The organism is Paenibacillus sp. NPDC058367, from assembly GCF_042723305.1.
Classification (GTDB): domain Bacteria; phylum Bacillota; class Bacilli; order Paenibacillales; family Paenibacillaceae; genus Paenibacillus_AQ.
On sequence record NZ_JBHXIZ010000001.1, the window covers coordinates 576715 to 634385 of the forward strand.

Annotated in this window: 52 protein-coding genes (2 of these 52 only partly in view); 10 read left to right on the plus strand and 42 right to left on the minus strand. The window is 44.8% G+C overall.

All coding sequences use genetic code 11. From position 1 onward, the window contains the following. From rsmB to ACFWMP_RS02695, 10 genes are all read right to left on the minus strand, one after another. A protein-coding gene (gene rsmB / locus ACFWMP_RS02650; RefSeq protein ID WP_379423481.1) for a 16S rRNA (cytosine(967)-C(5))-methyltransferase RsmB crosses the window boundary here: on the minus strand, nt 1-306 show its 5' end (the start). Its footprint begins 1089 nt before the window's first position; the window shows 306 of its 1395 coding nt (coding positions 1-306); it begins with the start codon at nt 304-306; its stop codon lies off the left edge, out of view. A gap of 77 nt (nt 307-383) precedes the next feature. Further along, nucleotides 384-1319, minus strand: coding sequence for a methionyl-tRNA formyltransferase (fmt, locus tag ACFWMP_RS02655; protein WP_379421833.1), 936 nt, complete (start codon nt 1317-1319; stop codon nt 384-386). A 4-nt stretch (nt 1320-1323) separates the two neighbouring features. Next, nucleotides 1324-1809 (minus strand): peptide deformylase, encoded by a 486-nt coding sequence (gene def / locus ACFWMP_RS02660; protein WP_042126884.1) that lies wholly within the window; start codon nt 1807-1809, stop codon nt 1324-1326. Nucleotides 1810-1893: 84 nt separating this feature from the next. Next, entirely contained in the window at nt 1894-4425 is a 2532-nt protein-coding gene (gene priA / locus ACFWMP_RS02665) for a primosomal protein N' (protein ID WP_379421834.1), read from the minus strand. After that, entirely contained in the window at nt 4425-5660 is a 1236-nt protein-coding gene (gene coaBC / locus ACFWMP_RS02670; protein WP_076282915.1) for a bifunctional phosphopantothenoylcysteine decarboxylase/phosphopantothenate--cysteine ligase CoaBC, read from the minus strand. The genes priA and coaBC overlap by 1 nt, the downstream gene beginning before the upstream one ends. A 229-nt stretch (nt 5661-5889) precedes the next feature. Beyond that, the gene (gene rpoZ, locus ACFWMP_RS02675) at nt 5890-6090 is read right to left on the minus strand and encodes a DNA-directed RNA polymerase subunit omega (RefSeq protein WP_036686188.1); all 201 of its coding nucleotides are present in this window, start codon (nt 6088-6090) and stop codon (nt 5890-5892) included. Between the two features lie 52 nt (nt 6091-6142). After that, complete coding sequence (gene gmk, locus ACFWMP_RS02680) at nt 6143-6712, minus strand: guanylate kinase (RefSeq protein WP_076282916.1); 570 nt, start codon at nt 6710-6712, stop codon at nt 6143-6145. Between the two features lie 19 nt (nt 6713-6731). Further along, a complete protein-coding gene (gene remA, locus ACFWMP_RS02685) occupies nt 6732-6992 on the minus strand; it encodes an extracellular matrix/biofilm regulator RemA (RefSeq protein ID WP_006209218.1) in 261 nt (86 codons plus the stop codon). Nucleotides 6993-7040: 48 nt separating this feature from the next. After that, nucleotides 7041-7934 carry a YicC/YloC family endoribonuclease gene (locus tag ACFWMP_RS02690; RefSeq protein ID WP_042187381.1) on the minus strand — a complete coding sequence of 298 codons (894 nt, stop codon included), beginning with the start codon at nt 7932-7934 and terminating at the stop codon, nt 7041-7043. A 38-nt stretch (nt 7935-7972) separates the two neighbouring features. Then, nucleotides 7973-9844: a bifunctional homocysteine S-methyltransferase/methylenetetrahydrofolate reductase gene (locus tag ACFWMP_RS02695; protein ID WP_379421835.1), complete on the minus strand. Its 1872-nt coding sequence runs from the start codon at nt 9842-9844 to the stop codon at nt 7973-7975. Between the two features lie 172 nt (nt 9845-10016). Between ACFWMP_RS02695 and ACFWMP_RS02700 the strand changes: the two genes are divergently transcribed. After that, nucleotides 10017-10274, plus strand: coding sequence for a hypothetical protein (locus ACFWMP_RS02700; RefSeq protein ID WP_149644186.1), 258 nt, complete (start codon nt 10017-10019; stop codon nt 10272-10274). On the opposite strand, the gene ACFWMP_RS02705 is transcribed toward ACFWMP_RS02700, so the two are convergent. The 5 genes from ACFWMP_RS02705 to ACFWMP_RS02725 all read right to left on the minus strand — a co-directional run bounded on the left by ACFWMP_RS02705 (nt 10247) and on the right by ACFWMP_RS02725 (nt 18120). Further along, nucleotides 10247-11347: a GerAB/ArcD/ProY family transporter gene (locus ACFWMP_RS02705; protein ID WP_339247434.1), complete on the minus strand. Its 1101-nt coding sequence runs from the start codon at nt 11345-11347 to the stop codon at nt 10247-10249. The genes ACFWMP_RS02700 and ACFWMP_RS02705 overlap by 28 nt on opposite strands. A gap of 18 nt (nt 11348-11365) precedes the next feature. Continuing rightward, the gene (locus ACFWMP_RS02710; RefSeq protein WP_379421836.1) at nt 11366-12580 is read right to left on the minus strand and encodes a Ger(x)C family spore germination protein; all 1215 of its coding nucleotides are present in this window, start codon (nt 12578-12580) and stop codon (nt 11366-11368) included. Continuing rightward, nucleotides 12570-14234 (minus strand): spore germination protein, encoded by a 1665-nt coding sequence (locus tag ACFWMP_RS02715; protein WP_379421837.1) that lies wholly within the window; start codon nt 14232-14234, stop codon nt 12570-12572. Before ACFWMP_RS02715 ends, ACFWMP_RS02710 begins: the two co-directional genes overlap by 11 nt. Nucleotides 14235-14372: 138 nt before the next feature. Beyond that, nucleotides 14373-15209, minus strand: a complete 837-nt coding sequence (dapF, locus tag ACFWMP_RS02720; protein WP_379421838.1) for a diaminopimelate epimerase — start codon at nt 15207-15209, stop codon at nt 14373-14375. Nucleotides 15210-15300: 91 nt separating this feature from the next. Continuing rightward, nucleotides 15301-18120: a calcium-translocating P-type ATPase, SERCA-type gene (locus ACFWMP_RS02725; protein ID WP_379421840.1), complete on the minus strand. Its 2820-nt coding sequence runs from the start codon at nt 18118-18120 to the stop codon at nt 15301-15303. A gap of 293 nt (nt 18121-18413) precedes the next feature. Here ACFWMP_RS02725 and ACFWMP_RS02730 point away from each other — a divergent pair, with 293 nt between their 5' ends. Further along, complete coding sequence (locus ACFWMP_RS02730; RefSeq protein WP_379421842.1) at nt 18414-20303, plus strand: Rqc2 family fibronectin-binding protein; 1890 nt, start codon at nt 18414-18416, stop codon at nt 20301-20303. Nucleotides 20304-20386: 83 nt separating this feature from the next. Here ACFWMP_RS02730 and ACFWMP_RS02735 read toward each other — a convergent pair whose 3' ends face one another. From ACFWMP_RS02735 to ACFWMP_RS02775, 9 genes are all read right to left on the minus strand, one after another. After that, nucleotides 20387-21301, minus strand: a complete 915-nt coding sequence (locus ACFWMP_RS02735) for a PHP domain-containing protein (RefSeq protein WP_379421843.1) — start codon at nt 21299-21301, stop codon at nt 20387-20389. A 53-nt stretch (nt 21302-21354) separates the two neighbouring features. Further along, complete coding sequence (locus ACFWMP_RS02740) at nt 21355-22254, minus strand: selenium metabolism-associated LysR family transcriptional regulator (RefSeq protein ID WP_379421845.1); 900 nt, start codon at nt 22252-22254, stop codon at nt 21355-21357. A 129-nt stretch (nt 22255-22383) separates the two neighbouring features. Beyond that, nucleotides 22384-22821, minus strand: coding sequence for a hypothetical protein (locus ACFWMP_RS02745; RefSeq protein WP_379423483.1), 438 nt, complete (start codon nt 22819-22821; stop codon nt 22384-22386). Nucleotides 22822-22985: 164 nt separating this feature from the next. Beyond that, a complete protein-coding gene (locus ACFWMP_RS02750) occupies nt 22986-23249 on the minus strand; it encodes a YlbG family protein (protein ID WP_042126853.1) in 264 nt (87 codons plus the stop codon). 40 nt (nt 23250-23289) lie between these two features. Then, complete coding sequence (locus ACFWMP_RS02755; protein WP_042187363.1) at nt 23290-23727, minus strand: YlbF/YmcA family competence regulator; 438 nt, start codon at nt 23725-23727, stop codon at nt 23290-23292. A 15-nt stretch (nt 23728-23742) separates the two neighbouring features. Further along, nucleotides 23743-25674, minus strand: a complete 1932-nt coding sequence (locus tag ACFWMP_RS02760; RefSeq protein ID WP_379421848.1) for a helicase-associated domain-containing protein — start codon at nt 25672-25674, stop codon at nt 23743-23745. Further along, a complete protein-coding gene (locus ACFWMP_RS02765) occupies nt 25671-27383 on the minus strand; it encodes a DNA repair helicase XPB (protein WP_379421850.1) in 1713 nt (570 codons plus the stop codon). Before ACFWMP_RS02765 ends, ACFWMP_RS02760 begins: the two co-directional genes overlap by 4 nt. Before the next feature lie 216 nt (nt 27384-27599). After that, a complete protein-coding gene (locus ACFWMP_RS02770) occupies nt 27600-28031 on the minus strand; it encodes a CBS domain-containing protein (protein ID WP_042187355.1) in 432 nt (143 codons plus the stop codon). 62 nt (nt 28032-28093) lie between these two features. Continuing rightward, nucleotides 28094-29275 (minus strand): M20 family metallopeptidase, encoded by a 1182-nt coding sequence (locus ACFWMP_RS02775; RefSeq protein WP_042193734.1) that lies wholly within the window; start codon nt 29273-29275, stop codon nt 28094-28096. A gap of 239 nt (nt 29276-29514) precedes the next feature. Between ACFWMP_RS02775 and ACFWMP_RS02780 the strand changes: the two genes are divergently transcribed. Both ACFWMP_RS02780 and ftsW read left to right on the plus strand, forming a co-directional pair. Further along, a complete protein-coding gene (locus tag ACFWMP_RS02780) occupies nt 29515-29862 on the plus strand; it encodes a YugN family protein (protein ID WP_042187352.1) in 348 nt (115 codons plus the stop codon). Beyond that, nucleotides 29859-31103 (plus strand): putative lipid II flippase FtsW, encoded by a 1245-nt coding sequence (ftsW, locus tag ACFWMP_RS02785; RefSeq protein ID WP_379421853.1) that lies wholly within the window; start codon nt 29859-29861, stop codon nt 31101-31103. Before ACFWMP_RS02780 ends, ftsW begins: the two co-directional genes overlap by 4 nt. Before the next feature lie 90 nt (nt 31104-31193). Here the strand turns inward: ftsW and ACFWMP_RS02790 are convergent, their stop codons facing one another. Further along, entirely contained in the window at nt 31194-31559 is a 366-nt protein-coding gene (locus ACFWMP_RS02790; RefSeq protein ID WP_379421855.1) for an Asp23/Gls24 family envelope stress response protein, read from the minus strand. Between the two features lie 154 nt (nt 31560-31713). Between ACFWMP_RS02790 and cax the strand changes: the two genes are divergently transcribed. Continuing rightward, nucleotides 31714-32784 (plus strand): calcium/proton exchanger, encoded by a 1071-nt coding sequence (cax, locus tag ACFWMP_RS02795; protein WP_042187348.1) that lies wholly within the window; start codon nt 31714-31716, stop codon nt 32782-32784. A 95-nt stretch (nt 32785-32879) separates the two neighbouring features. On the opposite strand, the gene ACFWMP_RS02800 is transcribed toward cax, so the two are convergent. The 5 genes from ACFWMP_RS02800 to ACFWMP_RS02820 all read right to left on the minus strand — a co-directional run bounded on the left by ACFWMP_RS02800 (nt 32880) and on the right by ACFWMP_RS02820 (nt 37946). Then, entirely contained in the window at nt 32880-33176 is a 297-nt protein-coding gene (locus tag ACFWMP_RS02800) for an Fpa/YlaN family protein (protein WP_042126833.1), read from the minus strand. A gap of 212 nt (nt 33177-33388) precedes the next feature. Next, nucleotides 33389-33634 carry an HPr family phosphocarrier protein gene (locus ACFWMP_RS02805; protein ID WP_042126831.1) on the minus strand — a complete coding sequence of 82 codons (246 nt, stop codon included), beginning with the start codon at nt 33632-33634 and terminating at the stop codon, nt 33389-33391. A 106-nt stretch (nt 33635-33740) separates the two neighbouring features. Further along, nucleotides 33741-34856, minus strand: coding sequence for an aminopeptidase (locus ACFWMP_RS02810; protein ID WP_379421858.1), 1116 nt, complete (start codon nt 34854-34856; stop codon nt 33741-33743). A gap of 95 nt (nt 34857-34951) precedes the next feature. Further along, nucleotides 34952-35704 (minus strand): hypothetical protein, encoded by a 753-nt coding sequence (locus ACFWMP_RS02815; RefSeq protein ID WP_379421860.1) that lies wholly within the window; start codon nt 35702-35704, stop codon nt 34952-34954. Between the two features lie 247 nt (nt 35705-35951). Beyond that, nucleotides 35952-37946, minus strand: a complete 1995-nt coding sequence (locus ACFWMP_RS02820) for a sensor domain-containing diguanylate cyclase (protein WP_379421862.1) — start codon at nt 37944-37946, stop codon at nt 35952-35954. Nucleotides 37947-38345: 399 nt separating this feature from the next. Here ACFWMP_RS02820 and rpsD point away from each other — a divergent pair, with 399 nt between their 5' ends. Both rpsD and ACFWMP_RS02830 read left to right on the plus strand, forming a co-directional pair. Beyond that, nucleotides 38346-38945 (plus strand): 30S ribosomal protein S4, encoded by a 600-nt coding sequence (rpsD, locus tag ACFWMP_RS02825; protein ID WP_042187338.1) that lies wholly within the window; start codon nt 38346-38348, stop codon nt 38943-38945. 145 nt (nt 38946-39090) lie between these two features. Beyond that, nucleotides 39091-42003, plus strand: a complete 2913-nt coding sequence (locus ACFWMP_RS02830) for a transglycosylase domain-containing protein (protein WP_379421864.1) — start codon at nt 39091-39093, stop codon at nt 42001-42003. 83 nt (nt 42004-42086) lie between these two features. Here ACFWMP_RS02830 and acsA read toward each other — a convergent pair whose 3' ends face one another. Further along, complete coding sequence (gene acsA / locus ACFWMP_RS02835) at nt 42087-43811, minus strand: acetate--CoA ligase (RefSeq protein ID WP_076282936.1); 1725 nt, start codon at nt 43809-43811, stop codon at nt 42087-42089. Between the two features lie 160 nt (nt 43812-43971). Here acsA and ACFWMP_RS02840 point away from each other — a divergent pair, with 160 nt between their 5' ends. Then, on the plus strand, nt 43972-44604 hold the full coding sequence (locus ACFWMP_RS02840; RefSeq protein WP_076282937.1) for a GNAT family N-acetyltransferase: 633 nt from the start codon (nt 43972-43974) through the stop codon (nt 44602-44604). 7 nt (nt 44605-44611) lie between these two features. Here ACFWMP_RS02840 and ACFWMP_RS02845 read toward each other — a convergent pair whose 3' ends face one another. The 3 genes from ACFWMP_RS02845 to ACFWMP_RS02855 form a co-directional block, all read right to left on the minus strand. Further along, the gene (locus tag ACFWMP_RS02845; RefSeq protein WP_081951093.1) at nt 44612-45307 is read right to left on the minus strand and encodes a 5'-methylthioadenosine/adenosylhomocysteine nucleosidase; all 696 of its coding nucleotides are present in this window, start codon (nt 45305-45307) and stop codon (nt 44612-44614) included. A gap of 89 nt (nt 45308-45396) precedes the next feature. Further along, entirely contained in the window at nt 45397-46407 is a 1011-nt protein-coding gene (gene ccpA / locus ACFWMP_RS02850; RefSeq protein WP_042187330.1) for a catabolite control protein A, read from the minus strand. A 264-nt stretch (nt 46408-46671) separates the two neighbouring features. After that, entirely contained in the window at nt 46672-47124 is a 453-nt protein-coding gene (locus ACFWMP_RS02855) for a hypothetical protein (protein WP_379421868.1), read from the minus strand. 206 nt (nt 47125-47330) lie between these two features. Here ACFWMP_RS02855 and ACFWMP_RS02860 point away from each other — a divergent pair, with 206 nt between their 5' ends. Further along, nucleotides 47331-47855 (plus strand): type 1 glutamine amidotransferase domain-containing protein, encoded by a 525-nt coding sequence (locus ACFWMP_RS02860; protein ID WP_042126813.1) that lies wholly within the window; start codon nt 47331-47333, stop codon nt 47853-47855. Between the two features lie 99 nt (nt 47856-47954). Here the strand turns inward: ACFWMP_RS02860 and ACFWMP_RS02865 are convergent, their stop codons facing one another. From ACFWMP_RS02865 to aroA, 7 genes are all read right to left on the minus strand, one after another. After that, a complete protein-coding gene (locus ACFWMP_RS02865; protein ID WP_379421870.1) occupies nt 47955-49382 on the minus strand; it encodes a hypothetical protein in 1428 nt (475 codons plus the stop codon). Continuing rightward, nucleotides 49375-49905, minus strand: a complete 531-nt coding sequence (locus tag ACFWMP_RS02870; protein WP_339247387.1) for a sigma-70 family RNA polymerase sigma factor — start codon at nt 49903-49905, stop codon at nt 49375-49377. The genes ACFWMP_RS02865 and ACFWMP_RS02870 overlap by 8 nt, the downstream gene beginning before the upstream one ends. 174 nt (nt 49906-50079) lie before the next feature. Next, nucleotides 50080-51849, minus strand: a complete 1770-nt coding sequence (gene ptsP, locus ACFWMP_RS02875; protein WP_379421872.1) for a phosphoenolpyruvate--protein phosphotransferase — start codon at nt 51847-51849, stop codon at nt 50080-50082. Continuing rightward, nucleotides 51846-53732, minus strand: coding sequence for a glucose PTS transporter subunit IIA (locus ACFWMP_RS02880; RefSeq protein ID WP_339247384.1), 1887 nt, complete (start codon nt 53730-53732; stop codon nt 51846-51848). Before ACFWMP_RS02880 ends, ptsP begins: the two co-directional genes overlap by 4 nt. 522 nt (nt 53733-54254) lie before the next feature. Beyond that, nucleotides 54255-54923, minus strand: coding sequence for a hypothetical protein (locus ACFWMP_RS02885; RefSeq protein WP_339247382.1), 669 nt, complete (start codon nt 54921-54923; stop codon nt 54255-54257). A gap of 406 nt (nt 54924-55329) precedes the next feature. Beyond that, nucleotides 55330-55764 (minus strand): CoA-binding protein, encoded by a 435-nt coding sequence (locus ACFWMP_RS02890; protein ID WP_076299469.1) that lies wholly within the window; start codon nt 55762-55764, stop codon nt 55330-55332. Between the two features lie 75 nt (nt 55765-55839). Then, entirely contained in the window at nt 55840-57132 is a 1293-nt protein-coding gene (gene aroA / locus ACFWMP_RS02895; RefSeq protein ID WP_379421875.1) for a 3-phosphoshikimate 1-carboxyvinyltransferase, read from the minus strand. Between the two features lie 109 nt (nt 57133-57241). On the opposite strand from aroA, the gene ACFWMP_RS02900 reads away from it, so the two are divergent. Continuing rightward, nucleotides 57242-57547, plus strand: a complete 306-nt coding sequence (locus ACFWMP_RS02900) for a rhodanese-like domain-containing protein (RefSeq protein WP_042187309.1) — start codon at nt 57242-57244, stop codon at nt 57545-57547. A gap of 4 nt (nt 57548-57551) precedes the next feature. Here ACFWMP_RS02900 and ACFWMP_RS02905 read toward each other — a convergent pair whose 3' ends face one another. Continuing rightward, nucleotides 57552-57671, minus strand: the 3' portion of a protein-coding gene (locus ACFWMP_RS02905) for a shikimate kinase (protein ID WP_042187307.1). Its footprint extends 429 nt past the window's final position; only the last 120 of its 549 coding nucleotides appear in the window; its start codon lies off the right edge, out of view; the stop codon is at nt 57552-57554.

Sequence of the window (57671 nt, forward strand, 5' to 3'; positions counted from 1 at the left end):
AATTTGATATAAGCTTAGACGCAGTAAATTACGCACCCAGGGCTGCAATTTAGCGATCCCTTTGCTAACAAATTCCTCGAGCACAAAATCAAGTGTATTCATCCGAGAGATGGTACCATAGACAAGCTCTGTAACTAGTCCAGCATCTTCTCTGCTGAGTGCAGACTTCTGCAGACTGCTGTTCAGCAATAAGTTGCTGTAAGCCCCTTGTTGTTCGACTTTAACCAGGATATCGAGAGCGATATCGCGGGAAGAAGCTGTAGCAGCTTTACCTTTATTTCCGCTACCGCCCTTTTTACCACTCACTGCTTTATGATCGTTACTTTTTTTATTACCAGAGTTATGACTTACTCCTGATCGGCCCGCACCGTTACCACCCGCGCTCAACCTAGCACCATCCCTGGTTTCATGACACCGCCACGGCTAAAATCCGCAGCGCTCATCGCTTTTTTACCAGCAGGTTGAACCGTAGTTAGCAGCAGACTTCCGTCTCCTGTCTTAACCTCGACACCATGTTCAGTGACCGAAAGTACCGTTCCTGGCGCACTATCAGATGATTTCTGCTCAGCAGGAATTTTTGAAGCCCATACTTTGAAGGTCTCTCCATTCCAAAGCGTAAACGCACCGGAAAAAGGTACTAATCCACGAATTCGATTATAGTTATCACGTGAGCCAGCGTTCCAATCCAAACGCTCATCCTCACGATTTAGGTTAGGAGCAAAGGTCGCTTGACTGTCGTCTTGCGGAGTCGCTTGAACAAGGCCGTTTACTAATCGCGGCATTTCAGACTTCAAAAGATCACGTCCAGCAAGGCTAAGCTTCTCGAACATCGTGCCGGAAGTATCCTCATCCTCGATAGCCACCTCGACGCGTGAGATCATATCTCCAGTGTCAAGTCCTTCAGCCATATACATCAAGGTAACGCCGGTAACCTTCTCACCGTTAATGATACTACGTTGAATCGGTGCGCCACCCCGGTATTTAGGAAGTAGTGAACCATGAACATTCACACAACCATTACGCGGCAAATCCAATACAGCTTTAGGCAAAATTTGACCATAAGCAGCTGTAACAATCAGGTCAGGCTCATATACAGCTAGCTCTGCGACAGCCTCAGGTTTGCGCATCCGTTCAGGCTGGAGCACAGGTAAACCGAGAGATAATGCGGCTTCTTTAACTGGTGAAGGAGCCAAGATCTTTTTACGTCCTTGCGGTCGATCTGGTTGGGTGACGACTGCTACAACTTCATAGCCTTCATCCATCAGCATTTGCAAGCTTGGTACCGCAAAGGCTGGGGTTCCCATGAATACAATCTTCATATCCTCACTCCTCAGTCTCATTGCGTTCAGCTGTCATCTCGTATACTTTCTCAGCGATATCGGTAAACAGTACTCCGTTCAGATGGTCAATCTCATGTTGAAAAGCCCGTGCAAGTAAACCACTGCCGGTAATGGTAATTTCTTTTCCCTCACGGTTAAGACCACGTACGGTTACTGTCTCTGCACGGCGTACATCACCATTCAATCCGGGAATACTAAGACATCCTTCAGGTCCTAGCTGCTCCCCTTCTGTACCGATGATTTCCGGATTAATCATTTTGATAAGCCCGTGCTCTTCATCTGCATCCACCACAATTAGGCGCTTCAAAATACCAACTTGTGGAGCTGCCAACCCTACACCTTCAGCGTCATACATCGTATCAGCCATATCATCTAACAATTTTTTAACATTAGGTGTAACTACAGTTACTTCTTTTGCTATTTTGTGCAACACTTCATCCGGTTCCTTAACGATCATACGTATCGCCATTAAAAACACCTTCCCGTTCTGTACATCTCTATATTTAGAGTTTATTGATCTAGCTCTTTTTTTACATTGTAACATGATAACGATTTACATCAACATTTGCGGATCAACATCAATGCTGATCTGAAGCCCTGTATCCCGTACAGAATCCTCCAACTCCTCAGCCACTTGTCGAACAAGCCCTATCACATCGATGGCGCCGCGCCATTTTATCATACATTGGAATCTATATCTACCCTTTAAGCGAGGGATTGGAGAAGCTACGGGACCTAACAGATCTAATACATCCGTGGTTAGCTTATCTAGACTCCCATACCACCTTAGATTTCTGGCCTTCCCCTGCAGATTCATAGCGTAATTCTCTGCCATCCGGAGTAGTAGCGGTAACTGCTCATGGGATAATGTAACGAGTATCAGTCTGCAATAAGGTGGATAATGTAGCCCTCTGCGGTGCTTCAGCTCTTCCCTTACAAAAGAGAGATAGTCATGCCCGCTAGCATGAATAATAGAATAATGCTCTGGTGTATAAGACTGAACAACAACCTCTCCCGGAAGCTGATGCCGACCTGCTCTTCCAGCAACTTGTGTAAGCAATTGGAAGGTCTTCTCCGCTGCACGAAAATCGGGCAAGTTCAACGCTGAATCTGCTGTAATTACGCCAACAAGAGTTACGTCAGGAAAATCCAAACCTTTTGCTACCATCTGAGTGCCTAGCAGAACATCCGCTTTTTTGTCTCTGAATTGATTCAGCAGCTTCTCATGCGAACCTTTTTCTGTCGTTGTATCCACGTCCATACGAATCACCCGTATCCCAGGGAACAACTTACCAAGCTCTTCTTCCACCCGCTGCGTCCCCGTTCCGAAGAACCGGATATGCTCACTTTCACACTCTGGACAAAGCTTAGGTGCCGGTTCAGCATGACCACAATAATGACAACGCAAATTGTCACTACGACTATGGTACGTTAATGAAATATCACACTCGGGGCAGCCTGCTACATATCCGCAACTCCGGCACATAACAAACGTCGAGAAACCTCTACGGTTAAGCAATAACACGGTCTGTTCTCCACGTTCCAGTCTTTCAGCCAATGCAGCATGAAGCTTTCGACTGAACATTGAGCGATTACCTTCTTTAAGCTCTTCCCGCATATCCACGACATTTACCTTCGGTAGTTCGTTACCAAGCGCGCGGGTAGGCATCTCTAGAAGGACTGGTGAAAAATGAATATCACTCTGCGCTCTAGCAGCATGATAGCTTTCTAACGAAGGCGTGGCGGAGCCTAAAATCACGGCTGCCCCACACTGTTCGGCTCTGCGAATCGCTGCATCACGGGCATGATATTTCGGATTTTCCTCCTGCTTATATGAGGTTTCATGCTCTTCATCCATAATAATCAAACCAAGGTTAGGGAACGGGGCAAACACCGCTGAACGGGCGCCAACGGCAACCGTAGCCTTTCCTTCACGGATTTTGCGCCACTCATCATAACGTTCGCCAACAGATAATCGGCTATGCATTACCGCAACACCACTTCCGAAGCGCCCCTTAAAGCGCTCCACCATCTGCGGCGTTAATGCGATTTCTGGGACGAGCACTACGGCCTGTCTGCCCTGATCCAGACAACGTTTGATACATTGCAAATAGATTTCTGTCTTACCGCTCCCCGTAACGCCATGTAACAGAAAAACTTCATGGAGCTGTTCTTCTAACGTTCGTGAAATACGTGTGTATACAATCTCTTGTTCTGCTGTAAGTGGCAGAGGCGTAGTAGGCTTAAAATCACGTCCTTGATAAGGGTCGCGATAGACTTCGATTTCACTGATTTCGATAAAGCCTTTTTCCTCTAAACCCTTCACGGTGCTTGCCGTCACTTGAAGTGCAGACAAGACTTCCTTAAGCGCCATTGGGAGTGTAGCTTCCCTTTCAATCAGAAAGCTAAGTACTTCCTTCTGTCGCGCGGACTTTTTGGGGAATTTATTCAACGCCTCACGAGCAGCCGTGATCCCTATCGCAAGATCTACTGCTTTCAGCTTCTTCTTGCCCATTTTATCTTTAATCGATTGGCTCTCTACAAGAACTCCACGTCTTAGCATGAACTTCACCGTCTCCGCAGCCTCCGGAAATGCACGGGTGAGCTGCTTCATGGAAACTTCGCCATTACGTCCGATAAACTCAGTAATTAGTCGTTCCTCATTCCCTGTATCTGCAAACATAGGGAATAATTCATCATCAGAAAATGCGGCATCTTCTTCCACATTTCCTAGCGAAATCAGTCGTTCTGCCTTCCCTTTTAGAGCAGTGGGCAGCATCGCTTGCAGGGCTGAAATTCGTCTGCATGCATATCTTTTACTCATCCAGTCCGCTAGCTCAACTAATTCAGGAGATAAAGGTGGAAGCAAATCCAGCACCTCTTGAATAGCCTTAAGACCAGGATTCACTACTGTTTCACCTGACTCCAGAGAAACGACAAAGCCTTGCACCGTGCGGTGTCCAAACGGTACTGCTACTCGGCTGCCCACTTCAATCCATAACTTTAGTGATTCTGGAATACTATAATCAAATGGCCGGTCAGTGCTGCGTACAGGCACATCCACAATGACCTTGGCAATATCCATTATAATGAAGCTCCAGTAATTCGCTCTGCCACGAGCGTCAGCAAGCGGCGAGCGACCTCATCCTTAGACAATTGTGGCAATTCGAGCACCAATCCATCTACATCATAAATCGATACAATATTCGTATCCGATCCGAATCCGGCTCCTGCAGCCGCTACATTGTTTGCAACAATGAGATCGCAGTTTTTGCGGACCAGCTTGTCCTTTGCATAAAATTCTGTGTTTCCCGTCTCCGCAGCAAAGCCGATCAAGAACTGCTTGTCTTTGTTCTTACCTAGCGTTTCCAGAATATCCGTTGTTTTTATAAGCTCAAGTGTCAGTGTATCTCCACTTTTTTTAATTTTGGATGGCTCACTTTGCTTAGGCCGGTAATCCGATACAGCAGCCGCCTTGATCATGATATCGCAGCTATCCCACTGCGCAGTAACCGCATCGTACATCTCTTGTGCAGATTGAACACGAATGACATTCATATCCGGGTCCTGCGGAGGCGCTTCATCTGTTCGCGCAGCAATCAAGGTAACCTCAGCACCCATTGCACGTGCAGCACGTGCCAATGCAAAACCCATCTTACCGGAGGAATCATTGGAGATATAGCGTACCGGATCAATCCGTTCTACTGTACCACCAGCTGTGATGACGATCTTTTTACCCTTGAGTGGACTAGACTTCACACTTTCTTGCAACGCAAAAAAATCCTCAACATTACTTACAATAGTCTCTGGTTCCTCTAAACGTCCTTTACCCACGTAACCACATGCCAGCAGACCTTCTCCAGGCTCAATAAACTGAATACCTCGTTTAGCGAGGGTATCCAAATTGCTAAGTACAGCGGGATGCTGATACATATGAACATTCATAGCCGGTGCCACCATTATAGGTGCAGTAGTAGCGAGTAACGTTGTGGATAACATATCATCCGCAATTCCGTGCGCCATTTTAGCAATAATATTTGCAGTTGCTGGTGCTACTATCACAAGGTCCGCCGAATCAGCCAAATCAATATGCGAGATGGAGGATGGGTCCCGTTCCTGGAATGTATCGCTATATACTCGTTGCTTCGACAGTGACTGTAGAGTTAATTCTGTAATGAACTGCTTTGCCGAAGCTGTCATAATGACATGAACCTCGGCTCCTTTTTGGACAAGCTTACTGGTCAGGGCTGCTGCTTTGTAAGCGGCAATTCCCCCTGTAATCCCAAGTAAAATAGTCTTCCCCTTCAAGCTCTTCAACATGATCTCCCCCCTGTTCCCTTCTCTTACAACGAATGATCTATTTCTTAAACTTCTTATATTTTGAGAAAAAAATAACAACCTTCCGGTTGTCAGAAACAGCCCGGTCTTGGGCTATCAGCATTCATTAAAGACCCATAATTGCTCCATAACCCAAGAAGAAACGGCATCGCCTAATAACAAATAGGCGGTATCCGTTTCTACAAAAGGTCATATCTAAATAAACTTGAGACTACTCTTCACCACGGGTAAGCGTAATGCGATCTTCGTAAATTTCCTCAAGAGCAACACCGACAAATTTATGCGATCTAGGGTTCTTCACATCTGTCTTGCCACCCTCACGCAATTGTCTAGCACGACGTGCTGCGGCTACAACGAGCGAATACTTACTGTCAACCTTGGTCATCATTTCATCAATTGATGGATATAGCACAGGGACACCTCTTCATAGTTTACTGGTAATACCTTCAGCCTTGCAGCATTCATTATCTAACTTTACAATGTTCGGCGATAATAATGCTTTCTATTCTCTTACAGGCCAGATCAATCTCATCATTTACAACAGCATAATCATAATGCTGCATTAGATTAATCTCATCCTCCGCTACAGTCATGCGGTGATCGATCACATCTGGATGTTCCGTACCCCGTCCGCGTATGCGGTCCTTCAGCTCATCCATAGAAGGTGGAAGAAGGAACACAAAAATACCTTCAGGAAATTTTTCTTTAACTTTGAGAGCTCCCTGAACCTCAATTTCGAGAATAATATCTTTGCCGCTATTGAGAGTTCTCTCTACAAAATCACGTGGAGTACCGTAAAAATTACCTACGTACTCCGCATATTCAAGCAGTTGATCGGCTTCTATCATAGCCGAAAACTCCTCTTTGCTTTTGAAAAAATAATTCACGCCGTCTTCCTCACCCGCACGCGGACTGCGAGTAGTAGCAGAAACTGAGTAGACAAGTTCGGGCATCTTCGGTCGTAGCGCAGTACATACAGTACCTTTACCCACGCCGGAAGGTCCGGATAATATGATGAGCAATCCTTTTGACATAATACACTCCATTTAGTTGTTATTCGTCGTTGTCGTCATCTTTACTGGATAAGCGATGCGCTACAGTCTCCGGCTGTACAGCCGACAGAATGACATGATCACTATCTGTAATGATTACGGCACGAGTCCGTCGGCCATAGGTGGCGTCGATCAACATATGTCGATCTCGAGCCTCCTGGATAATACGTTTGATCGGTGCAGATTCCGGACTGACGATGGAAATAATGCGATTGGCGGACACAATATTCCCAAAGCCAATGTTGATAAGTTTGATTGCCATGTTCCGGTAGTTCCCCCCATAAAGTTCTATGCTATTGCCTGTTCCCGGTTACTCTATGTTTGCCGCTTGTTCACGAATCTTCTCCAGCTCAGCTTTCATGTCTAGCACAAGACCCACGAGTGTTAAATGATTACATTTCGATCCGATTGTATTCGTCTCCCGGTTCATCTCCTGAATGAGAAAATCCAGCTTGCGTCCTACCGGTCCTTTCCCCTTCAGGAGGGTTCTGCATTGTTCGAAATGACTATACAACCGGGTCAACTCTTCATCAATATTACAGCGATCTGCAAAAATAGCGATTTCCATCCCGAATTTATGCTCATCAAAAGCGAACGTCCCATCATTTAACTCATTTAATCGATGACGAAGCTTGTCACGATATTCAATGATTACAACAGGTGCAAGTTCTACCATTTCAGCATGCATGGATTCGAGATGATTGAGACGCTGTTCAATATCAGCGGCTAGAAAACTGCCTTCACGGGCGCGCATCTCTAGCAGAGACTGCAAACTCTGCTCAAGTCCCGTCTCCAACATTTCAGAGTAGTCTTCTAAGGCCGCGGACACGGCACCCGCAGCCTCATCTTTGCTTTCCATAATACCGGGTATAGAAAGTATATCACGTAGAGTCAACTCACCGGACAAACCATACTCGTTCTTAAGCTGATCTGCTGCCTTAAGATAAGTCATGACAGTAGAGCGATTCAGAACCGGTCCGGAAGACGACTCATCGTGCTCTCTATTGATGGTAACATCTATCCTTCCCCGTTTGACGTGCTGCTGAACCTTTCTTCTCAGCACATCCTCATAACCCGTCCAATCCCGGGGCATCCGCAGTACAACTTCGCAGTATCGGTGATTCACCGATTTCACTTCGAACATAATCTTGTAGCCGCCGAATTGCAGGGACGATTGACCGTATCCGGTCATGCTAAATGACAACGGAATCACATCCATTACACTATTGTAATTGATTATTACTAGCGAAACAAGGGGGACAATTTACGTCCTGATTTCTCCCATACATACTCGATCAACTGTGTACTCATATCATAGAACATAAACGGTGTCATCAAATAGATCCCATTGAAATGGGCAGTTGCAACATCTAGCAATTCCTTGGCGATGGCGACCCCTTCTGCTCTTCCTGCTTCCCCTTCAAGTCCCTTCATGCGATTCCGGACATCATCCGTAAGCTGGATTCCCGGAACCTCGTTATGCAGGAACTCTGCATTACGCCCACTAGCCAATGGCATCACACCAATAAACACGGGAATATCCAGATGTGCAGTTGCCTCAGCGATCTTTACGATAAGCTCCTGATCATAGACAGGCTGAGTCATAATATAATCTGCACCAGAGGCAATTTTCTTCTCCAGTCGCTGTACGGCCTTATCTAAATGTTTAACATTCGGGTTAAAGGCAGCACCGATAACAAAATTCGCTTTCTGCTTCAAAGGTTTACCTGAGAAGGAAATACCATCATTCAACTGCTTAATCATACGAATAATTTCAAAAGAGGTTAAGTCGTAAACCGAACTTGAGCCGGGAAGATCTCCGAATTTCGCTGGATCTCCAGTCACCGCTAACACATGATCAATTCCTAGCGCATCAAAACCCATCAAATGCGATTGAGTACCAATCAGATTACGATCGCGACAAGCAATATGCACTAGTGGACGGAGTCCAGTTTTAGCATGCACCAAATGGCCCAAAGCCATATTGCTCATCCGTGTAACAGCCAGTGAGTTATCGGCGAGTGTCAGCGCATCCGCACCTGCTCTTCTCAACGCTTCTGCACCCTTCATGAACTTGCCGATATCCAAATCACGAGGTGGATCAAGCTCAACGATAACCGTATGACGTTCCTTGACTAGATCAACCAGGTTCGGCTCACGACCATCTCTTCCCTCATCTTCGCCAAAATGCTCCTGCAAAGATACACGCTCCACAGTCGGAAGCGTCGGTTCTGGAAGTGGCTGAGGTACGTAATCTTTCAATGCGGAAGAAATTTCAGCAATATGCTGCGGAGTAGTACCACAGCAGCCCCCAATAATTCTGCAACCCATTTCTGCAAAAGTAACTGCCATTTGTCCGAAATATTCCGGTGAGGCCCCATACCGATATTCTCCATCTACATAATCCGCAACGCCCGCATTCGGATAGACCGAGGTAGGCAGAATAAGATTGCCTTGTACCGCTTTTAGTGCTCTCTTAATCCCGTTTGGGCCAGTATTACAGTTAAATCCGATGATATCCGCTCCATCACCTTCTAAGATCCGGAAAGCCTCTGGTAACGTCAATCCATCTAATGTACGTGCCGATTCATCCACAGCAAATTGGCAAATGACTGGGAGAGTACTATGTTTACGTACTGTTCTTAGCGCAAGATGCAGTTCCTCGACATCGTAAAAGGTTTCTAGCATAACGCCGTCTACTTCTTCTTCTAACAAAGCTGTAATCTGCTGTGTAAAATACCTCTTCAACTCTGTCGATGAGAGATTTGCACGCTTACCGGCGCGAATAGAGCCTACAGCACCTAATACATAGCCTGTATCTCCAGCAGCTTTACGAGCGATTCTTACTCCGGCGCGATTAATTTCTTCAACCTTGGACTCCAAACCATATTTGGACAGCCTGTCAAAATTCGCTGAGAAGGTGTTGCTTTCTAGCAGCACTGCTCCTGCATCGATATAGCTGCGATGGACATCTTCGATAACCCCCGGAGAGGTCAAATTTAATTCTTCGTAGGAAATGCCGACAGGGAAACCCTTCTGATATAAATAGGTACCCATCGCTCCGTCTCCGACCAATACTTTGTTTCCCCATGCGGAACGTAAATCCGGCTTCACTGCAAGATCCTCCCCTGTCACATTAGGTTCTACTTTAGTTTCATACTAATGTAACATAAATCGCTATGGATGATAAGCTTTCATAAGAAAAGCAATCAACCCCCCAGTGGTATGAATGATCAAGTATTAAAAGCCTCATACTAACGTTAAAAACAATAAAAGGGGTATTTAAGTGAAGAAAAAAACAAGAAAGCTTCTGATCCGAAAATACACGGTAATTCTACTCTTATGCATTCTCTGCTTATTATTTCTGTATTTGGGAGATTGGATGTACGGATATGGTCTGGGCAATATCGGTTATATTCTAAATTACTTGCTATATACCCCCTCTGAGAAAGTCGCTGCTTGTATTTTGTTGCTCTGTCTGATTATTCCCGATATCCTAGCCTGGAACACGGGGCATCAACCAGAACGAGGAGGGGAACTGTGACTTCTTATCGCTGTAATAATAATTAGGAGCAATGGAATCAACACCATAAAGAAGGGAAAGACCGTATATAGCAGTTTCCCTCCCTCTTCAATATGCTCTGTGAAGCTCCGTGCGTTCAGCATCGAACTGAACAGGATTATTAGAGCTACCGGATACACCATTCTTCGGTAAGGAATCTTGAACAAATCTGAAATCCCAATAAGTGCTGCTGCAAAAAAAACAGACAATTTGAAAAAAACACCTATTATTAGCACCATGACAATTAGAATATCCACACGTTGAATAAAATCGGAGATAGAGATCTTACTGATCGTAGGCATTAAGGGGAACGGAGAACGCCTGACAATATCAGTACCGAGCACCGATATATTTAAGGCCATGGTCATACTTAACAGTATACCTGATACAAATATGCCCGCTGCGATTACCCAAGGACCTTTTTTAACGTTATTCAGATAGGGCATAAGCATAGTAAAACAGATCATTTCACCAAAAGGAAAAATGTAGTTTTGATGTAAAACAGAAGAAACAATTGGCTTAATTCCATTCTCAAAAACAGGGAGCAAACGGTTCAAATTAATGGAGCCCGAGAACATTAACATGCTCGAACAAAATAAACCGATTAATATCACAATCACCGCAAACACCAACGAAGTTCGGGACAGCACTTCTACTCCTTTATGCAATACATAAGCACTAGATAATACCATTAACATCGCTACAATGAATAACGGCGTCCTGTGCATAGTAGCCATAACTAGCATAGAGCTACCATCTCGTAGATCACGACCAGCCAAATTAAGAAATATCACGATATAAGCTATGGATATCAACGAACCCACATATTTACCAAATAGTTGCCGGATATATGCCGTAAGGGGCAGATTCGGAAACTTTCTATAAAGATAGGCATATCCTGCAAAAACAATTAATCCAATCAAATTCCCCAGCAAAATGGAAATCCAAGCATCCTTATCAGACTCCATTCCAAGATTCACTACCAGCGCCGTCCCTAGTTCAAACAACACTGTCAGGGTGAAAAATTGAAGTAGTCCTATTTTTATATTTCCCATAGCTGCCCTCCTAAATTATCATTTCTTTTTGGACTGAAAGGAATCACTCCGCATGTCGGTATGCCGAATAACTATATCCACATTAAACTTGATCTCACAGGTTGCAAATATGCTATCCCAATGATCTTTTACTTGCTTCCACCCCCGCGGATTCTCTCGTTCTACAACTTCACCAAATCCAAGATAATCGCTTTTTAACGAACGAGCTGCTGAGACAGCTGCATGTAACTTATCATTGATACTCTGTTCTAGAAGTTCCGAAAGATTATTTAAGACCTTGGGATCTGTCAAATCCAAAGCATTAGGCGATTCTTTTAAACCTGCCTGCTCAGTGATATTTATTGTGATTACCGGATGCTCCGCGTCCTTCGCATCAGCATGAATATGTACCTGAGATAAATACACGATGAACGCTACATATTCATCCTCACCAATCGAAACCACTACTGGAATTTGTGTAATTTTATTCTTTAGCAGGGCAGTGCCTATAGCTTCATCACCTCGTAGCCAGCCTATCAGCTTGTCCTCTTTAAATGCAGCGAAGTCTGTAACTCTAAGAATGGCCTCAGGATCTATATTTTTCAAACTGTCGTTATTATCTTTTTTGTCCAATTCGCCTGTTACCATTACCCCATTGACGATAGGCCCACCACCTGGAATTTGAATACCACGAATTATATCGTCTACTTCCATCCGGTAATTATATCCATACTGTTTAGAGGTCGTCTGCAGCTTCTCCACTAGATCATTGGCGGGTATTTTGCCAAACGTAGTCATGGTCGTCATACTATCTACCGCCGGCTGTCCCTTTGATATAAAAATAAAACTGGTTAGCCTAGTTTCACTCTCTCTTTCTAGGACATCCATCATATCTTTGATACCTTCGCGAGCAAACTTTTCCGAAATAACGATCACTCGGATATGTCCTAAGGACAAGAAGCGCGCAGTCTGACGCGAGGCATTAGCCAACGCTTCAAACATTGTACGTCCACTGCCTTTATATACTACGACTGGCGAAGTACCTCTGGCGTTCTCGCCAGAGATTTCGTCAGCAATTATAATCTGAAAAGATAATACATATTTTTCCTCATCTGTAGGACCTCTATCAATAGCCACTCCAGAAACGATTGCCCTTCTATTTAGCTCCACACTGTCCCAGCAGCCTGTAAGACTGAGAAATATCAATAAACATAGCAGGACAACCCCAATAAAAATAGTGCGATTACTCTTCATCCTGCGCTCCTTTTTTTGGATGCTCTGCCCCAGTAGATTTTTCAAGGATTTTAGGAGAAATATTCTGTTCATGTCCTGTTGAGATCTTCTTTCCTTCCGAAATGCCTTCTTGCCTCTTTGTTGTAGAAACTTGCTCCGTTCTCAAAGCCCATAAGGGCAGTCTTAAGAACGCATCTTTTTGACCATGTGAGGATATAGGCACAATAGGGGATAGATAAGGGACACCGAATGAACGCAGACTATTCATATGTGCAAGCAAAACAATTAAGCCTAAAGTAATCCCATAAAAACCAAACATACCGGCCAAGACTAAAAATCCGAACCGGATAATTCTACCTGCTATCGCCATGTTATACGCAGGTATAGCAAAGCTCGCAATCCCTGTCAGCGCTACTACAATAACCATAACCGGTGTGATGATTCCTGCTTCTACTACTGCCTGTCCCAAAATAAGAGCACCAACAACGGATACTGTCTGTCCTACTGCACGCGGCATTCTTACTCCAGCCTCTCTAATGATCTCGAACGCTCCTTCCATCAGGATTGCCTCCACAAAAGCAGGAAAAGGTACATTTTCACGTTGTGATAATAGATTGATTAACAGGGTTGTAGGAATCATCTCATAATGGTAAGTGGTTAACGCTATATAAACGGAAGGTCCAAGAATTAGTACAATAAAACTGATATATCGAACAAGACGCATGAGAATTGCAATATCGAACCTTTGAGCATAATCCGAGGCAGACTGAAAAAACAGTGTAATTACCGCAGGCAAAATCAATACAAACGGGGTGCCATCTATAATGATCACAACCCTACCCTCTAATAGGTTCGTCGCTGCAACGTCAGGCCGTTCACTATTATTAATAGTTGGAAAAGGTGTGAAGGTTTTATCCTGAATTAGTTCTTCAATATAACCGGATTCCATGATGGCATCGACATTAATCTGTTGTAGCCGATTTCTCACCTCTTCTACCAACTTCTCGTCTGCATTGTCTTTAATGTACATGAGGGCCACATCTGTGTGAGTTACCTTTCCGATCTTTAAATGTTCTAGTCTTAGCTTAGAAGACTTAATTCTTCTCCGAATCAAGGAAATGTTCGTAGCTACAGATTCAACAAAACTATCCTTTGGGCCTCGCACGACTAGCTGGGTGGATGGTTCGCTGACGGAGCGAGCTTCTCCTCCCTCGGTCTCACACACAATTGCACTGTCATAACCTTCAATCAGAATGACCGTTTTGCCAGAAAGGATCGCCAGTAGAACCTCATTCCACTCCTCTTGCAGCTGTGCTTGACCTATTTCCAAAGCACGGTTCAATACGAATTCCTTAAGATCATTTGTTGCAGAGATGTTCTCTTTGAGCATTTCGTCTGTAATTCCGAGTAACGAACCAATTACGAATTCATCGACCGTTTCCTTGTTGACAAGCCCATTAAGATGAATCACTGCTGCTTGAACGGGGCTCTCACCTCCGATCTTTACCTGACGAATTTTGAGATCAGGACTATGACCCAACTCATTATCTATTTGGTCGAGCGTTTGGTCCAAATCATCGGTAAGCCTCGGAATTCGAGTATCTTCATGAACTGAGGCTCCTTGTTGTTCCTTAGCGGATTTGTTTCTTCTGTTTATCCCGTTTATGTTCAACAAGGTCCCCCCTTTTTTCAATCTTAGAGGTATTATTCTCGGTTATCCCTTCCATTATTCGGCTACATAAAGTCGTAAGGATGTGGAAACACAAGAAGGCAGCCCAAGAGATTCTCTTGGGCTGCCTTCTTAAGTATTTTTCTAAATGGCTACACTACCTGTGAATGCAACCTCTGCAGGACCTGTCATATACACATGGTTATCCTCTTCGTTCCATTCAATATAGAGATCGCCACCCTTTAGACTAATCCAAGCTGCCCGGTCCGTCAGACCATTGAGCACAGAAGACACTAAAGTTGCGCAAGCTCCAGTCCCACAAGCAAGTGTTGGTCCAGCTCCGCGTTCCCATACCCGCATATCTACTCTGCCTCGATCCAGAACCGTCGCGAACTCAACGTTTACCTTTCTCGGGAACAATGGATGTACCTCTAGCTTAGGTCCCCATGTCGCTAGATCGAAAGATACGGCATCTTCTACATAAATAACGCAATGAGGATTACCCATAGATACTGCAGTAAACTTAAATTCGGTTCCATCCGATTCAATCCGCTCTGAGAGCACGGGTTCTGCATCAATAGCTACCGGAATTTGAAGACCGGACAATACAGGTTCACCCATATCAACCGTTACAGTTTCCACTACACCGTCTTTTACATTCAAGGTAACCATTTGTTCTCCGGCACCAATCGTTTCAATAACAATCTGCTCGGAGTTTACCAGGCCATGATCGTAGACATATTTGGATACACAGCGAATGGCATTTCCGCACTGCTCTGCTTCCGAGCCATCAGAATTCATAATGCGCATCATGTAATCGCCGCGTTCAGACGGAAGGATGTATACAAGTCCGTCCGCACCAATTCCGATGAATCGATTGCATAACGTTACAGCAAGATCCGCTGCATTACTTGGTAGCTCTTGCTCGCCGAAAACTACGATGAAGTCATTGCCTAGACCGTGCATTTTTGTAAATTCCATTGAAAGTCCACTCCTAAAGGTTATGTTAAGTTAGATACGAGCTATTTACTGCAACAAGTATACCTTTAGGAATGGAGCGTTACTATTAACTTTATGCCGAAATTTTTGTACTTTTTATCATCGAATTACTGCCGCTACGACCTCGATTTCGTTTACCGCCCCAAACACTGCCAGCCCCCATCAAGAAGGTCGGAATTCCCGCTGTTACGAATACTAGACACCATTCACGGAAATTAAGCGGCACTGTTTTGAAGACGGGCTGGAGAAATGGAATATACATAACAGCCAGCATCAAAATCACGGATGACAAAACAGCAAGAACTAGGTACTTATTCTGGAACGGATTTCGATGGAACACCGAACGAGAACTGCGGCAATCGAAGACATGAATCAACTGAGCCATAACGAGTGTCGCAAAAGCTACGGACTGTGCTCGAATCAGCTGCGCTGGATTTTCTGGTGCTACACGTAAGGTTAGCCAAAATGCTCCTAACGTACATAAACCGATTAAAAATCCACGGCTTATGATCTTCCACCCTAAACGACGGGCAAAGATATTTTCCTTTGCACCACGCGGCTTATGCTCCATTAAGTCCTTCTCAGGCTGGTCAACACCAAGCGCCATCGCTGGCAGTCCGTCTGTCACCAAGTTGACCCATAAAATTTGAATAGGCACTAATGGCAGAGGCAGACCGAGCATCATGGCAAAGAACATGGTCAAGATTTCCCCTACATTTGATGCGAGCAGGTATCGAATGAATTTACGAATGTTCTCATAGATGTTTCTACCCTCTTCAATGGCAGCAACAATGGTTGAGAAGTTGTCATCCCCTAGCACTAATGAAGATGCTTCCTTGGTCACATCTGTTCCGGTGATCCCCATAGATATTCCTATATCTGCCGCTTTGATGGCTGGAGCATCATTGACTCCGTCTCCGGTCATAGCCACAACATGACCACGGCGCTGCAAAGACTTCACGATACGAAGCTTATGCTCTGGAGATACGCGGGCGAATACGTACACATTATCCGATACTTTATCCAGCTCATTATCATCCATCCGAGTCAGTTGAGCCCCTGTTAATACTGTGCCCCCACGTTGCAGAATTCCTAATTGGTGAGCAATGGCCTCTGCAGTCGTTCCATGGTCCCCAGTAATCATCACAGTCTTAATTCCTGCTCGGCGTGTGACGCTAATGGCATCGCGAACTTCACGCCGTGGCGGATCAATCATTCCAGCCAATCCGATAAAGACAAGCTGGCACTCCGCATCCTTTTCACTATCCACATTTTCACTTGGACGCATATCACGATAAGCCATACCTAGGACACGAAGTGCACCTGAAGCCATTTGCTCATTGGCATCAAGTACTTTCTGCCGCAATGTTGGCGTTAAAGGCACGACACCGTCCTCCCAGAGCATATACGAACAGCGATTAAGCAGCACATCAGGCGCGCCTTTCGTACATACCATCCGTCCTCCGGGATGACCAATAATAACTGACATTAACTTCCGCTCGGAATCAAAAGGAAATTCCTTCTCACGGGAGTATGTTACGGCTAGCGTCTGGGCAGTCAAACCCATCTTCCCTGAAAGCGCTACTAGAGCTCCTTCCGTTGGATCTCCTTTGAGTTCCCAGATCGATGAGCTGTCAGAAGATTTATCAACTACAATGTCCTTATCCTTCCCTTTACGCTTACCTCGCACTTCGGTCGGAAAGGTCTCAATAATCTCCGCATTACTGCACAAAGCACCCACCTGTAGCATCCGTCTTAAACTTTGATCATTTTTGAGATCTACCGGTTTACCTTTCTCCAGAACCTGTCCGTTCGGAGCATAACCTTCACCTGTTACTTCAAGGCCACGTCCGCCCGTCCATAATCGGGTCACCGTCATTTTATTCTGAGTCAATGTACCCGTCTTGTCCGAACAGATGACGGATGCGCAGCCCAAGGTTTCCACTGAAGGTAATTTACGAACGATAGCCTTTCGTTTGATCATCCTCTGCACGCCCAGCGCAAGTGCGATGGTTACAATGGCCGGAAGCCCTTCCGGAATCGCAGCGACCGCCAAGCTTACCCCGGCCAAGAACATTGCTGTGGCAGGCTGTCCATGTAAAATACCGGCTGCTACAACTACAATAGTTAAACCTAGTGATACATAGATCAAAATTTTCCCTAACTGCTCGAGACGATGCTGAAGGGGAGTCTCCTGAGACTCTGTATTCTGGATCAGGTCTGCAATCTTACCCATCTCTGTGTCCATACCCGTACGAATTACGATAGCTTTACCAGTACCCCTGGTTACCATTGTGCCCATGAACCCAAGATTCTTCTGATCGCCGAGCGGAATCTCCTCCGCGCGGATCACATCCGAATGCTTCGAGACAGGCAGTGATTCCCCAGTTAGCGCGGATTCCTCCACATATAGAGAACTGCAATCCAGCCATCGTATATCCGCGGGTATTCGATCACCACTCTCCAGCAAGACAATATCACCTGGTACTAACATCTTTGCTGGAATAACCTCGCTGTTCCCCCCACGCAGTACTTTGGCAGAAGGTGCGGAGAGCTGTTTTAAAGCTCTTAGCGAACGTTCGGCGCGGAACTCTTGAACAAACCCAAGGGCTCCGTTTAAAAGGATAATCGCGATGATCGTGATGGCATCCAAATATTCGCCAAGCAAACCGGATACGAGTGTCGCACCCATAAGCACAAGCACCATGAAATCCTTAAACTGGTTCAACAGCAGGGTAAACGGGGATACGGTCTTTCCTTCGGACAGCTCGTTATACCCATTTTGCTTCCGTCGCTCCGCGGCATCCTCTCCACTGAGGCCCGTCCTCGGATGGACATTGAACATTTTCTGCAGCTCTTCTGCACCGAGCCGGTGCCAACTGTTTTGTTCCATGACTTTTCTTTCCCTCCCGGTCGTTTCTTGACTTCCGGCGGCGCACAGCTTTTCCACCTGTTCATGACCAAGTGTATTCAAGGTCGTCCAATAATATCACCGCCTAACCAATTCCCCTTTTGCACGAATGTCCCAAAGTATGGCATCATAGAGAGGTAAGCTTAAACGTCTTCGGTGTTCTTATAAGGGCGGTAAGCGTTTAAACAAGAAATATAAGATATAAAGTATGATGTGAAACTTATACTTTCTTATATTTTCAGAAATTCATTTCACGTCGACAGGAGAGCTTTATCATGGCATTAGACGGCATTGTTACCCGAGCTATCGTGCACGAACTGCAATCATTCATCGGTGCGCGTATAGGCAAAATATATCAACCGAGCAATCACGATCTTATCTTCAACCTGCGGGGTGCCGGTGGCGGCGGCAAGCTATTGCTCTCTGCTAATCCGACATATCCGCGTCTGCATCTTACAGAAAGAAGCAGCATAAACCCGTCAGAAGCACCTATGTTCTGCATGCTCATGCGTAAGCATTGTGAAGGCGGGGCTATTGAGAGTATCACTCAGGTAGGCATGGAACGAATTATTCACATAAATGTTAAGACTAGAGATGAGCTTGGAGACGTCTCTGCCAAAAAGATCATCATTGAGCTCATGGGACGGCATAGTAATATCATCCTTACTGAGCTCGGCACAGGAACGATCATAGACGGCATTCATCATGTTACTCCATCAATCAGCAGCTACCGGATCGTAATGCCCGGTGTCGCTTACACAGAGCCTCCTCAGCAACACAAGCTGAACCCTCTGGAGATCGATAAAGAACGATTTCTCAATTTGATCTCAGCTGCTGAAGAATCCGCTCTACTGGAAGAAGATGAGAAGGAGGCCGAACCGGAAGAAATCATTGAAGGTGAGCTCGCCAACCTGATTACAAAAGAAGAGGTTGAACAGAAACCTGACGGCTCAGGCGGTCCTTCCCCATCAGCTGACCCGGTAGGCTGGATGGTGCATGCCTTCAGCGGAATGAGTCCACTTGTTGCCGGAGAGATTGCTCTTCGTCTCAGAAATGACCTTGCGATAGGTGATACACAGGGATCTGCACCAGAATTTCCAACAAAGTTATGGGACGCCTTCCAGTCTGTAATGGGACCTGTCCATAATTGCGAATTCTCTCCTGTTTCAGGTGCGAATGCGAAAGGGAAAATGATTTTTTCCGCAATTCCTTTATCTCTATTGGGTGAGAATGCGAAGCAATATAACACGATTAGTGAGTGCATGGAGGATTATTACGGGGATAAAGCTGAACGTGATACGGTGAAGCAACGGGTAAGTGATTTGATCCGTTTCCTGAGCAACGAACGTAGCAAAAACGTTAAGAAGCTTGCCAATCTACAGAAGGATCTAGACGAAGCGCAAGACGCAGATCGCTATCGTATTTGGGGTGAATTGCTATTCGCGTCCTTACATGCCGTGTCCAAAGGAGATAAAGAAGCCTCGTTGGTCAATTATTATGACGAAAATCAGGCAGAAATGGTCATCCCACTCGACCCTTTATTAAGCCCATCGGATAATGCACAACGTTATTTTAAAAAGTACAACAAATATAAAAACAGCCTTCTTGTCATTAATGAGCAGCTGATTAAGACCCATGAGGAAAAATCCTACATGGAAAGTTTACTTCAGCAGCTTGCCCATGCCTCATTGAATGACATTGAAGAGATCCGCGACGAGCTTGTAAGTCAAGGATATCTTCGCGACCGAAGCAAAAAAGGCAAGAAAAAGAAAAAAGCAACCAGACCTACATTGCAGGTCTTCACCTCGTCTGAAGGCATCGACATTTATGTCGGAAAAAATAATTTACAGAACGAATACGTCACTAATCGACTGGCTTCACCTAATGATACTTGGCTGCATACCAAGGATATTCCTGGTTCTCACGTTGTCATCCGTAGTGAGGAATTTGGAGATGCCACACTGGAAGAAGCCGCCCAGCTTGCCGCTTATTTCAGTCAGGCGAAGCAGTCAAGCAGTGTGCCTGTAGACTGTACACTAATCCGCCATGTCCGCAAACCGAGTGGCTCGAAACCCGGATTTGTGATCTATGATCATCAGAAAACATTGTTTGTCACTCCAGATGAAAATCGCATTAAGAGTCTTCCAAATACGCTGAGAAGCTAATTAACAAAAAGAACCGGCTGTCGTCCATTTGTGGATGACAGCCGGTTTTCGTTTTTCAGTATATTATGTTCAACTGATTGAACTTAGTTTTGACGTAACATGCCAGCAACCTTCTTCAACTGTTCCAGCGCTTCAACAGAAACCGTAACACTACCGATATCTCCATGGAATACAACACCTTGGCGGGCACCATGAAAATCCGAGCCACCGGTTATAATTAAGCTGAATTCTTCAGCCATGGTTAGGTAACGCTCTGAATCAGCGGGTTCGTGATCCGAATGATAAACCTCAATCCCTTTAAAAGCCCCCCGCTCAACAATTCCTCGTACTAACTGGTCGTCACCATATAGGCCTGGATGCGCCAATACTGGAGACCCACCCGCCTCGATAATCCAATCACAGGCTTCCTCGGGCGTGATTCGTGGGGGTGACACGTAAGCCGCTGCACCTTCGGCTAAATACTTATTGAACGCATCTCTCATATCCGTAGCTGCTCCAAGACGAACCAGCTCATCAGCAATATGTGGTCGCCCAATACTCTCATCAGGCTTCAGTTCCCGTCCAATTCCCGCGACAACTGCCTCAAGCGTAATTTCAATCCCAAGCCCACGTAATTTTGAGAGGATCGCCTCATTCCTTAGTGCCCGTGTTTCTCTTAGCCCTTCCAAACGGGAAAGAAACAACTCATTTGCTGGATCTATGTAGTATCCAAGGACGTGAATATCTTTTCCTCCAGCACGAGTGCTGATCTCTACACCCGGTACAACAGTGATTCCGTATTTCTCTCCTGCTTCGAGAGCTTCCTTCACACCAGCCACAGTATCATGATCCGTTATGGCAACTGCGATTAGTCCCTTCTCTTTAGCGAGACGTACATTTTCCTCCGGTGGCTGCATGCCATCAGAGGCTTGAGTATGCGTGTGAAGATCGCATCGTGAGGCGTCAATATTCTCCGGTCTTTCGCCCTTCAGTTCATCCAGTCTAGTTTCATTCTCCATTTCTATCACCTCTATCGCTAGTTTCTAAGTTTCCTGCCTCTGGTCATATTGCTTTAGTTATCATTCGAATGCTCGCGCAAAAAAGTCAAGAACGTCACTGCAGAAATTGGCAGCAGTGTCGATTTTAGATGAATGGCGTAGAATTGTCTTTTAAATGAGGCATCCGAGATATTCACGATTTTCAGTAGTCCAAGCGCAACCTCATGTTTAACAGAAGAGGTCGAGATAATAGTAACCCCAAGACCCGCCTCCACTGCCGACTTCACAGCACCCGTACTACCAAGCTCCATCACTATTTTCATCGATCCCGGATCAAGCCCCTTCGAGAAGAGCTGCTCTTCCATCACACGCCGCGTTCCTGAGCCCTGCTCACGCAGGACAAAAGGGTGCTGAAGCACCTCCTCCAAAGTGACCTCTTGCTGCTCTGCAAGCGGATGATCATGGGGCACAATCAACTTCAATTCATCCCCCATCACCTGCTCAATCACCATATCAGGATGTGTTACCGACGCTTCAATTAAACCAAAATTCAACTGATGTTTTAGGATTTCCTCCATAATTTGCGAGGTATTCATGACCTTCATCATGATTGAAATGTTCGGATATTGCTTTCCAAAAGGACCTAAGAGCCGTGGCAGCACATACTCCCCAATGGTAAGGCTTGCCCCAAGCTGCAAGCGCCCTTCCAACATATGCGTAAACGCCGACATCGCTTGATCCGTCTCCCGCATCAATTGGATACTGCGCAGCGCGTATGGCATTAACGTATGACCTGCTTCGGTGAGCATGATTTTTTTGGTAGAACGATTGAAGAGCTTGGTTCCAAAATAATCCTCTAGCGCCTGTACTTGCATGGTCACTGCTGGTTGAGTCATATGTAATGTCTGTGCCGCTGCCGAGAAGCTTCCTCGCTCTAAGACAGTATAAAAAATATGTAATTGATGAAAGTTCATGCTCTGCAACTCCTTGTGCTATCTATAAAAGAAACTTAAGGGATTATGTACGATATGAAGCTTATATATTCTTATTTTCAAAAAGGACATGCAGCCACCGCCGCATGCCTCCTGTTCGTTCTTTATACACTATTTACGTTTACGCTTCTTCTTCGTTAGCTTAGCGCGGCGGGAATTGCGCAGCAGCGAAAAGTAAGTTTTTAAATCTCTCAACTGTGGAGTCGCAGAGATTCTCCCAAGAAACGAAACGATGATCATAGAATATAATGGCTGACCTGAAATATCTTTTTCACCTATCAATTCCGTGAACTCAGCGATTACTACAGAGTCATCGTCAATTAAATACGCGTTAAAATCACTGTCTGAAAAGGGCTTGAGCCGATTCTGCATCAGGCACTGCCACATCCATGCGGCGACCTCTTCGTCATCGCTTACACCTTTACTGATCCGGTCCAAATAACGACTCTTCGCATGATTTGTTATAACGATGTCAGCGACCCTGTAGTCGTTCAGCATGATGTGGAAGGGCTCGTAAGAACTGGGCCAATCCGTCCCTTTGTTGCGCATCATCATCACACTCCACCATAAGGGTCTTTGTATGTACTTAATGTTGTCATCTTACCTCATTGCTGAAAGTTGTACAAGTTCCAGAGCACGGAAGAAACCACGGTTACCCGAGATCTGCGCATAAAAAAACAGGTGCTACTTAAGCACCTGTTCATCTCCAAGAATTACATACCGTAGTTACGGGACTTGTCCGGCCCATTACTGGTATACTCTGTCTTAATTTCGTTACGATAGGATCTTTCGATCTTACGAACGTAGGAGAGTCTGCGGACATTCTTCATAACTTCCTCGGCACGTTCTGCATTTACATACATCACTGCATAATGCATTTTCCGAGAAACATAATGTAATGTTCCGTATTTCTCAAGGTTACGTGCCGCTTTAACGTCACTTACCCAAATGATGTATCCTGTCCGTTCCGCAAACATAAGCTAAACCGCCTTTCTCTCTCTAAATCCTAAGGGAAGCTTATCCGCAGGAGCATTTTCCCCCGCTACCGCATCCACCTTTAGGGGAAGGATCATTGCTTGGTACTTTAATGCTATCCGATACTGAAAAAGCAATCGCTTCCGACATGGAATGCAGAATGTCATCAAGAGTCTTCTCCGCCTGCTTAAAACGAGCGACCTCTTCAAAATTCTCCAATTCCGCTTCTACTGCCGAAACCTCATCCTTCGCTGAATGATAGTTCGGATGAAAATGTCCGAATCGCTGTGTTTCTTCAAACAACTCCTTCTTGGCTTGAAGCTGTTTGACCATGGCCTGAATTTCTGGGTTCGAATCAACCCGTCCTTTCCAGTATAAGTAATCCGACACTTCGGCGGATTGATTAATCATATCGCCTAATTCATAGGCGTATGTCAGCACTTCAGCCATATCGACCGTATTTAATTCCGCTACGCTCATGAACTCAGCTCTTTTCTACGTTAATGTTCTACCGAATTCAGTAGACTTTTCTATCATACCATAATCACTCGCTTCAGCAGAAGAGGAATTTCTTCGCCTTTTGGGAATTACTAACTTCATTTCCTTCCAGTCTTCAGGGGCCAGCTCTATTTCCTCAACCGTTTCACCATCGTTATACAGCAGATGGCCTGCCACTTTCCAAGGATTACCTTTTATTCTGGAGGGGATGAAATCTAACATTTGGTCCTTTAAGGAAAACCGCACCTTAATTCCCCATTTCAGCCCTTGTTCCATTACTTTCTGAGCGGTTGAGCTATGATAATGGCGCCATTCCTTGCTCCAGATCTGTGGCACATTTTCTCCACCTAATAAGATATCCTCCTCCTGCTCAGGAGAAATAACTGGTAGGTTTAAAAAGGGATTCCCTCTGTCGAGTAGCTTTAGTTCAGCATTTAGTTCTGGAAGTGAATACAACGCTTGCCCGGTTTCGGCTTCTTGATGAAATGAAGTCCATTCAGCATCCACCTCTTCCTCACGTCCTCCAATCATCCTAGAAGGGGCCAATCCTGCTAAGAACAGCTCCTTACGCATCTGTTCCACATTCTCCGGAGATACAAGAAAATGAAGCGGTCCGATACGTTTAAGGCTCTCTTGCAGTCGCGGATGGGCTGCAATAGCCCCTCCGTCCTCCTCCGTCTGACAAGTCAACAGAATCACTTCAGAGAGTGATGTTCGGCCAATGCTCTTTCCCCATTGCTCTAAAGATAGCTCCACCACAGATGGCAGACCACCCAGTGCATGATCTTTAATCCAAGCTATCGCTTCTTCTGGAGGCATCCCTCGCTCTGATGCATGCACTAGCATCTCACGAGTCAGTCGGAAGCTCCACATCGTATCTGTTTGCAGTAGTTCAGCGCATTCAGCTAAAACCCAGCGCACAGTATAGAGAACATCCGGTGGAATCAGGACTTCAAAATCGGGTTGCACAATAAACTGGTCATTCGAATGCTCTGCCACAGAATCAGGGAAGGACTCACTACTGTACATCAGCTTCGGTTTTGCAGCAGTCCAGCGAAAACACTGGATACCCTCAGGCGTGCTCCCCAGTTCACACCATCCAAAGCCTGTTAGACAACGAAGCCAGTTTAAGCTTGATTGTTCCAGCTCTTTCCGGGAAACTGTTCCGATTAAATTCATATCTGCCATCCAGTCCAGAAGCTCAGGCAACGCTGTCCATTTTTCTGATACAAAAGCATTGCTGGATATTAAATAGCGAAAATGCTGATCGGCAGGCCCAATGCTTCCAAAACGATGAATAACAATCCCATACAGGATGTCAGTCATTCTTGTCTCAGGAAGTTGCAACCAACTTCCCAGCATATCCTTGTCCAGTCTATAGCCTGTTTTCAGCCTGGTAATAAGCCCAAGACACAACATGATATCTACTACAAGAGCCGCTGACAGAGCATCCATTTCATTCGAAGGAGTGCCCATAGAGAGCCCCGCTAAATGCTTTTCCTGAAAAGAAAGCTGAGCCGCTAAACGATTTAAATTCTTTTTATGAATAATTCCCTTAGCGGTCAAAGGCAAGCCTTCACGAGCCATGAACAGCAAGGCCTGAAACAGATCTACTGCCAGTCCAGCACCCGCCTCCATGGATAGATTCACTGAATAACCCTCAATAAACTTAGGCTGGTATGGGAAGAATTCTTGTTCTAGCACTAATAATTGTTCAACAGGAATCTGATACAGCTTCTCCCCCAATATTTTATGCCTCGCAGTTAACAACCCCGCGCGCCGCAGTTCATTCATTGCAAGCTTTTGCTCTGCCCGGCAGAGCGTCGTAGGACGCCACCGCTCTTCTTTCCCCTCGTCAAAGGGTTGGGCCGCGTAAGCAGCACATAATCGCTTTAAGACCTCTAGGGCTTCCGCTGATAGCTGGTTCAATGGATCGTTCGCTCCTTTCCGTTCGGCACCATTTTAACGACATATTCATACCCCTGTTCTGTTAAAAACATCCGTCGGCGCATAGCGAATTCCTGCTCCCGGCTATCTTCAGATACCAGCGTATAGAAGTACGCTTTGTTCTCACCCGCCTTCGGACGCAAGATTCGACCCAAGCGCTGGGCCTCCTCCTGCCTGGATCCAAAAGCTCCTGAAACCTCAATAGCAATCGACGCATCTGGCAAATTCACCGCAAAATTCGCTACTTTAGAGACAACAAGCACCTGTATTATTCCCTCGTTAAAAGCTGCATACAACTCATCTCTTTCTCGCTGCTTCGTTTTCCCCGTAATCAGAGGTGCACCGATCTTATCCGCCAGTTCAATTAATTGGTTGAGATACTGTCCAATAACCAGAACCGATGATCCTTGATGGGCTTTTAGAAGATCGACTATAACCTCAGCTTTTGCAGGATTGCATGAGGCCATACGAAATTTCTCTTTCGCTTCCGCATACAAATACTTCTGTCTCAGCTCAGAGCTCATCGGTACGATCATCTCGACACATTCTACCTCTGCAATCCAGCCCTGCTGCTCCAGCTCCTTCCAAGGCATGTCGTAACGTTTAGGCCCGATCAATGAGAATACGTCCCCTTCCTTCCCGTCTTCTCTAACCAGAGTTGCAGTGAGACCTAGTCTTCTAGTAGCCTGAATATCTGCTGTAGCCCGGAATACTGGAGCTGGAAGCAGATGAACCTCATCATAAATAATCAAACCCCAGTTGCGTTCATTGAACAGCTTCATATGGAGAAAAGGACCGCCTTTGGATTGACGGTGCGTTAATATCTGATAGGTAGCTATAGTAACAGGCCGCACTTCTCTTTTTTCACCGGAGTATTCGCCAATAGACTCATCAGCCAAATCGGTTCGCTCAAGCAGCTCATCTACCCATTGTCTTACCGAAGTTGTATTTGAAGTTAAGATCAGTGTTTCGCATTGTAGACTTTCAAGAACGGCCAATCCCACTACCGTCTTACCCGCTCCACAAGGCAACACAACTACCCCGCTGCCTCCCTGCCCTTCTATGCCTTGAAACATCTGGACAGCCTCCTGCTGATATTCACGCAGTCCAAAAGCTTCACCTTTCGCTCCATCCTTTGCGTGATTGTGAGACTCCTTCCAGGTCAAACTTAGAGCTTGTCCGACATGATAACCAGCATAATCCAGTACAGGGTAGCCTAGTCTCATCAGCTCTTGCTTTAAAAGCCCTCTGTTCTCCGTACGGCATGAGCTTTCTAGTGGATTTATTCTCTGCAAACCTAACTCCTTTAGACCTGATTCATTAACTAGTCCATTCAGAATCTCAGCTGTCTCAGCCCTAAGCGTAATGATCTCATTCGAAGTCTCCTGACCGTGAAGGGTGAGCTTTCCATACCTAGAGAGAAGAGTTGCGATCTCATCCTCCAACCCGGCAGGAACACCCCAGCGCGCGAGTTGATGCAGACTCGAAATAATCGTTTCAGCTGTATAATTAAGCGCTGCAGCATTCCATAATGATAATGGAGTGATTCTATAGGTGTGATAAGCCGGAGGACTCTTTACGAGCTCTGCAAAAGCTCCTAGTTCTTTCCTAGCCTTCTCAAAACCAGGATGTGCACATTCCAGTAGAATCGTCCGATCCCTTCGCACAATGCAAGCCCCTGTTTCATTCATAACGTTCCCTCCCCAATCATTAATTTTATTCAAGCCTGCGCTATGTAATCTGCTTACATTCATACAAGCAAAAACGCCCTCGGCGTCTCAAAAGGACGGTAAGCGTTTATGCGAGAAATATTAGGATAATGTATAGTGTGAAATCTATATTTTCTTAGATTTGAACAGGAAAAAGCTCATCCCCGCATAACGGTCATGAGCTCCCTATCAAACTATTTAATGTAAATGCTGCTGCGAAATATCATGAAGCGCTTCTCCAGCCTCGTCCGCAAAAATGTTGCGCACAGCCAAGTCACCGATGGACACTACACCCATCAGCTTCTGGCCACTAGTCACAGCCAATCTGCGAATTTGCCAGCTCGACATCAGTTCTGCAGCCTCATCTACAGATGTATTCTCTGAGACGGTCTGAATTTCTCTACTCATTACCTTTTCCACAGCTGTTGATCCAGGGTGTTTAGCCGCGTAACCTCTAATCACTAGATCACGATCTGTAATTACACCGAGTAATGTCTTATTGTCTTCATTATCAATGACTGGTATAAATCCAGTGTCATGCTCTCTCATTTTAACAGCGACTTCATACACATTATCCAGTAGTGTAACTGTTACTGGATCCTTCGTCATAACCTCTTTCACTGTCTTCAAGAACGAACCCTCCTAAACGTAATCTCCATGTTATGGAATAGGTTCTCCTCTATGAAACGAAATTATACGATTGTCTTCTCTTGCAAACAGGAATTCGCCATAGCGATTAATAATTTCATCCCATGCAACATAGCATCCTCGTCAAAATCAAATTTGCTATGATGATGCGGGTAAGCTGCATCTTTATCTGGATTCCCAGCCCCTACGAACATAAAGCAGCCAGGAATTTCTTTTACATAGTAGGCAAAATCCTCAGCTGGCATCAGCTTTTCCATCCGAATCACTTGAACAGCTTCTCCTAGTGCTCCTGGTGCCACCTCGGAAAAACGCTGGTATTCGCCCTCGTGATTTACGAGTGGCGGATATCCCATCACATAGTCTATCTTAGCTTCCGCACCGTATGCGCCAGCTATTGAAACTGTCATTTCTTCGATTCTGCTGCGGATCAGATAACGGGTCTCCTCGTCGAACGCCCGTACGGTTCCTGTAATGCGACAATGCTCAGCAATGACATTCTGGGCGAATCCCCCTTGAATGGTTCCTACACTAAGAACAGCGGGCTCCAGCGGGTTCACAGAGCGGCTTACGATGCTCTGAAGCTGAGTCACAAGCGCCGCCCCGGCCACAATACTGTCTATCGTGCGATTCGGCATACCGCCATGTCCACCCCGGCCGATGATATCAATGAAAAATTCATCAGCAGATGCCATAAGAGGCCCTGGCGCACTGCCCACGGTCCCCATTGGAAGCGGAGTCCACAAATGCAAACCATACACCGCATCCGCGCCTTCCAGCATGCCTTCGGCAATCATCCCCTGTGCACCACCCGGGCATACCTCCTCCGCTGGCTGAAAAAGAAAACGCAGCTCCCCTTCTAACTCTTCAAGGCGGCTGCTATAGTAAGAGGCTACACCCAGCAGTATTGAAGTGTGTCCATCATGCCCACAGGCATGCATAACTCCTTCATTTTGCGAAACGTAGTCATTCTTATTCTCTTCTTTAATAGGTAGTGCATCCATATCCGCGCGAAGGACTACCGTTTTCCCCGGCCGATGTCCTCGCAATATACCCGTTACACCATACCCAGACGTGCTTCTCCTAACTTCAATGCCGAATTCTGCTAACTTGTCTGCTATAAATGCTGACGTTTCCTTTTCATGAAAAGACAACTCCGGATGACGGTGTAAATGGCGTCTCCATTCCACGATCTCCGGCATGAGAGAATCAACCGCTAAGCTCTTCATACGTTCTCCATCCCCTTCTTCATAAACCCGCATCAATAGCATGCGACAGCAGTCCTGTACACTTTGTTCCAGCCGTATACGGCTATAATTCTTTTATTGTAGCAGAAACGCAAAAAACTGGGTATCGTTAGGAGGTGCCTACTCTTGCACAACGTTTAGAAACATACTATCATGAGGTAGAACATCAGCAAACGGATCATGAATTCATCATTATACTTCATAAGGGGGATATGCGTGCTATGATTTTTGAGAACACGGGCCTCGTAGGATTGAAGAGTGATCTTCTCTATCTGGACGAGAGTGCGACAAAGGCTGGCTTCATTCGCTGGCAATGGGAATACTATCGTGCCACTTACGACTGCAAAATTGAAGACCCACAGGATGGTGGCGAATACTTTCTACGCATCAACACTCGCGCTGTCGAGGGGAAGCTGGAGAAAGCTGATGCCGTACTTGCAATTGAAGCCGTATACTTAGGGAAAGCAACATTCCCCCATGGCCTGGAGTATGACTCCCCGGTGCCTAAACCAGTATTGGACACTGCTGCTACTCGGATTCTCGAATTAAAGCAGCTGTTGGAGGCTTGAGTAACAGAAAGGGAAAGACGAAACAAAATGTCAGCCTGCCCAAAAGAGGAACACCCGATTTCCAACTACTCATCTTAACACTACTACTTGTGGGTTTCGGTCTAGTCATGGTCTTCAGTGCTAGCTCCAGTTTGACCTTAGCAAGCTCGAAGTTCGGTAATGACCCTCTATATTTCATGAAACGCCAAATGATTTGGATCGTACTTGGAATCGTTGTTATGTTTATAGCCATGAATATTCACTACAGTAAATTCAAAAAGTGGTATGTCCCTATCTTCATCATCACCGTTATTCTCCTGCTAATTGTAGCCTTCTCCGAAAGAATCAATGGCGCCAAGAGCTGGTTAAGTATCGGGAAGCTAGGGATTCAACCTACCGAGCTGGCCAAAATATCAATTATCCTGTATCTCTCTGCACTGATTACCAAAAAAGGTGAACGGTTTAGAGATTTCCGTACAGGATATATCCCTGTAATGGTCATTGTGGGTATAGTTGCCGGACTTATTATGATGCAGCCAGATTTGGGCTCATGCCTTATTCTCGTGGCTACCAGTGGACTTGTCATTTATGCAGGCGGTGCCAGCATGAAGCATATCCTTGGCTCTATTGCACTCTTGGTGCTAGGGGTAGGAATTGTTATGGGGGCTAAAGCAGCGATTGATTCTCTTTCCCCCGCAACCGACAAAGTAGCTGCCAATCAGGACTATAGAAAAGGCCGTATTCAAGCTTTCATAGATCCCTATCAGGATGCTGAAGGCGAAGGATATAATATTATTCAGTCTTTGACCGCTCTCGGACAAGGTGGAGTCAGTGGCTCTGGCTTTGGCAAAAGCATTCAAAAGCTGGATTATCTTAAATACCCGTATACGGACTTTATTTTCCCCGTCATTGGTGAAGAATTCGGCTTTGTAGGAACGGCATTATTTCTGATGTTATATCTGTATTTTATCTGGCGAGGTATTTTAATCGCATTAAGGTGTAAAGATCCCTTTGGCACACTAGTGGGCATTGGTATTATGGGCCTCATTGCCATTCAGGCCTTTGTCAATATTGGTGGCGTAACGAAGACGATTCCGCTTACTGGTGTAACCTTGCCATTTATCAGCTACGGCGGTTCTTCACTTCTTGTGAGTATGCTGTCCATGGGAATTTTGCTGAGCATTTCAAGAGAAACTAATCTTCCAGCTAAAGAGGAAGTCACGAAATCTGTAACTACAGTTAGACAAGTTCGTTCCCGGTAAGATTCATAAATCCGGATGTAATGGAATATATAAAAAAGCAGTCCAAGTTAAATATCTTGGACTGCTTTTTTGTGTACAAGCACTTTTGCATTAAGCAATTTCATCGTTCTTAAAGGCTACGCCTTCAACTTTGACATTCACTTCAACAATATGAAGTCCAGTCATGCTCTCCACAGCTTCGCGTACGTTCTGTTGAAGCATCCGGCACACTTCATGTATCGGAGTTTCATAGAGAACTATTATACGCAGGTCTACTGCTGCTTCTAGCTGTCCCACTTCAACGGTAACGCCCTTTTGGACGTTCTTGCCACTAAGACGCTTTGCCCAGCCCTCTGATAGGCCACCTGACATGGCTGCAATACCTGGAGTCTCCAAGGCAGCCAATCCGGCAATTTTCGAGACGACGTCATTTGAAATTCGTATATTTCCCATTTCCAATTGAAGTTGTTCTACCATGCCATATCCCCCCTTAACTCATTATCAATTATTGTAATTCCTAAACAGGCTAAAAAGCAAATCAGTTTCTCGCTTTCTCGTTTACACTTAGGAATAATTTGGGTATATTGATTATGAATTGATCCTGAATACATAGATTGGAGTGTACTTTACATTGAAAAAATGGATTTCACCAGCTTTGCTGGCAATCACCTTTATCCTTAGTGCCATAGGACATTATGCAGATTGGGACCACACGCTTCAGTTCGTTCTCTCTGCAGTAGCCGTTGTGTTTGTGGCTGGCTTTCTGGGCCGCGCTACAGAAAGTGTAGCACATTATGCTGGACAGCGGTTAGGCGGATTCCTAAACGCTACCTTCGGTAATGCCGCAGAGCTAATCATTGCCTTTTTCCTAGTGAAGGAAGGACTGTTCGACATGGTGAAAGCCAGTCTTACCGGTTCCATTATTGGCAATCTGCTGCTTGTCCTCGGTTTAAGTATTTTCGCTGGTGGGATGAAGTTCAAAGTACAGAACTTTAACGTAACCCTTGCCGGTATGAACGGTTCCCTTATGATCGTAGCGGTGATCGCTTTATTTGTACCGGCTATGTTCTTCAATACCCATTCCATAACTGAAAAAGATACAGACGTGCTGAGTTTAATCGTTGCTGGGCTGCTCATCGCTTCGTACATGGCCTGGCTTGTCTTCTCCATGATTACGCACAAGAAACATCTAGAGGACGTTACAGAAGCCGGTAAGGAAGAAATGGCTCATGAGCATGCGCCTAAGTGGTCCAGAAACAGATCCATCCTTTATCTACTTCTTGCTACCGTAATGGTAGCCTTTGTGAGTGAGTGGCTGGTAGGGACGCTTGAGACACTAACTGAGCGCTTTGGATTTAGTGAACTGTTTGTAGGCGCCTTCCTCGTGGCAATCATCGGTAATGCCGCAGAACATAGTGCAGCCATTATGCTAGCCATGAAGAACAAAATCGGCGCGGCAGTAGAAATAGCTGTCGGGAGCAGTCTTCAAATTGCACTATTTGTAGCGCCTGTACTTATCTTCGCCAGTTATTTCATGGGTGATACTATGGACATTGTGTTTACAACGATCGAAATTGTCGCCATTGGTGTCGCCGTCTTTATTGCCAAATCAATCACTCAGGATGGTTCGACCAACTGGTATGAGGGTCTCTTGCTATTAACGGTTTATCTAATTCTCGGAGTCTCCTTTTATCTAGTATAAATACTTCCCTATTCATTCTATAATTCTCAAAAAAAAAACGCACATGAGTGACGAAAGTCCTCATGTGCGTTTCTATGAATACTATAAATCAAAACTTATTCTTCTTTTGCTTTGTTATTCAATGCCTCATAGAGTACTGCTAAATTCCGCTCCAGCTTACTCAGCACCATTTTACCGGTAATCTCTGGCACCAAACCTGCTCTAACCGCAAAATCGACCTCTCTTGAGAAACCGTACATTTGGGTATCGAGCACTTCCTCATAGAGAGGGCAGTAGCGTGTTGCCAGATTTTCCATCTGCACTTCAATAAGTTGCTGAATTTTATCGGCATCTTCTTGTAGAAGATTGATCGCTTTAAGATTAAACTGTTCCTGTAATTCCGACGAAGTCATGCCTCTTCCCCCCCATGTCCAAAAGTTAAGCTGCTTTTACTATTTTACTTAATATTAGTCGAAATCGGATATCAATACAACAATTCTGTTTATACTAACCATTTATTTGAAAGAAGCAGCTATGTTGTTTATAAGGGCTGGCATTAATTCCTCATCTATTTCTAGAAAAAACGCCCCACCGTAAATCGGTAGGACGTCTTTACATACAACTATTACTCAGCTACAACTGTAAAGTTCAAACCGTGTTTAGCAAAAACTTCACTCATTGCCTTCTTAGCTTCTTCTGCATCTGTTCCGTGAACATGAAGCTCGTAGCTTTGGCTTGATACCAAAGTCGTGAACAAACCAAGGATACTCTTAACATCAATGTACTTGTTGTCCGCTTGAAGAACGATTGAAGAGTTGAACTGACCTGCCGTTTGAGCAATATCAACGATTGCCGCATTGTTACTGGACATAGAAATCCCTCCGCAACTTGATTATGAAACATAAGTCATTTGTAATCATTTCTTATGATACCTTGAATCCGCTTACTTGTGCAAGGTGTTTTCTTACTTTTACAGCTTATTTCAAGTTTTCAGGATTCAGACCTTCCAGTTCTGGTAACACGAAGATTCCATCCTTACGGATTAATACATCGTCAAAATATATCTCCCCGCCGCCATAGTCTGGACGTTGGATTAATACAAGATCCCAGTGAATGGAGGACCGGTTTCCGTTATCTGTAACATCATATGCTTGTCCTGGTGTAAAGTGCAGGCTGCCTGCAATTTTCTCATCGAACAGAATGTCATTCATTGGGTGCAAAATGTAAGGGTTAAAGCCTATGGCAAATTCTCCAATGTGACGTGCGCCGTCATCTGAATTCAGGATTTCATTCAAGCGAGCGGAGTCATTGCTTGTTGCTTCAACAATTTTACCGTTCTCGAATTTGAATTTGATATTTTCAAAAGTCACTCCGTTATAAACGGATGGTGCATTATAGCTGATCGTTCCATTTACAGAATCACGAACAGGAGCGCTGTAAACCTCGCCATCCGGAATATTCTTTTGTCCAGAGCATTTCTCTGCACCGATTCCTTTGATGGAGAACTTAAGATCTGTTCCAGGACCTGAAATATGTACCTTATCTGTTCTGCGCATGAGATCAGCCAATGCATCCTGAGCCTTGTCCATTTTGGCGTAATCCAAATTACACACTTCGAAATAAAAGTCCTCAAATGCTTCTGTACTAATATTTGCAAGCTGAGCCATACTCGCATTGGGATAACGTAATACTACCCACTTCGTATGCTTCACGCGTTGTTCACTATGCACTGGATGGGAATACAAAGAATTATACAATTTCATATTTTCTTCTGGAACATCGGACAGGTCATTTACATTCTCACCTGCACGGATGCCGATATAGCAATCCATTTGCTTCATCCGGTTCAAGTCAATTTCAGCCCATGTCTGAAGACTCTCACGTGTTGCATATTTAAGCATGCTGCGTAGGACTGTACGATCTGTCAACTGAACAAAAGCATGACCGCCAGCTTTACCGATTTCCTCAACAACAGCTTTGATTAAATCTCTTTCATTGCCAATCATTTCTACAAGCACGTTCTCGCCTGGCCGAACATCTACGGAATAACCTACAAGATTTGCCGCCAGCTTTTGAATTCTGGGATCTTTCATTGTGTACTCTTCCTTCCTCTGTCTGAAAAATAAGCATGCTGTTCTATTGTAGCACGCCCTTTATGGAGCGCAAGACCTGCATAACCATGTAAAGATTAACGGTAACCTGTGAAATCCACCTTAGATACGTAAGTTTCATTTTCAGATTTATTCATCTTTTCACCGGAATAGCTTACTTTTCGATTCAAGGTAAGCCTTCTGGGAAGATTATGCTTCTTATCAACCGTTAGGTGGTAGACCGTTTCTATATTTGCCTGTTTCAGCTTTTGCTGTAGCTCATTATTTTTCTTCTGCCACAGCTTCTCCAAAGCTTTCGTCACTGCCTGATCAGCCTCTGTGTTGTTCTCAGCAGATTCGGGGACTTTAGGACGAAGGTTCTGCATCTCTTTCTCCAATTCAGCTGACAGCTGCTTTCTAGCCTCTGAAGGCGTCAATTCGATTCGTAGCACACTTGTCCCTCTGCCAGCTCCAGCCTCTTCGGTTACACTCGTCTCCATGGACTCAAGCTCCTCAAGTTGCTTTAGCGGATTTAGCGCAGGTAATGGATTTCCCTCCTCCGAGGAATTTTCAGTAGTCTGAAGTTCCCATCTGCCCTCTTTTTTCTCTAACTGACTGTAATAAGGTTTCAGAGCATATGCGCTACTCTTTAAGTCTTTAACGCCATCAGCTGCTGTTTTTTTGGTCATAGATTTATCTGGAAGAAGCGTGTACAGCTTGACCTTTTTATGATCCTCCACTGTGCCTCCGTAGAACAATAAGGATTCAGGAACCGTTGTTCCCCCTCGGTTCAGCATATTCGCCCCTTCAAAAACAACCTCATCACTTCCAGCCATCCCTGCCAACGCCAAACTTAAATCCTCCTTCGCAGGTTTGTCTCTTATGACGCTACATCCGCTACATAACAGGCAATACAGTGTCAGAACTAGAGGGACTCCTCCCTTAAGTAATAATAGCTTTCTCACGGACCTCAGGCCTTTCTCGGAGTATTTTGCTTAAGTACAACCCACTTATAGGGTTCTCCCTTCCTGCAAGCCTTATACCGCAATTAGAGCCAGAATAACTGTGCATATAAAAAAAGAACCCATGAGGCTTACCTCACGGATTCTTAATATTGCTATCATTTTCTTTGGTATCAAAAACAACTTGGTTCCGGCCGTTATTCTTAGCTTTATACAGCGCCATATCCGCTCGATAAAATAATGACTCAACACTTACTCGATCGTCCATCCAGCTCCATTCCGCTATTCCGCAGGATACCGTTACACTAGGTTCAGTTTCTTCCATAACGCGTTTGCGTATACGCTCAGCTACATAACCCGCCTGCTGCATTCCCATTAACGGTAAATAAACGGAGAGTTCCTCCCCACCCCACCTCGCAGCAATGTCGCCTTGACGGATGGAAGATTTCACAATTTCACTAACCTCTTTTAGAATCTTATCGCCTTTTTGATGACCATAGGTATCATTCACGATTTTGAACTGATCAATATCCACAACAATTAAACAACCGCAGAAGTCCGTAGACTGTCTTTCTTTTATCTCTTCGTCCAAATAATGACGAGCATAGAGACCTGTTAGGCTATCTCTATTCGCAAGACGTCTGACTTCAGCATGTAGCCTGGCGTTACCTACTGCTAGACCAATATGTCCCGCCATCGCCTGCAATAGCCTGTAGTTGTCATAGGAAAAATAATGAGAATCTCGATGTGCCAGCATAATCGCACCTCGCACTTCTCCACCTACACTAAGAGGTGTGGCAATCAACGACTGCGAACCGGTAGCATTCATTAGTCGGGAAGTTGTCTTAGGATTATCTATGTAGTCAGACATGATCAGTGACTCACCTGTGGAATACACCTTTCCACCTAAACCTGCCCCTACTTCTAATACTTCATTCTGCAATGACGGATGGTTGCAGGCAATAACTTCTAGGCCACCCTTTTCCTCATTCATATGTAAGATACAGCAGTAATCTGCACCAAACATTTCAAGTAGCTCTTCAAACGCAAATTGAAAAATATCGCCTAAACGCAAGCTTTGATTCAAACGCTGGGTAAGCTCATTACTCATGCGAAGCTCACGGATTAGCTGATTGGAGCGCTCATAAAGCTTGGCGTTCTCAAAAGCAGTCCCTGCCGTATCGGCTACCATTGTGAGAAACCGTAAATCAACGTCAGGGAAGATTGGATTATCCATCACCATATGGAATACCCCATAAACCCCCTGCTTACCACCTAACGGAAGCCCTATTTCTACATTTCGGTGATTTTCATCACTAGTGTGCAGCGCAACACGTCCATCCTTAAACGCCCTGGCACAGACATCATCACTGGACATGTGGAAAGGTAACGGTTTGACCTGAGGATTAGTGCTGCGATGATCTTGTGACATATACAGGTCGAGTCTGGCTCCAGGATACATCGCAGAAATGCTATCAATGACTTCCGAAAGTACAGCATCTACATCAATATTGTCATGCATCCGCTGGACAATCTGAAATAACAATGAACGACGATTGCTTTCACGTTCTGCATGAATATGGGTACTTGCAAGATCAGCTACAAATATATGTTCAAATTTATGATAAAAACAGGTGCGGTAATGCAGCGACATAGCTTCTGCAGTATCTCGTCCACCCATTTCATATTGTTGCGTAGGCATAGAACAGCCCAAAAATGCAAAAATTTTATTGTCGACGCGAGTGAATAGCGGTATGGTAAAAAAACTCAGATCCTTACCTTCTACGGTTAACGGAACGGCAGAGATTGTTTCTGAAATCAAGCTAGAAGCCGCCGCCTGTTCCCACTGCTGCCTCCATAGTTCTTGTTGATCCATACTATTGTTTAAATATTTACCTTCAAAATTCAGCACACACCATTCCCATGATTTAGAGAATGGAAGGACATTGAGCCCACCAAACCATTCATTGAAACTGTCTGCAATCAAATTTGCTAGATAAGGGAAGTCATGCGTTACTATTTCCGTTTCCCTAAGCCAGGCGGTGGGATCTTCGGAATCTCTACTAGCGTGTAAGTTGTCCTGTAACAGCATACGGCTGTCTTTATGGACGTATGCTTTCTGCTCTGACATAACGAAGATCCCCTTTGCATCTTGATTAAGAAAACTATCTTCACTAGTAACAACTAATTAACTATATTTTACTCCCTTTCTTTGTGCATTGCATTATATTTTCATCATTTCCGGGACTTTTTTTTAGGACCAAAGAACTATCGACAAAGATTGACAAAAACTCTTTTAATAAGCGCTTGACTTTATATACTCTATTCATATAATATTTATTGTTGAACAAGACTGTAACAAGTCTTACTTGGGCGTAACGTTGTGTCACCCTCACGCATTTCGTTACTGCCAGGGCAGCGGCTGAACTTCCCTGGCAGTGTGGAAGCCATTAATGCTAATCACGGATACGAAATGCGGCGCAAATAGGCCCTACCCTGAAATTTCAATTATAAAGGAGTCTACTATAACATGGCACGTTACACCGGACCTAAATTCAAACTCAGCCGCCGTCTGGGAATTTCCCTTAGCGGTACAGGAAAAGACTTGAAACGCCCTTTTCCACCAGGACAACACGGAGCTAACCAACGCAGAAAAGTAAGTAACTACGGAATGCAGCTTTTGGAAAAACAAAAACTGCGTCACATGTATGGTTTGGGAGAGAAACAATTCAAAACTCTCTTCACTAAAGCACAAAAGCTTCCAGGTCTTGCGGGCGAAAACTTCATGTTCTTGCTTGAAAGCCGCTTGGACAACCTAGTTTACCGTCTTGGATTTGCTAACTCCCGTGCTGGTGCACGTCAGTTGGTATCCCACGGACACGTAACTGTTAACGGCAAAAAAGTCGACATCGCTTCTTACCGTGTAAGCTTGGGCGACGTTATCGGTCTTCGCGAAAGAAGCCAAAGCATGGCTTCCATCAAAGAAGCTCTTGCTAACCGTTCCCACCTTCCAGCTTACCTGGAATCTGCTGAAGGATCTTTCGAAGGTAAATACATTCGTTTGCCAGAACGTTCCGAGCTTTCCCAGGATATCGATGAGAAACAAATCGTCGAGTTCTACAACCGTTAATATCTCGCTTATAGCGAGTATGACCAAAGCCTCCGGATTTATCCGGAGGCTTTTTGTTATTCTAATAGGTAATGAACACTCCGACTGCATTCAAAATCGCCAATTTGTGCTATAATAATTCCGTTAAAAGGAGGAATTATCGTCGATGGTTCAAGAGAACAAGAAAAAAAACGTAAAGAAGCCTTCACCCCGCAGATCTGGGCTTAGCAGGTTCGGTTCTGTAGTTAAGTGGATGTTTATTCTTGGCATAATAGGCATTCTGTTCGTCGGTGGTGCAGCAGCAGGATATGTCACTTCCATGGTGAAAGATGAACCTGTTCGCTCTGAGGAAATGATTCAACAGCAAGTCGGACAAAATGCGATCACCGGATTCGCATACTTCCGTGATGGCGCACCGATCGGCCAGCTTCGTACAGAAGAAGATCGAAGGCTCATTCAATACAACGACATCCCCCAGATTATTATTGATGCAGTTCTCGCTATAGAGGACAATAATTTCAATGAGCATAATGGCGTGGATTTCAAAGGCACCTTACGTGCCGTCAAACAAAAGATATTAAATGAATCCGTTCAGACCGGAGGCAGTACACTTACTCAACAGCTCGCAAGACGTGTATTCCTCAATCTGGATCGAACAGAAGATCGTAAAGCAAAAGAAATTCTACTTTCACTTAGACTAGAGCGCTTCTTGACCAAGCAAGAGATTTTAACGGCTTATCTGAACAAGGTTCCGTTCGGTAATGGCTCGAATGGCTATAACGTATTTGGGATTAAAGCTGCATCCAAAGGTATATTCGGTCTGGATGATCTAGACAAGTTGAATATTGCCCAAGCGGCGTATTTGGCCGGTCTTCCACAGCTCCCATCCGCTTATTCAGCATTCAATGGCGTTGGAGAATTCAACGCAAAGGCGTTCAATAGAGCTATGGATCGTCAACAGCTTGTACTTCGTCGTATGCTAGAGGAGAACAAGATCACTACCTCCCAATATGATGAAGCACTCAAGTTTGATATTAAAAGCTCTCTCGCTCCTCACACTAAGAAAGCCTATGCTACATATCCATACCTAATGATGGAGACGGAGCGTAAAGCATCTGAGATTCTTTTGTCACTAAATGAAAAGAATAACAGTACAGCTGAAACCAATAGCTCTAGTGATAATGCCGTACTTCTTGAGGAAGCAAGACAACAGTTAATGACCGGCGGTTACCGAGTCTATACCACGATTGATAAGAAAGTATACAGTGCAATGCACAGTATTTCCGAAGATAGTAGTAATTTCACCAAGGACAGCAAAACAAAAGGTGTTGAACAGACGGCTGGCATTTTGATCAACAACAAGACCGGAGCCATTCTCGGTATGATTGAGGGCCGCGATTTTAATATCGAGCAAATGAACTACGCAACCCAAATGGTCCGGCAACCCGGCTCAACGATGAAGCCGATTTCAGCATACTTACCTGCCTTAGATGCAGGACTGATTCAACCTGCTGGAATCTTAGATGATGCTCCAATCATTTTGAAGGATGGCGGGAAAGGCTTCCATATCCCTAAAAATGCTAACAATCGCTATCAGGGTTTAGTTACGGCTCGCTATGCACTTAATAAATCCCTCAACCTACCGGCGCTTAAACTATTTAACGAGAAGGTCGGAATAGAGGATGCTTGGGCCTTTACTAAAAAGCTAGGGATCACTACACTCACCGAAGATGATTACAGAGCGCAGACTGGGGTTATAGGTGGTCTTCGATACGGTACATCCGTTGAGGAATTAACCAATGCCTATTCCGCCATTGGCAATAAGGGAGCATTTAATGATGCTTATATGATTGAGAAGATTGTGGATTCAGAAGGCAAGATCGTTTATCAGCACAAGGTTAACCCTGAACAAGTATTCTCTGAGCAAACTGCTTATCTAATGACCGATATGCTGCGTACAGTAATCACAGAAGGTACTGCAAGCACAGTAAGAAGAGATTATAAACACTTTAAAGACGTTCCTATTGTAGGTAAGACTGGCTCTACTCAGAACTATGGAGATGTCTGGTTCATGGGCTACACCCCTGATGTCACACTTGGCATGTGGGTTGGTTATAAGGAACAAATTAATACCCTTACAGGAGATACACAAAAACGACAAGCACAGACCTTATGGGCTAAAGTCATGAATGCTGTTATTGATAAGCAGCCAGACTTGTTCGTTACAGACAAATTCACACAACCTGAAGGAATTACCAAAAAGACAGTTTCCGCGTACAGCGGTAAGCTGCCAACGGCTCTAACTGATAAATTCACAACGGATCTTTTCAATACGAAATATGTACCTAAAGAGAGCGACGATGGGATTTCCAAAGCCAAGTATATTACTTACAATGGCGTCAACTATATCCCACTCGAAGGTACACCGGAGGATTTCCTGAAAGAAAAAATCGTCGTTAAACGTGAAAAGCCGATCCAGGAATTAGTTAAGGAGCTCTTGGCAGCCTTCCCTAAGATGAAGGAGCATAAATCGCTGGAGTATTATATGCCAGCCGATGCTAAGACAGATTTCCCTACTGAAGTCGATCCACGTGTGGACGATGGTGCTTCCCCTTCTGCTCCTGGGAATGTTAGTGTCTCATATAGCACTGGAAAAGCTGTGATCAGCTTCTCCCCAAGCGGCTCTCCAGATGTAGTAGGGTACCGCTTATACCGTTCTTTAAACGGCGGGTCTTTCCAGAAGCAAGCTGTAATTATGGCTGACGAGAGCAAGGTATTCTCGCCAGGAACGCCTGCGAGTGCCAATGCAACATTCTATGTCAGTGCTGTTGATGTCGCAGGTAATGAGACAGCTTCTGGCAGCGTTGCTGGAGGCACTACACCAACTCCGGAAGCAACACCAACTCCAGATCAGCAACCGGAGACAACGCCTCCTACAGGCTCTGAGAGTACACCAGGAGAGGATATCGAGATTCCTGGAACCATTCTACCTACGCCTACTTCAACGCCATCTGGCGAAGGTAGCAGTAACGGAAACAGTAATAGTAGTACAGCCGGCAATACGACTGGAAACCATTAACCGGTAGTCCGAAGAATAACTTCACACAACAAAACACCGTTCCCTTGAATTCATTAGGGAACGGTGTTTTTTTATGATCCATTCTAATCTTCTATCGTTGATAAATCGCCAGTTGGGAGATGAAGCTCCCAAGCCTTTAATACACGCCGCATGATTTTACCTGATCGTGTCTTAGGAAGTTTATCCTTAAATTCGATCTCTCTCGGCGCAGCATGCGCAGACAGTCCGGCTTTAACAAATGCCGCGATCTCCTCTTTGAGAGCAGCTGTAGGAGTATAGCCTTCTCTCAGCGAAATGAAAGCCTTGATAATTTCCCCACGCACCAGGTCTGGTTTACCAATTACACCCGCTTCTGCCACAGCAGGATGCTCTACCAATTTACTCTCCACTTCAAAAGGTCCTATACGCTCACCAGAAGAGTTGATAACGTCGTCAATCCGTCCTTGAAACCAGAAATATCCATCATCATCCATATAAGCAGAATCACCAGAAATGTACCAACCAGGAATGCGGAAATACTCCTCATACTTCGCCTTATTGTTCCAGATCGAATTCATCATGGATGGCCAAGGCGTCCGTATTGCAAGATTCCCCATTGAGAATGGTGGGAGAACATTGCCTCGATCATCTAAAATCGCTGCTTCAATGCCTGGCAACGGACGGCCCATAGAACCTGGTTTGATATCCATTCCAGGATAATTACAGATCAGTTGCGCTCCCGTCTCTGTCATCCACCAGGTATCATGAATGCGCTGGTTGTAGAACTTATCTCCCCATCGCACGACTTCAGGATTTAACGGCTCTCCAACAGACAGGACATGGCGCAGGCTGCTCAAATCAATTCCCTGAATTGAACTCTCTCCTGCCCCCATCAACATACGAAATGCTGTAGGTGCACTGTACCAAATACTAACCTTATTTCGTTCAATCGTCTTATACCAATCCTGAGGACTAAAGCGTCCCCCTCTCACGACATTCGTTACCCCATTTAACCAGGGAGAAAATATTCCGTAAGATGTTCCTGTCACCCAGCCTGGATCAGCTGTACACCAGTAAATATCATCTGGACGTAGATCCAGCACCACTCTACCTGTATAATAATGTTGAATCATTGCTCTTTGCACATGATAAACGCCCTTAGGTTTTCCTGTAGAACCAGATGTATAATGCATGATAAGGCCATCGTCCAGGTCAAGCCATTCCAATTCGAGCTCAGAAGACGCGTTATCCATCTCCTCAGTGAAACCTAAGTTACCTTGCTCGATATCAGTGGTACCGCCTACTAGAAAAATATGACGCAAATTCGGAAGCTCATCACGCTTCACACGATGAAGTAGTTCAGGTGTAGTAACCAAAGCAACCGCACCACTATCTTCCAGCCGGTCCTTAACTGCTGTCTCCATAAAGGCTTCGAACAGAGGGCCCGCTATTGCCCCAATCTTCAGGATACCTAGTAAACTAAAATATAGTTCCGGTTGACGAGGCATAAAAATAAATACCCGATCTCCCTTACCGATACCATATTTACGCAATACATTTCCGAACCGATTCGACCGTTCCTGCAGATCGGCAAATGTATAGGATTCATCCCGCACCGCATCACTGTAGAGCAGGGCCGTTGCCGCTCCCCGTCCTTCTTGAACGTGGCGATCCACTGCTTCATGTGCCATATTAACCTTTCCAGTGTCATACCATGAGAAGTTACGTTCAACATCCTCCCACTTAAAATTGGCTACTGCCTGGGTGTAATCAGACATATTGGAGCTCTGCACACGGCCAGGCAAAATTTCGCTATGGACTTGACCCATCACTCTTGCCTCCCTCACTCGTTTGATTTAAGCTTTAAGGGTAAGACTCTTCTCTTAGATAATGATGTCAATGCAATGAATGTGAATTTTTTATGTCTGAATTAGTATAACATAGCAAACGTTTACATTCCATATTTTATCATCCGAAAGGAGCACGGCTATGGAGCATCGTAAAATTCCTGTTTCCCATACGCTTTCATATAAAGGTAGAACAATAACAATAAGTGGCCCCCGATCTCCAGAGGACCTTAAAGCCCTCCACATGCATCATGATCTTGATGCCTTCCGCAAGCCGATTGAACAGCAAGAAGCTCTCATAGAGATTGCTAGCTTGCCAGAAGGACGTATAATTACAGCTGTAGAGGATGGCACTATAATAGGCTATGTAACCTTTCATTATCCGGATGAAATGGAGCTTTGGTCACAGGGTGGAATGATGGATCTAATTGAGCTTGGAGCTATTGAGGTGAGTAATGATTATAGGGGAGCCGGACTAGGCCGGCTGCTGATTTCCACTGCTTTTGAGCAAGAGCAATTGGAGAATTGTATCGTCTTTACAACAGAGTATTATTGGCACTGGGATTTAAAAGGGAGTGGGCTTGATGTGTGGGCTTATCGTCAAATGATGGAGCGGCTAATGAAAACTGTAAATATGGTTTGGTATGCTACGGATGATCCTGAAATCTGTTCACATCCAGCAAACTGCCTAATGGTTCGTATTGGACAAGAGGTACCTATGTCCTCACAGGAGACTTTCGACAGGGTACGCTTTAGACAGCGCTTCATGTACTAAACGAGTATTAAAGATGCTGCAGCATATATTCTAATATAGAATGTGAGCGCCCTGAGGCTTCCACCGTGAACTCCTTAAAACTCACATTTGCTGACCCGTCAGACTTATCAGACATCGAACGAATAATAACAAAGGGAGTGGCGTTCATCACACACACTTGTGCAACCGCCGCCCCTTCCATCTCCACGCACGCTCCGTCCAATTCCTCTCTTAATTTGGCTACAATCTTCGCATTAGAAATGAATTGATCACCTGAAAGTACTTTGCCGACCAAGTACTTTTGGCCTAACTCGTTACACGCCCTCTCAGCAAGGAGTACCAATGAAGGGTCTGCCTGAAAGACAGAATTATCCTGATAAGGTATTTCACCTTTTGAAAAGCCAAGTGCTGTAGCATCCATATCATGCTGAACACAAGTAGATGATATTACAATATCTCCAATATTCAATTCAGGGTGCACAGCCCCAGCAACCCCAGTAAACAACACACGAGACACACCAAAGGAATCAATTAGAATTTGTGTCGTAACTGCTGCATTTACTTTACCTACCCCAGATTTACAGAGCACTACAGACTTTCCTAATATATTTCCTATGTAATAATGAATTCCTGCCTTGACCTTCGTCTCCTTATTCTCCATCCTTTCTAGTAATAGCTTAATCTCTTCATCCATCGCACCAATTAATCCGATTATTTCAGGCAAAGATAACGCCTCCTCCGATGATTTACTCTGTAAAAAACATAAAAAGCTCCAAAAGGAGCTTTTTACGGAAATACTGTTTAGTTCTTAAATTACTTATTCAGATGATTAACAGACAGGCGGAGAATCGTTTCATGAGGCAAGATAACCCGCGGATTCTCAACCGTCTCTTTCTTCATGAGTTTCGTCAAAAGTCTCATTGCTACCGCACCTAGGTCATACATAGGCTGGGCTACAGTTGTCAACAATGGACGAACCATCGAAGCCATACGGATATTATCCACACTAATAATGGAGAAGTCATCCGGTACCTTCAGGCCTTCATCCTGAATACTGTGAATTGCACCAATAGCCATCTCGTCGGTTGCGGCAAAAATAGCGGTTGGCTTCTTCTTGAGTCCAAGGAAATACTTCATGGCTTCGACACCAGATTCATAGCGGTAGTTACCGATACGTACCAAGTCTTCTTGATACTCGATTCCAGCCTGTTCAAGTGCCTTCTTATAACCATGGAAACGTGCATATCCATTCGCAGGATCCTGGAGTGTACCACTGATCATTGCGATTTCTCGGTGACCGTGACGAATCAAAGTATTCACTGCATCAAAAGCAGCGGTTTCATGATCGATGTCAACGGAAGGATAAGTTCCCTTCTCATCCCGTGTAGCACATAGGACAATCGGAACTGCAGAAGTCTGGAAAGCTTGAATATGTTCTTCGGTTACCGTACCACCCATGAAGAGCAGACCATCGACCTGTTTCTCCAAAAGAGTATTGATGACACGGATTTCCTTTTCTTTACGCTTATCCGCGTTACACAATATAATATTGTAATGATACATGTTCGCGATATCTTCAATCCCGCGTGCAATTTCTGCAAAAATCGAGTTTGAAATATCAGGGATGACAACCCCAACGGTTGTCGTTTTCTTACTGGCAAGTCCTCTCGCCACGGCATTGGGACGATATCCCAAACGCTCAATCGCTTCAAAAACTTTCTTCCGGGTCTGCGGTTTCACGTTAGGGTTATTGTTCACAACCCGTGATACCGTAGCCATAGATACGCCTGCTTCTCGAGCTACATCGTAAATGGTTACCGTCAAATTACTCTCTCCATTGCGATAAATTTTATCGTTCGACTAATTAAAAATATGATACGACACTTTGTACAATTGTGCAATGATAACGCTTCATTTTCCTTTCAAAATTTCTTTCAAGGCTGAAGACGTAACCCCTAATTACAATTTTTGACTAGTGTAGGTTTCCCTATTCACGAGCACAATAATGTAACTTCTATCTATCGTAACAAAAAGTGAGTGAAAAATCCAACATTCCGTGAAAGTTTTTCATTATTTTCACAGAATGTTTTAATAATTTGCGTTTTTAGTCGTTTGGAACGTTAATTGAGACAGTCTTCGACTAGTTTCTTCCATCCAATTCTGGTCTTTAAGCCCCTCAGCTAGTCGGTATAGATCAAGTAACATATCCACTCTAACCTGAATTGTCTTTCGGATAGCCAACTCTAATTCTTGAAATCCTCCGACAACAACCTCTGTCAAAGCTTCTTTTAGGACACTAGCTAATTCATTTCTTTGAGTAAACGAAAAATCTTGTCTTGGCACATCCGCGTTCAATTCTTTCACTAGCTTTCCTAGATCTGCTTTAATAAACGACAAGGGCTCATAACTAGTACATTTCGGACAAGTATAGACAGGGACATGTGTAATCTTCACCCTCGTATTAAAAATCAATGAATGCATATGTAAGTTCATGAGGCCACCGCAGCTGCACAACTTCTCCATTAAGTTATCTGTATACATCTTCTACACCTCTTGCAAGAAATGAATTAAGTACAAAGTATGACTTTTCAATTTCTATATTCGACCTCCCTCGATTAAAACCCTCCTTAATTGCATATAATGATTAAATTGGAAATTTGTCTATAATTTACAATCCTTCAGATGACTTCGTATTTTAAATTTGATAGAATATGAAGGATCATGTGATACGAAAGGAGCTTAACAAAATGAGACTAGCTGGAAAAAAGGTCATAGCACTCGTAGACGATGAATTTGAAGATTTGGAACTCTGGTATCCCGTGTACCGAGTTAGAGAAGAAGGCGCTGAGGTTCACTTGGCAGGTTTGGAAAAAGATAAAACATACATCGGCAAATATGGTGTGCCTGCAAAAGCGGAGTACTCCTGGGACGATCTTAATGCCGCAGATTATGACGGGATTTTAGTTCCTGGCGGCTGGGCTCCTGATAAAATCCGTAGATACAGTGCCGTACTAAAACTAGTACAGGATTTCAATGCAGCTAAGAAACCTATTGGGCAGATCTGCCACGCAGGCTGGGTATTAATTTCCGCTAAAATTCTGGAAGGTGTAACCGTCACCTCCACACCCGGCATCCGTGATGATATGGAGAATGCCGGAGCGATATGGAAAGATGAAGCTGTGGTTACGGATGGACATATTATTTCTGCTCGTCGCCCGCCAGATCTGCCGCCCTATGGCAAAGCTTTTTGTGATGCGTTAGCTGGGGAGTAGGGTACTGTACAAATATATTGGTTAAAAAATAAACAAGCCCTGTTTCTCACTTTTTGAGGAACAGGGCTTGTGATTTGATTCGCTCTACATCAGATTTCATTACTTAATCCGAAGGGAAGCCTTCTCCTTGAATAAGGTTGGATAAGAATTAAATTTGAAAGTCAAGGGTTGGGGGAGCTTTTCCTTCCCTACGTTAAAGAAAAAGGTTACTGTAGTTCCCCTGCTATCTTCATTAAACTCTTTATATCCTGAGTAGCCATCTTTAACCCATCCTAACCAATGCCCACTACCAGTGCTATCCACAAAATTATCGTCCAGTGCAAAACCGCTATCAGCAAACGCCTCCATATCATCTTTAGGAATAAAGTAATCCAAAACCAGAATTCCCTGCTCTTCGTTCTCCATCCGCTTTGAAATCGTTAGATTGTTATCCGGTGCCTTTAGAATCTGCTGTGTTTCCGTGTCAATCACGAGCTCGACCTTTGATTGATCTAGAGCGGAGATTCCTTCAACTTCTAGTTTGATTGGTTCAGCAGGTCTCATATTGTCATTGTTGAAAATATAAGTTTTCAAGCCCCCTACTACTGAAGAAGCACCACTTACCCTCATTAACTCCTCTTGATGCTCCCCTTTCCCGATAACCAGCTTAGGTGAAATTATATTAAAAATCCTCATTTTATTCTCTTTGTCAAAGGTTTCCCGCATGTAAATACCCGTAGGTCCAATATAGATATTGTCCATTTTGATTTTCTGTCCACCAATAGACAGACTATCCTTCAGATCAACAATCTCTCCCTTAAAATAGTTGTTATCGTCTTCCAGCGGAATTTTAACACTTAGCTTTTTAATATCCATGCTCGAGCTAGAAGGGTCCTTGGATTCTGGATATAGAGATAATGTAATATTCAACTCATCTGTCAGATCATCTCGATATTTATCCCAGACGATTTGTTCTAACATGCGGGTCGTCCCAGGTGAACCTGCCTCTTGTGCATTAGAATTGCTAAACCCGCTATATCCGGTGAGGTCGTAATTATTCTTTTGATTTTTTTTCAATGACAGGCCTATCATTTGCATCTTCTGATCTGTATTATTCTGGATTGTATAAAGCACAGCAATACCTCTATGATCTGCCATGATTCCGTTAACCGTCCACTGTATCCCATCCATCTCAGGAGAGGAGATATTTACCTCCTTCAGTATACCTGCATCAAGTGCTGATTTAATCGTCAGATTATCAGCAACAATGGGTCTAAACACTTCAAGCTGACCCCAGCTTTTTGGTGGTAACTGCGCACGAACAGGATTGGCCATCTGATGTGCCCAAGGTACAATAATTAATAAAGCGATGGCTAGGACCGCCAACGCAACAACAGCGTATCTTTTTCTAAAAGAGAATCTTTTGTGGCTACCTTGCTGCATCCCCTTGCGAATCGCGGCATCCAGCTTAACATCCGGGATCTCCTCAGCCTCGACATCAATTCTCTGAAAATAATCGTTAAGCAGCTTTTCTTCAGACTCAGCCATAAAATAGATCCCCCTTCCGTTTCATTCTGTCACGCAGCTGTTTCAGACCTTTATTGAGCCATGTCTTCACGGTGCCCTCCGGTTTATCCAGTACCTCTGCAATTTCTGCAAGGGTCATATCCTTGTAATATTTGAGTACAAGCACCTGGCGATACTTCGGCTTTACCCCTTCCAACGCCTGTTCCATGTCTAATCTGCGGTCGCTTTTCATTTCCATGATCCCTACATCACTTCGAGCAGCTTCTGTGACAGCGTTCCTCTTTCTGCGCTTCAACTCATCGTTACAGCAATTGATCAGAATACGTGTTAGCCATGGAGCAAATCTCTCGGAGTCTTTTAAGCTTTTACGTTTAATCCATGCACGGCAGGTTGCCTCCTGTAGAACTTCCAACGAATCCGCTTCGTTTCGTAAATAGCTATAAGCAATGCTGTATAGCTTTCTTTTCTGTTCAGCTACCAGCTCATAAAATATGTCTTCATCCGTAGCGGCTATTTCCATTTCGTCATTAATAATGTGTTCCATGCTTGTTTTGTCCTCCCCCCTTGCTTTCACGCATAAATCATTCCTGTGCAACTCGCTCTATGTATAGACTGCGCCGAAGCGCAAACGGTTTTGTTTTTTTATAAAATACAAAAGAAAAAGGCCCGGCAAGAATGCCGAACCTTGATGTGGACTTGATGATGTAGCGCTTGATAACTATGAAGAAGCTTTCTCCTTTGTTTCCACGCTCGTTCCAAGCGTAATACCGCTTTTCTGAGCATAAGCACTTAGGATTTCTTCCGTCTCCGAGCTTGTACGATGATGGAAGCAAGCTTTAGCAACCCTTGTAGCATCTATAGCCAGTGTATTTAGGGTACGGTGTTTAACCTTCAGCAGTGCCTGTGGCGACATGCTAAGATCACTAATCCCTAACTCCAGCCAAAGTGGTAAAGAACGCTCATCTGCCGCCATTTCACCACATACACTTATATCTATTTTTGCATTACGGGCTGCTTCTACAGTCATACGGATCATTCGCAGAACCGCTGGATGATATGGATGATACATATGCGCAATTTGTTCATTCATACGATCTACGGCTAGTACATATTGCACCAAATCGTTCGTACCGATACTGAAAAAGTCAACTTCCTCAGCAAGTAAATCCGCAATCATAACCGCAGCTGGAACTTCAATCATAATACCGACTGGAATATTCCGATTAAACGGTATACCCCGTAGCTCCAGTTCAGCCTTCACTTCTTCCAATACTGCTTTTGCCGCCTGTACTTCTTCCACGGAAGATATCATAGGGAACATTAGCTTTAAATTCCCGTATGCGCTCGCCCGCAAAATGGCGGTTAGCTGAGTTTTGAACATATCTTGTCGATTCAAGCTGATTCGAATGGCACGATAGCCAAGGAACGGATTCTGTTCTTCTGGTAGCTGGAAGTAATCCAGATGCTTGTCCCCGCCTATATCCAGCGAACGGATCACAACCATATTGCTGCCTACCTTCTCGACAACCTGTTTGTACACTTCAAATTGTTCATCCTCAGTTGGAAAAGAACTGCGATCCATGTAAAGAAACTCTGTACGGAATAGACCTACACCCTCGGCTCCATACTTGAGCGCTAAATTCAGTTCTTTGACTGAGCTGATATTACCGGCCAATCGCAGGTTAACGCCATCTTTAGTGACGGCATCGACTGTAGCAAGCAATTCCAGTTGTTCTTTCTTTTTATGCTGCTTATTCCGAAGAGAAACATATTCATTGATCGTTACCTCATCAGGATGAATTTGCACAGATCCCGTGTCTCCATCTATCACGAGCATGTCTCCGGTCTGAATAGGGTTAGACAAATTATTCTCCAAACCTGCCACGAGCGGAATGCCCAGTGCACGAGCCATAATGGAAGAATGTGAGGTTTTACCGCCCATCATAGTAACAATACCTAGAACATAAGTTGGGTTCAAGTGAGCTAACTGGGAAGGAGATAACTCCTTCGCAACGAGAATATACGGCTGTGTATCCGATGGCAGCGTGACCTCAGGAGCACCTAAAAGATGCTTTAACAGACGGTTACCGACATCCTTGATATCCACCGCCCGCTCCTTCATGTATTCATCATCTAGCAGATCAAACATCGCTACAAAATGATCAATCGCTTCCTTAACAGCCACTTCCGCCGCCTTATACTGGCGTTCAATAATCCCCCGGATTTCGCTCATGAACACCGGATCATCCAAAATAGCCAGATGAGCATCAAAAATGCTGGACTCCTCCGGACCGACTACTTCTCTGAATTCTTTTTTGATGAATTCAATCTCGTCCTTAGAGGTACGGATACCTTCGTATAAACGCTCAAACTCCTTAGCTAGATCCACTGGGTTCACTTGTGTGTCTGGTAAGCTCCACTCCCAGTTCGGTAAGACAAAGGCCTTCCCGATAGCTACACCTGCTGCTGCGCCTATGCCTTGTATCATCCTTCTATCCCTCCAACGTTACTTTCATGTAAGACTACGGACATTACTGAAGATTGCCCCTTTTTAACATTTTTAAATGGAGCATAGCTCCATGATTTTACTCGATCAGGATTCGTAATCACCATTGGTGTAGCGAGTGAAGCTGCATGCTCACGCAAATAAGCGAGGTCGAATTTAACAAGCAATTGACCTGGTTCCACGCTGTCGCCTTCTTTTACAACCGCCTCAAATGGCCCTTTAAGCTGCGAAGTGTCGATCCCTATATGCATAAGTACCTCCAGCCCTTCCGGCGTAGCAATACCAACGGCATGCATTGTAGGATAGACGTGCATAACCTTCCCGAATACAGGCGAAGTCAGCTCCCCTTTTTCCGGCAAAAATGCAACTCCATCACCCACCAGCTTCGCTGCAAAGATGTGATCCGGCACTTCCTCAATGGGCATCATTCTACCCTGCATCGGAGAACTGAACAATACCTGAGGCAAATCACGAAGCATTAGCTTATTAATCTCCTCGCGGATCAACTCTGAATACGTACCAAATACTACCTGGACATTCCCGCCACCGAGCTTGATAATCCCAGCAGAGCCAAGACCTTTGAGCGCCCCGGTATCAATATATCGATCATTATGGACGGTAAGCCTCAAACGAGTGATACAGGATTGTACTTGTACGATATTCTCCTTACCACCAAGCGCCTCCAAGATCAATGGTGCCTGATAAGGGATGTTTCCTGCCCAATCACCGAGTTCCGAACCTTCTTCACGCCCTGGTGTCGGGATCTGAAAACGGCGAATCGCCCAGCGGAACAAGTTATAATATACAATCCCATAAGCTATACCGATCGGAATTAACAACCAAGCCCTCTGGGACAGATGCATATTCAAAAAGAAATCAATAGCCCCTGCGGAATAGGAGAACCCATGATGAATCCCCAACATGTAGGTAATCACCATAGCAAGACCGGACATTACTGTATGTACCGCAAATAAGTAGGGAGAAGCAAACAAAAACGCAAATTCAATCTGCTCCGAAACCCCGGTTAGAAAACAGACCAGAGCCGCCCGCACAAAAGTCTTTTTAATCTTAGGCTTCAAGTCCTCGCGCGCTTCCTGAATAATTGCAAAAGCAATGGCTGGCAGTGCGAACATCATAATCGGAAACAAACCTGCCATAAAAATCCCCGCCGTAGGATCGCCTGCAAAAAAACGTGGCAAATCCCCCTGAACGACAGTGCTACCATCAGGAGTTGTAAAGTTACCAAACTGAAACCAAAACACATTGTTGAGAATATGGTGAAGACCGAAGGCTGTTAGTACTCTATATAGCACTCCATAAATAAAAACGCCAAAGCCGCCTGTCTGCAATATCCCTTGAAAAAGATCATCCAGTCCTCTTTGCAGCAGTGGAGAGATCCCTAACATCACCCATGCAAAGCCAGCCGAAAACAATCCCATGAACAGCAAAACAAAACGTGAACCTCCAAAAAACTGTATCGCCTCTGGAAGCTTGATATTTTTGAACCGGTTTTGAGCGATACCGGCAACTATACCCAGCAAAATTCCGATAAGTGTTGCAGGTTGTACAAGCCCGTCTCCCATATGGGTAACAATCCGGTCGTAAGTGAACATTCCAGCCAGTGCTGCAAGACCCGCCGTTCCAGCTTGATTGGATAATCCCCATGCTACACCCACAGCGAACAAATAAGGCATAAAATAAAAGATTCCCTGCCCAGCGTATGTAGCCACTTCGGATACCGAAGAAAGTCCCCATGCAGACCAAGGTAAGCTGCCCAAACTAAGCAAAATGGCTGCCGCCGGCAGTACCATGGTAGGAAGCATTATGGCTCTGCCCAATTGCTGCAATGATCCGAGCCAATTCAAGGCTACCCTCTCCTTTCTTTCTATATTGAATGGTAAGCGCTGCGGGGGTTTTTGTCAAAATAAACTGAAGGAAAAGATCAGGTTATATTTAAAACAAATAAACACTCACTCCACAATAAAATCACCTAGAAACACCATTCTCTGGGCTCAGGATTCCAAAGCACTAAAGCAAACAATGCTAAAGTTGTTTAAAACCGATAAAAAGTTACTCCGAATGAATGTGCGTCTCTAATAATGCTTCAAGTGAATGAGTAATATTTATTGAATGAAGTTTTGTATGCCGACTGAGTCTCTTTCTTTTTGCTGCCGATGATTATAAAAAAGTTAATTGTACTTTGTGCAACTATTTATATCCTAGAAACACTGAAAACCATATAAGTGTACTTTGTGCAATTATTTTTAATAATCCCACCCTTTTCCTTATCTTTGGTGTGTAATAAGTGTACAAAGTACAACTAAACCACAATAGAATAGAGATATTTCCGATATAGTTGTATATATAGTGCAATTATTCTCCCACTCCTACCATATTTGATCTGGTCGCATAGCTTTCACTTCGTATTGTCGAACCCGTTCTCCCGTAATTACAGGCTTTATTAGTCCCTTCTCACTCAACGAGTGCAACAATCTTCGCGCCGTTCGAAAGTTAATGCTGAAATGAGTGGTCACATCCTTTGGACGGATCGCCCTACCCAGTCGCCAAGCCAACCGCAGAACCTCCTTCTCCTCAGACAAAATATCCACGCCTGCAGATTTGCGCGCCAAATGAGGTGCCAGCACCAATTGCAAAAGCATCCGGCACACCTCGGGGCGGTGCTGAAGATCATCAACAGAAAAATGAATCATTTTCCACCCCATTCCGGTCAGAAAAGTGTCCCGATTAACTGCGTAGTTGAATCTCTCGCGGTCCATGTCCTTCACATGACTTTGAAACCCGTCGCACTCAATCCCGAGACTGCCGCCGCTCTGCGGAAGAAAAGCGAAGTCCAGAAACTGAGATTTACGGTTCCAGTCGTACACTTCGTATTCTGGATGCAAATCATCAAGGCTCTCAAACAATGGCCACCATACATTCTGCAAGAACAACTTCTCCGCATAATTATGGCCTCTAACCAGCCTCCCCCTTCTTTCTCCTGATCTTTCAGTCAAGTGCTTGTTAATGAACATACCATGTGCTTCTTCAAATTCCATTGTGGTATCCTCCCTATAAAAATAAAAGAACGCCCTTCACCGCAAATCATGCGGATAAAGGACGTTCTTCGTCTAACTTCAGTATAACAAGCTCAGTTAGTGATTTGCATTAGAAATTGCACAGTCTGTACAGCGAATCGTAATCAAACGATGCTATTGATCTTGGCTGTTCTTCAACATTAAATTTGCAACTACTTCAGCGTCAAAAAATTTAGTTCGCTGGTTTGTTAGTTTGTTCTTTTGTCTGTCGGCTCGCCGGTTCATTGTTCTCTCGGTTGGTTCGTTTGTCGGCTCGTAAGCTCGTCAGTTCATCGTTTGCCCGTTCGTCGGTTCGTTCGAAATCCCTTGATACACGCTCTGATCATCATTTTTTCAATAGTCAGATAAAGTGTTGCACTACCGAACCTTATGCCCGAGTACGCCCATGCATCGTGATCGCTTCTTCGACCTTGATACAACGGTCCATAATCGCCGTCATACCGTGCTCAGCGGCGATTTCAGCAGCTTCCTGGCTGATTATACCCTGCTGGAGCCAAAGCACACGTGCGCCGATTTCAGCGGCCTCCTGTGCGACCTTTGCGCAGTATTCGCTTCGGCGAAACACATTAACAATGTCCACCGGCTCTGGAATTTCCGCTAACGTATGATAGCACTTTTCTCCCAGTATTTCACCATCAACCAATGGGTTTACAGGAATGATCCGATATCCCCGACTTTGCATAGCACCCGCGACCATATAGGAGGTACGGTCTGTTTTGTCAGACAGGCCAACTACTGCAATATTACCTGCAGAAGCAAGGATATCTCCGATCTGTTCCCGACTTGGATTCTCAAAGCTCATACACAGTGCCCCTTTCCATAGTTACACTTTATGATCCTTAATTAACTGAAGCTAAATTCGCTAGCTCCCTTACTTCTATTGTACCCACTCCACATTCGCACCAAGCGCACGCAGGTGATCAAAGTATTGCGGATACGACTTAGCGACATGGTGAGCATCCTTGATCAATAGTGGTTTACGCGCTCGTAAACCTACTACTGACAGCGCCATAATTACACGGTGGTCGTAATGCGCGTTAATGGTCACACCACCTTCGACGCCTTCAGGCATGCCGTGAACGATAATTTCATCGCGGCGTTCCTCAACATTGGCTCCTGCACGAGTCAATTCTGCCAAGTAATCAGTTATACGATCACATTCCTTATACCGAAGGTTCTCAACGTTATAGAATCGTGAAGTGCCTTCAGCAAATACTGCAGCAGCTACCATAGCCAGCACTGCATCGGTTGCAGCATCTCCGTCGAATTCAACGGCTTTTAGAACGCCGTTCCCTTGTACGTGAACTGTTCCTTCTTTATGAGTAAGCGGTACTTCCATCATACGCAACACATCAACAATGGCTCTTTCTCCCTGCTTACTCTGTTCCATAAGTCGATGTACCTTAACATCTGACTTTGTCACAGCAGCAGCTGCTAGAATAGCCGCAGAGCCAGGATAGTCACCTTGAACGGTATACGTTTTTGCCGCATAGGCTTGACGACCCGGCACTTTAAAGGACATATAATCATCCGCCGCATGAACCACAATTCCTGCCTGCTCCAACACTTCTAGTGTCTGACCTACGACAACCTTTGATTTCAAATCATCAAGGACAATAATTTCACTATCTTCTTCAAGCAATGGTGTCAAGAATAATAGAGCACTTAGGAACTGGGAGCTGACAGCACCCGAAACTGTAATTCTACCCCCAACAGGTTTGCCACCGCAGATCGTGATCGGCAACTTACCTTCATTATGCTCTACCTTCACACCAAGCTGTTCAAGAGACACGATCAGGTCGTCATGTGGACGTTTGCCCAATGAGTCAGGATACGTGTTTACGAATGTAACTTCAGGGCTCAGCGCAGCAACAGCCATTAGAAAACGTAGTACTGCTCCAGCATTCCCCACATTAAGTTCCTTAACATCCTTAGGTTTCCGACCAAAGCCTTGAATCACAATCTTCTCATCATCTTCTGTGAGTACAGCTCCCAAATCTGCAATACAACGACGGATGGCATCGCTATCTTCACTATGTGCCGGATGATAAATCGTACTTACGCCTTCTGACAATGCGGCAACCAGCAAATAACGAGTGGTATAGTTTTTGGAAGAGAGGGCCCCAAATTCTCCTTGCAGGGATGGCGTTGGCCTAACAATAACGTCCATAATATAAACTCTCCTTAGTAGATATAGTTGTATGTAGTGCTCGTTTGACAGGGTATTCCATGCTTGTGTTATCATTAAACCATTCTTCTGATGAAAAGAGGTCACAACCATGCATAATGTTCCACAAATTACACCGCAAGAATTGCGGCAGTGTCTAGAGACAGGAGAAGACCTTGTACTCATCGACGTTCGTGAAGACGAAGAGGTTGCCTTCGGGATGATTCCCGGTGCACAGCATATCCCCATGGGAGAAATTCCACACCGCACTGAGGATATTCCAAGCGATGCCAAAGTGATCTTTATCTGCCGTTCCGGTGCTCGAAGCCAGCGTGTCTGCGAATATCTACAACAGTTTGGCTATCATGCTACAAATTTAAGCGGCGGTATGATTGAATGGAATGAAACACTCTCTTAAAAGCTCAGCCGCGGTAATGCATTAAAATATATTGCGACACTTCTGCCGCTGTCAGTCCCGTTGTATCGACCGTGTAATGCGCGAACAGGTAAGCTTCTCGACGGTCTTCCATGATACGTCTAAC

Excerpts from the sequence above, each read along its gene's own strand:
- fmt (WP_379421833.1), bottom strand. The coding sequence starts at position 1,319 with ATGAAGATTGTATTCATGGGAACCCCAGCCTTTGCGGTACCAAGCTTG.
- def (WP_042126884.1), bottom strand. The coding sequence starts at position 1,809 with ATGGCGATACGTATGATCGTTAAGGAACCGGATGAAGTGTTGCACAAA.
- priA (WP_379421834.1), bottom strand. The coding sequence starts at position 4,425 with ATGGATATTGCCAAGGTCATTGTGGATGTGCCTGTACGCAGCACTGAC.
- coaBC (WP_076282915.1), bottom strand. The coding sequence starts at position 5,660 with ATGTTGAAGAGCTTGAAGGGGAAGACTATTTTACTTGGGATTACAGGG.
- gmk (WP_076282916.1), bottom strand. The coding sequence starts at position 6,712 with ATGTCAAAAGGATTGCTCATCATATTATCCGGACCTTCCGGCGTGGGT.
- remA (WP_006209218.1), bottom strand. The coding sequence starts at position 6,992 with ATGGCAATCAAACTTATCAACATTGGCTTTGGGAATATTGTGTCCGCC.
- ACFWMP_RS02705 (WP_339247434.1), bottom strand. The coding sequence starts at position 11,347 with ATGGGAAATATAAAAATAGGACTACTTCAATTTTTCACCCTGACAGTG.
- ACFWMP_RS02710 (WP_379421836.1), bottom strand. The coding sequence starts at position 12,580 with ATGAAGAGTAATCGCACTATTTTTATTGGGGTTGTCCTGCTATGTTTA.
- dapF (WP_379421838.1), bottom strand. The coding sequence starts at position 15,209 with ATGGAATTTACAAAAATGCACGGTCTAGGCAATGACTTCATCGTAGTT.
- ACFWMP_RS02725 (WP_379421840.1), bottom strand. The coding sequence starts at position 18,120 with ATGGAACAAAACAGTTGGCACCGGCTCGGTGCAGAAGAGCTGCAGAAA.
- ACFWMP_RS02730 (WP_379421842.1), top strand. The coding sequence starts at position 18,414 with ATGGCATTAGACGGCATTGTTACCCGAGCTATCGTGCACGAACTGCAA.
- ACFWMP_RS02735 (WP_379421843.1), bottom strand. The coding sequence starts at position 21,301 with ATGGAGAATGAAACTAGACTGGATGAACTGAAGGGCGAAAGACCGGAG.
- ACFWMP_RS02740 (WP_379421845.1), bottom strand. The coding sequence starts at position 22,254 with ATGAACTTTCATCAATTACATATTTTTTATACTGTCTTAGAGCGAGGA.
- ACFWMP_RS02745 (WP_379423483.1), bottom strand. The coding sequence starts at position 22,821 with ATGCGCAACAAAGGGACGGATTGGCCCAGTTCTTACGAGCCCTTCCAC.
- ACFWMP_RS02750 (WP_042126853.1), bottom strand. The coding sequence starts at position 23,249 with ATGTTTGCGGAACGGACAGGATACATCATTTGGGTAAGTGACGTTAAA.
- ACFWMP_RS02755 (WP_042187363.1), bottom strand. The coding sequence starts at position 23,727 with ATGAGCGTAGCGGAATTAAATACGGTCGATATGGCTGAAGTGCTGACA.
- ACFWMP_RS02765 (WP_379421850.1), bottom strand. The coding sequence starts at position 27,383 with ATGAATGAAACAGGGGCTTGCATTGTGCGAAGGGATCGGACGATTCTA.
- ACFWMP_RS02775 (WP_042193734.1), bottom strand. The coding sequence starts at position 29,275 with ATGAAGAGCTTAGCGGTTGATTCTCTCATGCCGGAGATCGTGGAATGG.
- ACFWMP_RS02780 (WP_042187352.1), top strand. The coding sequence starts at position 29,515 with ATGATTTTTGAGAACACGGGCCTCGTAGGATTGAAGAGTGATCTTCTC.
- ACFWMP_RS02790 (WP_379421855.1), bottom strand. The coding sequence starts at position 31,559 with ATGGTAGAACAACTTCAATTGGAAATGGGAAATATACGAATTTCAAAT.
- ACFWMP_RS02800 (WP_042126833.1), bottom strand. The coding sequence starts at position 33,176 with ATGACTTCGTCGGAATTACAGGAACAGTTTAATCTTAAAGCGATCAAT.
- ACFWMP_RS02805 (WP_042126831.1), bottom strand. The coding sequence starts at position 33,634 with ATGTCCAGTAACAATGCGGCAATCGTTGATATTGCTCAAACGGCAGGT.
- ACFWMP_RS02810 (WP_379421858.1), bottom strand. The coding sequence starts at position 34,856 with ATGAAAGATCCCAGAATTCAAAAGCTGGCGGCAAATCTTGTAGGTTAT.
- ACFWMP_RS02820 (WP_379421862.1), bottom strand. The coding sequence starts at position 37,946 with ATGTCAGAGCAGAAAGCATACGTCCATAAAGACAGCCGTATGCTGTTA.
- rpsD (WP_042187338.1), top strand. The coding sequence starts at position 38,346 with ATGGCACGTTACACCGGACCTAAATTCAAACTCAGCCGCCGTCTGGGA.
- ACFWMP_RS02830 (WP_379421864.1), top strand. The coding sequence starts at position 39,091 with ATGGTTCAAGAGAACAAGAAAAAAAACGTAAAGAAGCCTTCACCCCGC.
- acsA (WP_076282936.1), bottom strand. The coding sequence starts at position 43,811 with ATGGGTCAAGTCCATAGCGAAATTTTGCCTGGCCGTGTGCAGAGCTCC.
- ACFWMP_RS02840 (WP_076282937.1), top strand. The coding sequence starts at position 43,972 with ATGGAGCATCGTAAAATTCCTGTTTCCCATACGCTTTCATATAAAGGT.
- ACFWMP_RS02855 (WP_379421868.1), bottom strand. The coding sequence starts at position 47,124 with ATGTATACAGATAACTTAATGGAGAAGTTGTGCAGCTGCGGTGGCCTC.
- ACFWMP_RS02860 (WP_042126813.1), top strand. The coding sequence starts at position 47,331 with ATGAGACTAGCTGGAAAAAAGGTCATAGCACTCGTAGACGATGAATTT.
- ACFWMP_RS02865 (WP_379421870.1), bottom strand. The coding sequence starts at position 49,382 with ATGGCTGAGTCTGAAGAAAAGCTGCTTAACGATTATTTTCAGAGAATT.
- ACFWMP_RS02870 (WP_339247387.1), bottom strand. The coding sequence starts at position 49,905 with ATGGAACACATTATTAATGACGAAATGGAAATAGCCGCTACGGATGAA.
- ptsP (WP_379421872.1), bottom strand. The coding sequence starts at position 51,849 with ATGATACAAGGCATAGGCGCAGCAGCAGGTGTAGCTATCGGGAAGGCC.
- ACFWMP_RS02885 (WP_339247382.1), bottom strand. The coding sequence starts at position 54,923 with ATGGAATTTGAAGAAGCACATGGTATGTTCATTAACAAGCACTTGACT.
- ACFWMP_RS02890 (WP_076299469.1), bottom strand. The coding sequence starts at position 55,764 with ATGAGCTTTGAGAATCCAAGTCGGGAACAGATCGGAGATATCCTTGCT.
- aroA (WP_379421875.1), bottom strand. The coding sequence starts at position 57,132 with ATGGACGTTATTGTTAGGCCAACGCCATCCCTGCAAGGAGAATTTGGG.
- ACFWMP_RS02900 (WP_042187309.1), top strand. The coding sequence starts at position 57,242 with ATGCATAATGTTCCACAAATTACACCGCAAGAATTGCGGCAGTGTCTA.